The sequence below is a fragment of the Streptomyces niveiscabiei genome (assembly GCF_033794345.1).
In the GTDB taxonomy this organism is placed as follows: domain Bacteria; phylum Actinomycetota; class Actinomycetes; order Streptomycetales; family Streptomycetaceae; genus Streptomyces; species Streptomyces niveiscabiei.
This window is the reverse complement of sequence record NZ_JARAYJ010000032.1, coordinates 1-57671: the sequence shown is the minus strand read 5'-3', so window position 1 is coordinate 57671 and position 57671 is coordinate 1. Positions and strand designations below refer to the sequence as shown.

Below are 57671 nucleotides of genomic sequence, written 5' to 3'. Positions count from 1 at the left end.
GGGGGCGCTCACCCAGACCGCCGAGGAGTTCCACCGCTCCCTGGGCGAGGGCCGCCGGCAGGCCGCGCGGCGGCTGTTCCTGCGGCTCGTCGCGCTGGGCGAGGGCACCGAGGACACCAAGCGCCGGGTACCGCGTCGGGAACTCGACGGCGGTCCGGACACCGCGTTCGTCCTCGAACAGGCGACCAGGGCCCGGCTGCTGACCGCCGACGGCGACCATGTGGAGATCGCCCACGAGGCGCTGATCCGCTGCTGGCCCCGGCTCGGCGGCTGGCTGGAGGAGGACCGCGCCCAGGAGCGCCTGCACCGCGCGCTCACCGAGGCCACCACGCTCTGGGAGTCCCTGGACCACGACCCCGACACCCTGTACCGCGGGGTACGCCTCGCCGCCGCGAAGGACCTCCCGCCCGAGGTGCTGACCGCTCGGGAACGCGCCTTCCTCGACGCCGGCGAGGCGGCGGCCCAGCGGGAGCACCGGCGGGACCGCCGCCGCCTGGGCCGGCTGCGCCTCCTGGTCGGGGCCCTGGCCGCGCTGCTCGTGTGTGCCGTGGCCGCCGCCGGTCTCGCCGTACGGGCCCAGGGCACCGTGACCCGGCAGCGCGACGAGGCGGTGGCTCTGCGGGCCGCCGACGAGTCCGTACGCCTCAGCCTGCGCGATCCGTCCCTGGCCGCCCAGCTCGCGCTGGCCGCCTACCGCCGCACCCCGCAGGACCGCACGCGGGACGCCCTGCTCACCACCCTGTCCGTCGCGTCACTCGGCACCGGACCGGCAGGCCACCACCTCGCCGGACGCGCACCGGCCGGTCCCCCACCTGCTCCGTCCACACCCGTCGGCCTCACACCGGCCGTGACCGCCGACGGCCGTACGCTGGCCATGGCCGACGGCCCGCGCCTCGTCCTGTGGGACATGCGGGACCCCCGCCACCCCCGCCGCCTCGGCACGGAAACCGGCGACGGCGTCGGCCTGAACGCGGTCGAGTTCACCCCGGACGGCACCACGCTGGTCGGCGCGGATGCCAACCGTATGCTCCGGCTGTGGGACGTGAGCGATCCGCGCCACCCCACGCTGCTGTCGAAGCGGCCCACGCGGCACACCGACTCGGTCTACTCCGTCGCGGTGAGCCCGGACGGCCGTACGGCCGCCACCAGCGGCTACGACGACACCGTCCGCCTCTGGGACCTCACCGACCCGGCACACCCCGGCGCGCTCGGCAGGCTCACCGGGCACCGGGGCAACGTCAAGCCCGTGGCCTTCAGCCCCGACGGCAGGACCCTGGCCTCGGGCTCGGACGACCGCACCGTCCGCGTCTGGGACGTGACCGACCCGCGACACGCCTCCCCCGTCGCCGTCCTCACGGGGCACCGGGACTTCGTGGACGCCCTCGCCTACAGCCCGGACGGCCGCACCCTGCTGAGCGGGAGCGACGACCACACGGCGAAGCTGTGGGACATCGGCGGGCTCCCCCGCCACCGTGAGCTGGGCGAACTGGCGGGCCACGCCGACATCGTCACCGGCGTGGCCTTCGCCTCCCACGGCCGCACGGCGGTGACCGTCGGCATCGACGGCGTGGTGAACGTCTGGGACGTGACCGACCGCGCGCGCCCCGCCCCTGTGGCCCACCTCACCAACCCTCGCGGGACGGTGAAGGAGGTGCGCCGGCTCGCGGCGGACGGCACGTTCCTCACCGTGACCGCCCACCGCAGCGTCCAGGTCTGGTACACCGACGTCGACCGGGTGCTCGCCCACGCCTGCGACCGGGTCCGCGGCACCATCAGCCGCGCCCAGTGGGCCCACCACTTCCCCCGCCTCGACTACGCCCCGCCCTGCCCGCGCCGAACGGCACTCGGTGTCGGCCAGCCCTCGTCGGGCCGTTCGAGGGAGACCGCGGGGAGCCTGCGGGCCAGCCGTGCGGGCAGCCACCAGGCGCGTTCGCCGAGCATCTGCATCACGGCGGGGACGATGAGGCAGCGGATGACCACGGCGTCCAGGAGGATCGCGACGGCGAGGCCGAGTCCGAACTGCTGGAGCATGCGTTCGGGGCTGAGGACGAAGGCGCCGAAGACGACCATCATGATGGCCGCGGCGGCGGTGATGACCTTGCCGGTGGAGGCGAGCCCTTCGCGTACGGACCGTGCGGGGTCCTTGGTACGGGTCCACTCCTCGTGGATACGGGAGACGAGGAAGACCTCGTAGTCCATGGACAGGCCGAAGACGATCGCGAAGATCAGCGCGGGGATGAAGGCCTCGACGGGGCCCGGCTGCACACCGAACCAGCCGTGCTGGAACACCAGGGTGATCACGCCGAGCGCGGCGGAGATCGACAGCAGGTTCAAGGCGGCGGCCTTGACGGGGATCCACACGGACCGGAAGACCAGCAGGAGCAGCAGCGAGGAGACCCCGACGACGACGGCCACGAACAGGGGCAGCCGGCCGGCGAGTGTCTCGGAGACGTCCTGGGAGGCGGCGGTGGCGCCGCCGACCAGCACCTCGGCGCCGGTGGCGTGTTCGAGGGGCGGGGCGACGTCGTCGCGCAGCCGGTGGACGAGGTCCACGGTCCCCTCGCTCTGCGGCGAGGTCGTCGGGTAGACGAAGACGGTGGACAGGGCGCCGTCCCCGGACGGCAGCGCGGGGCTGGCGGCGGCGACGCCGTCGGTGGCGGCGAGCCGGGCGCGGACGGTCCGGCCGGCGTCCCGGTCCCCCTTCACCAGGACGATGAGCGGACCGTTGAAGCCGGGCCCGAAGCCTTCGGCGAGGAGGTCGTAGGCGTGCCGGGACGTGGTCTCGGCGGGGTCGTTGCCGGAGTCGGCGAACCCCAGGCGCATCCCCAGCGCGGGCGCGGACAGGGCGAGGAGCGCGAGGACGCCGACGAGGAGGGTCGGCACCGGACGGCGCTGTACGGCGCGGGCCATGGCGCGCCAGCGGTTGCCCTCGGTCCTGCCCTTGCCGGTGTTCCTGTCCCGCTGCTTGAGGACGTGGCGCTGGATGCGCCCGCCGCACAGGGAGAGGAGGGCGGGGAGCAGGACGAGGGAGGCGGCCAGGGTGATCAGGACGGTGATGGCCACCGCGAGGGCGATGCCCTGGAGGGAGCCGAGGCCGAGGGCGACCAGGCCCAGCAGCGCGACGATGACCGTGCAGCCGGCGAAGAAGACCGTGCGTCCCGCGGAGTCGAGGGCTTTGCGGCCGGCCTCGGCGGGCGGGGCTCCGGCGAGGAGTTCGTGGCGGTAGCGGTAGAAGATCAGCAGGGCGTAGTCGACGCCGACCCCGAGGCCGACGAGCATCAGGATCGGCGGAGTGAAGTCGGCGACGGTGAACAGGTGGGAGGCCAGCGCGGTCAGGCCGATGGCGCCGCCGACCGCGAACAGGGCGGTGACCAGCGGCAGCGACGCCGCGAGCAGGGAGCCGAACAGCAGCACGAGGATGACCAGGGCGGCGACGATCCCGGCGAGTTCGGCGGTCGGTGCCGCCTTGTCCTCGGCGTTGCGGGCGGCCTCGCCGCCCACCTCGACCTGGAGGTGCGCGGTGGCGATGCTCTGTGCGACGTCGATGATCCGGGCGACGTCCGCCTTGGGGACGTCCTCCGTCTTGCCGTCCAGCGTGACGGTCGCGTAGGCGATCGTGCCGTCCTCGGAGACGGCCGAGGCGTCGGTGAAGGGGCTGCGTACGTCGGCGACGCCCGGCAACCGCTCCACCTCGGCCAGCATGGGGGCGACGCTCCGCTCCGCCTTCTCGATGCCGGCGGTGTCCTTGAGGACGATGTCGACGCTGTCGCCGGCCTGGTCGCTGCCGTGTTTCTTCAACAGGTCGGTGGCCGCCTGGGAGTCGGTGCCCGGCAGCGTGAAGTCGTTGCGGTACGCGGAGCCGGCCGCGGTGGAGCCCAGCGTGATGGCGGCCACGACGGCCACCCAGAGCAGGAGGGCGGTCCAGCGATGGCGCTGCGCCCAGCCGGCCAGCGCGCCGAACCGTCCGTCGGGCGGGGACGTGCGGTCCTGCGGCAGTGGGGTGGTGCGGGGCGGAGAGGACACGATGCCTACCTCGAATTCGACCGGTGACGACGGGACGCCTCGATCCTGGGCGAGCGCCCGGGACCCGGTCGTCGGCCCACGGCAGACAGCCGGCCTGCTCCGGTGGCGGGGGGTGAACTCCCCGCCGTACACCCGTGGTTGTACGTCCAGGCCGCCGCGTACCTCTCCGGGAGGCACTCTCGGAACCGATCCGGGCAACCCTGCGGGGTCCGCTCGTGGCGCGGGCAGAATGAGGCCATGCCGTCTCTCGATGCGACCCGTGTCCGCCTGCCGTCAGGTCCGCGTGCCGACGTGGCGCTCGCCGGGGTCGTCCTGGTGCTGGCGGGGGTGGCCGAGGGGCAGCGGCTGGGGCCTGACTGGTCCGCGACGCCCTCCGTGCTCGTCTCCTGGCTGCTGGCGGCGGCGGTGTGCGCGGCGCTGCCGCTGCGTCGGCGTCGTCCGGTGGCGGTGGGGTGGTTCACGGTGGCCGGCACCGGCGTCTACCACGCGACGAGCACGGTCGACGGCCCGCTCGTCGTGGTCCCGGTCGCCGCGTTGTACGCGCTGGCGGCCGGGGGGCGGATCAGGGAGCCGGTCGCCATGGCGGCGGTGATGGTCCTCGGGGTGGGGGCGGGGGCCCTGGCCGGCACGGGCGACCTGACCGGTACGGCGGCGTTCATGCTGGCGGGCTGGCTGGTGGCGGTGGTGGCGCTGGGCGCGATGCGGCACGGCCGGGTCGCCTACGCGGAGGAGGAGGCCAGGCTGCGGGCCACGCGGGAGCGGCTGCGCATCGCGCGGGAGGTGCACGACGTGATCGGCCACACCATGTCGATGATCCACGTCCAGGCGTCGTCCGCCCTGCACCGGCTGCCCAAGGACCCCGGCCTCGCCGAGGAGGCGCTGGCGGCGATCAAGCAGGGCAGCAAGGAGGGGCTGCGGGAACTGCGGGCCACCCTCGGAGTGCTTCGCCAGGTCGACGAGGAGGCGCCGACCGCTCCCGCGCCGGGGCTGGCCCGGATCGGCGACCTGGTCGCTTCGGCCTCCCGCGCGGGGATGGACGTACGCGTCGAGCGCACCGGCTCCGTCGCCGCCCTGCCGGCGGCGGTGGATCTCGCCGCCTACCGGATCGTGCAGGAGTCGCTGACCAACGCGGTCCGGCACAGCGGTGCGCGGCACGTCGTCGTCCGGCTCGATCGCGGGGAGCGGGAGCTGACGGTCGGTGTCCGGGACGACGGGAAGGGCGCGGTCGGGCACACGGCGGGCAGCGGGACAGCGGGCATGACGGACCGCGCGCGGGCGCTGGGTGGCACGCTGGACGCCGGGCCCGGCGAGGAGGGCGGATTCACCGTCGTGGCCCGGCTGCCGTTCGGCGGCCGGCGGAGCAGCCGATGATCAGGATCGTGCTGGCGGACGACCAGCGTCTCGTGCGGGCGGGCATCCGCGGCATCCTCGACGACGAGGACGACTTCCAGGTGGTCGCCGAGGCCGCCGACGGGCACGCCGCGCTCTCCGCCTGCCGCGAACTGCGCCCCGACGTCGTGCTGATGGACATCCGCATGCCCGGCATGGACGGCCTGGAGGCCGCCCGCCGCATCGCCGCCGACGAGCGGCTGACGTCGGTGAAGGTGGTCATGCTGACGACGTTCGACCTCGACGAGTACGTGTACGGCGCGCTGCGCGCGGGCGCCGCGGGGTTCCTCGTCAAGGACACCGAGCCGGCGGAGCTCCTGCACGCGGTGCGGGTCGCGACGCGCGGCGACGCGCTGATCAGCCCCTCCGTGACCCGGCGCCTCATCGCCGAGTTCGCCGGCCGCCCCGACCCCGCCCGCCGCCCCGACCCGCGCCTGGACATCCTGACCGGCCGTGAGCGCGAGGTCATGGCACTGATCGCCGCCGGCCGCACCAACGCCGAGATCGCCGCCCGCCTCGTGGTCTCCCCACTGACCGCCAAGACCCATGTCAGCCGCATCATGGCCAAACTCGGCGCCCGGGACCGGTCGCAGGTCGTGGTGATGGCCTACGAGTACGGCATGGTCACCCCCGGCCACCTCACGGACTGACCCCCGGTCACGTACGCCACAGCAGCCAGGTGTCGCCGTCGCAGTCTTCCTGGAGCGCCTGTTCCCCGTCGCCGCTGCCGGCGGGCAGGGCGACGCATTTACCGCTGTTGCGGCTGACCAGTTTCCATCCGTGCCGGGCGGTGTCGTAGCGGAAGCTCCAGAACTGGTCGGGGCGCCCGTCGCAGTCGCTCTGGATGAGACCCGCGGCGGCGATGGGGTTCCCCGGGGGCGGAGACAGGCACATGCGGCTGTCGACGTTGGTCAGGCGGAACAGCCCGGCAGGCAGCGGGGGCGGTGACGCCGGGGGCGTCGCGCTGCCCGGTGCCGGAGCCGACGACGACGGTGTCCCGCTCGGCGGTGGGGCGGCGGAGGGCGGTGACGGCACGGTGAGGACGGTGACCAGGATGCCGACCAGCGGAATCACGATGCCGACCAGCCACCAGGCCCACCTGGGTGGCTGCTGGGGCGGACGCGCGGTCGGCGCGCCCCCTGTACCCCCTTCCCTGCGACGTCTGCGGCACCCGTTGCTCCCCCCGCGAGCGTGTCCCCTGTGCACGAGCCGATACCACTGTCGCGCACTATGCAGCACACCCACGGAACGGGACCAGCCGGATCCCGGCCGCTGTGCAGCTCACCGGCGGGCCGGCTCCGCGTGGCCGCGGTCGCCGTCAGAGGGTCGAGCGCAGGTGGCTGACGGTGACGAAGTGGTAGCCGCGGGCCGTGAGGGTGCGCAGGATGTCGGGGATCGCGGCGACCGAGGTGGGGTGGATGTCGTGCATGAGGACGACCTTGTTGCGCCCGGCCTTGTCGATGACGGTCCGGGCGACCTTGGTGGCGTCGCGGTACTTCCAGTCCTCGGTGTCGATGTCCCACAGGACGGGCGAGAGCGTGGTCGCGGACTTGACCCTGCTGTTGACGGCGCCGTAGGGCGGGCGGAAGAGGGTGGGCTCCTTGCCGGTGGCGGCCTTGATCGCGGCGTTGGTGCGGCCCAGCTGGGAGGCGACTTGCTGCTCGGTGAGCCGGGTGAGGTCGGGGTGGTTCCAGGAGTGGTTGCCGACCTCGTGGCCGGCGCGGGCCTCGGCGTGGACCAGGTCGGGGTGGGCGGCGACGTTCTGGCCGACGACGAAGAAGGTGGCGCGTGCCTTGTAGTGCGCGAGGTAGGTGAGCAGGGTCCCGGTCTCCGGCACGGCGGGCCCGTCGTCGAAGGTCAGCGCGAGGCACTTCACCTTCGCGCAGTCGGTGTCGTCGTCGCCGGACGCGGTGTGGGTGGGCACCGGCGGCTCGGGCGTGTGTGTGGCGCCCAGGTCGAGCGGGCCGCTGGGCGTGACGGTCTGCCGCTGGGCGCGCGCGCCGAACGCGGACAGCCAGGGCGTGACCGTCTCCTTGGGGAGCACCACCACGTAGCTTCCGGCGGCCGGGGCGCCCACGTCGCCGCGGTCGAAGCCGATCCGCAGCGCACCGGCCGCGGTGAACTCCATGTCGTCCAGGACCGCTTCGAGGGAGGCCGGGTCGGTGAGCGCGGTCTCGTCGACGCCTTCGCGCCCCGTGAGCCGCTTCCTCACCTCGGTCAGGAAGGCGCCCCGTGAGCCGTCCGCGACGAGCCCGAGGGCCGTCCGGTGGGCGCGGGCCTCGCCGTCGTACCAGTACGTCGTGCTCGACAGCCCGGACCCGGCGGCCCCGGTGTCGTGGGTGGTGAGCCGGACGCCGAGGACGTCGCCCGAGGCGGCCAGGAAGTGGTGGCTGATGTTGAACTCGGGGGTTTCCCGGCCGGCCGTGCAGCCGGTGGAGCGGAACGTGGCGAGGCGCTGCTCGACGTACTTCTTCATCGCGGCCGTCATCGCCTCGGCGCCCGGTACCGCCGGGTAGCTCGTCGCGAAGGCGCAGGAGAGCTGCTCGCTGCTGTCGCCGACGATCTTCAGCCCTTCGATCGCCGACGGATCGACGCCGCGGGCGGGAGCGGCCGGGGAGGTGGATGCCTCCGTGGGCAGCGCCGAGTCCCGGGCACCGGAGGGATCGGACGAGCAGGCCGCCGTGAGGCCGAGAGCGCCCGCCAGCAGGAGCGACGGGAGGACGGAGTGAGTGCGCATGGGCACGACTGTGCAGGTCACAGCCATTTTTCAGCGACCCTCACCGCCCCTGTGAAAAAATATTCCGCTACGGGCGGGGGCACAGTTCGCGGTAGGGCGCGTCGGGTACGTACGTCCGCCACCGCGCCGCGCTCAGCCCGCCGCCCGTGCGCTCGCAGACGGTGCGCACGGCCTGTCGCGGGTCGAGGGTCAGATGCCACAGCGGGACGTGGGGGCCCGCGGCGTGGAGGGTGGCGCTGTCCGGGGTGAAGGCGAGGGAGCGGATCTCGTCGCCGGGTGAGGGCAGGCCGGTGCCGAGGGGCTGTCCTCCCCCGGTGTCCCACAGCCGCAGGGTTCCGTCGGCGCCGCCGACGGCGAGTGTGCGGCCGTCGGCGGAGAAGGCGAGTGCCTCGACCGCTTCCGGTTCGCCCTGGGTGACGGTGTCCGCGGTCCCGGTCAGCGCGCCCGTGCGGTCGCGCAGGCGGCCGTCCCAGAAGGTGACGTGGCCGGTCTTGTCGCCGACGGCCAGCCGGGTGCCGTCCGGGCTGAACGCGAGGGCGGTCACCTCGCGGCCGTCGGCGAGCGCGCGCCCGGTGACCTTCCCGGTGCGCGGGTCGGCGTACCGGTCGTCGGAGCCGACGGCCAGGTCTCCGTCCGGCCGCACGGCCAGCGTCCGGCCGGTGAGGCCGCGCAGGGTGCCCGTCCGCCGACGGGTTCGGGTGTCCCACGTCTCCGTCGTGCCGTCGGCGCGGGCGACGAGCAGGGTACGGCCGCCGGGGCCCGGGGCGAGCGCGGTCGGGGTGCGGTCGGCGGCGCCGGAGGTGTCCAGGACCGTACGGGGCTTGCGGGCGCGGACGTCCCACACGGTGAGGCGCAGGCGCAGGGTGCCGTGCGCGGAGAACGTGTCGGCGACGGCCAGGGCCGTGCCGTCCGGGCTGAAGGCCAGGAGCGGAACCTCGCCGGCCAGGGTGCCGAGGCGGGTGCTGGCGAGGGTCGCGCGGGTGCGTGTCGAGAGCAGGTCGAAGCGGTAGCCGCCGCCGGAGCGGGTGAGGGTGGCCAGCGTGGCGCCGTCGGGGCCGAGCACTCCGGCGTCGGTGGCGGTGCTGTGCCAGGGCTCGCTGAGGAAGTCGGCCAGGTCGAGGGTGTGGACGGTGGCGCCGTCCAGGTAGCGCAGCATATGCCGTCGGCCCGGGTCCCAGGTCAGCCCGTCCGTGCCGGCGCCGGACAGGGGCTGGCGGAACACCTGGGTGCCGCCGGTGGCCAGGCGCCACACGGCCAGCGCCTGCCCGTCGGACGTGACGAGGAACTCCCCGTCCGGGGAGAGCGCGGCCTCGGTGAAGCCGGCGTCGCCGGCGCTCGCGAACTCGTCGAGCGTGCGTCCGGTGCGCACGTCCCAGACCCGGGCCGTCGTGCCGGAGACGGCGGCCAGCCGGGTGCCGTCCGCGCTGAAGCGGAGCAGGCGGGTGCCGCCGTCCGCTCCCGAGCCGGTGCCGCACAGGGTGCTGTCCGCTTTCTCCCACTCGCCCGGCAGGCGCTTGGCGTGGGCGGTGTCCCACAGCTGGAGGGGGCCGTCGGCGGGGCACAGGGCGAGCAGCCGGCCGCCGGGGCCGACGGCCGCCGTGGAGAGGGCGCGGGTGAGGCCGGTGGCGAAGAGGGTCCTGCCGTCGGCGGTGCGGTGCAGCCGGACCGTGCCCGGCGCGTCCACCGGCCCGGTGAGGTAGGCGCTCCCGTCGGACGCCCTGGCCCGGAGGGACACGCCGTCCAGGTCACCGGCCGTGTTCCGGGACGGGTTCCACAGCTTCTCGGCGCCGTCCGGCCCGGTGACGTCGAGGTACGGCGAGCCGGGGCCCGCGTCGGCCACCTCGGTGCCGGCCGGCAGGCGGTAGGTGGCGGTGGCCCGGTGACCGGCCACGTCCCACAGGGTCACCGCGGTGCCGTCGACGCTGATCAGGGTCCGGCCGCCGTCGGTGAGGAAACGCCGTACGTCGTCGCTGGAGCGCGGGTCGGTGAAGGCGTCGCGCTGCGGCTGGGCCAGCGCGCCGAGCAGCGCCGAACGGGACTCGGTGAGCGGGGCGATCCGCCAGGCCGCGACCCCGAGGAGGGCGGCGGTCCGGGGGTCGGTGGACCGCAGCCCGTCGGACACGGCGGCCACCCGGCGGGCGGCGGCCTTCGCGGCCTCCTGCCTGCTGACGCGGTCGCGCTCCCAGGCGACCAGGGCGGCGATCAGCGCCAGCACGAGGACGGCGGACAGGCCGACGACCAGGGAACGCGTACGGCGGGCTGCCCGGGCCTCGGCCCGGCGCTCGGTCTCCCGGGCGGCCAGGGAGGCGGTGAGGAAGGCACGCTCGGGGGCGGTGAGGTCGTCGTCGGGGGCGGGGGGTGTGAGGGACGGGCTGGGCAACGCCGGCTCGGGAGCCGCGAGTGAGGCGGTGGGGGACGCGGGTTCAGCGTCGGTGAGGTCGCCGTCCTGCGCCCCGGTCGTGAGGGACGCGCCGCAGCCTTCGTCCGGCTCCCGCCCGAAGAGTTCCTCGGCCCGGGTCAGCCGCTCGCCCCGGTACAGCGCGCCGGGGTCGTGGTCCAGTTCCGTCCAGCCGCGTGCCGCCTCCGCCAGGCTCCGCTGCGCGCGCATCCGGTCCCGGTTCTCCTCGATCCAGCCGGAGAGCCGGGGCCAGCCGGTGATCAGCGCCTCGTGCGCGAGTTCGACCGTGTCGCCGTCCAGGGTGATCAGCCGGGCGTCGGCGAGGTGCTCGAGTACCTCGCTGTCGCCGAGTTCGGCGCGGGAGGCCGGGCGGCGGGTGTCGGCGGTTCCTCCCCCGGGCTCCCGGCTCCGGTCGGGCAGGGGGGACGCCCATCCGGGGGCGATCAGCCGCAGCAGGACGCGCCGTGCGCTGCGGGCCCGGTCCGGGGGCAGTTCGCCGTACACCCGCTCGGCGGTGGCCGCGATCGCGCCCCGTACGCCGCCCGTCTCCTCGTAGGCGGCCAGGGTCAGCAGGCGGGCGCGGCGGCGGCGCCAGGTCTCCAGGAGGGCGTGGGAGAGCATGGGCAGGGCGCCCGGCTGGTCGACGACCTCGTCGATCACGCGTGCGGTGAGGGCGCGTTCCACGTTCAGGCCGGCCGCGGCGGCCGGTCCGGTGATCGCCTCGCGCAGTTCGTCCCGGGTCATGGGGCCGACGAGCAGGCCGGAGCGGGCGACGGCGTCGGCGAGGTCGCGGTGGGCGGCGCAGTGGCCGTAGAAGTCGCCCCGGACGGCGATCACGACCCGCAGGCGGCTGTCCGGGCGGCGGGCGGCGAGGAGCAGGTCGAGGAACCGGTCGCGTTCCGCGCGGTCCGGGCAGAGGGTGAACACCTCCTCGAACTGGTCGACGATCACCCAGGTGTCCAGGTCGCCGTCGCGCGGGACGAGCGCCTCGGCGTGGGCGGAGGCGGGCCGCTCGCCCGGGGTGAGGACGCGGATCACGGCGGGCCGCCGCTCGCCGGCCTCCTGCCGCAGCCGGGGGATCAGCCCGGCCCGCAGCAGTGACGACTTGCCGCTGCCGGACGGTCCGAACACCGCCGCGAACCGCTGCCCGCGCGCCAGCTCGGCCACCTCGGTGACGAGGGCGTCGCGGCCGAAGAACAGGTCGCTGTCGTCCGCCTCGAAGCGGGCCAGCCCCCGGTAGGGCGGGCGTTCGTCCGGCGCGGGCGCCCTGAGCAGCGCGTCCGTCTCCTTCCAGCGGCGTTCCCAGTCGTCCGGGTCGGCGTCCAGCGCCTCGGCGTACGCGCGCACCACGGCGAGGGACGGCAGCTGGTCTCCGGCGGCGGCCTGGGACATGGCGGTGATGGAGTACCCGGCCCGCGCGGCCATCTCCCGGTACGGCGGCTTGCCCGCCCTCGCGCGGAGTTCGCGCAGCTCGTGCGCGAACCGCTGCGCGGGTCCGGCACCGGGGTCGACCGGTTTCTCACGTCGTCCCACGGGTGCCTTTCCGATGTCCGAGGCCGGTCCTGAAGCGGCGGGGCAGGCGCCCAAGCTACGTTTCCGCCCGATCTCACCGCAATTCGCGGACCCTAGCCCGCGTGCTCGGCATGCCTGCTGATCAGCCCCTCGGCGGTGTTGTCGGCGGAGTCGATGCCGAGGATCTCGGCGCCGTCGAACGCGGCGGTCTCGGCGGCGCGGCGGAACATGGCCTCCTCGTACTCGGTGAGCGCGGTCTCCGGGTCGCCGGGGTGTGCGGCGAGGGATCGGGCGAGTTCGGCGCCGTCCAGCATGGCGAGGTTGGCGCCCTCGCCGTTCGGCGCGGCGAGGTGGGCGGCGTCGCCGAGCAGGGTCGCTCCGGGGACCCTGTCCCACCGGTGCCCGTCCGGCAGGGCGTGGTGGGGGCGCAGGACGGGCGGGGTGTCGGTGTCGGTGATCAGGGCGGTGAGTTCGGGTGCCCAGCCCGTGAACTCGGCCGCGATGCGGGCGGTTGCGGTGGCGGCGTCGGTGAAGTCGATGCCGGTGAACCAGTCCAGGGGCTTGGACAGGGCCACGTACATGTGGAGGGTGTCGCCGCTCTCGCGGTGGGCGAAGATCTCCCGGCCCGGTGAGGGCGCGATCATCATGCCGCCGCCGACGGTCTTCGCGGCGGCCGGGTGCCGGGTGTCGGCGTCGAACAGGTAGGTCTCGACGAAGGACGTGCCCGCGTAGGAGGGGACGGCGCCGGAGAGCAGCGGCCGGACCCTGGACCAGGCGCCGTCCGCGCCGACCAGGAGGTCTGTGACGGTGGTGGTGCCGTCGGCGAAGGTCACCTCGTGGCGGCCCTCGCCGAGGGCGCGGACGTCGGCGGCCCTGTGTCCCCAGCGGACGGTGCCGGGCGGGAGGGAGTCGATCAGCATCTGCCGCAGTTCGCCGCGCATCGCCTCCGGGCGCCCGCCGGTGCCGTCGTCCGCCTGCTCGAACCGGACGGTGCCGTCGGGGTCGAGGACGCGCATCGCCTCGCGTCCTTCGAGCACGATGGCGCGGAACTCGTCCGTCAATGCGGCTGCCTGGAGGGCGAGTTGCCCGTTGTCCTCGTGGATGTCGAGCATTCCGCCCTGCGTGCGCGCCGACGGGGAGGGCTCCGCCTCGAAGACGACGGCGGGGATGCCGTGGACGTGCAGGACGCGGGCCAGGGTGAGTCCGCCCAGTCCGGCGCCGATGATCGTGACGGGTGTGCGCATGGTGGCTCCTTCGGAAGCAGGGCCGCCCGGTGGGTCGCGGGCGGCCGTCTCCGCAACGGTGCCGACCCGGGCCGACAGATCACCGACAGCCCCGACAGGGCTCCGACATGACGCCGACACCGCGGGCCGGGCCGGTCGCTTCGACGCTTCGTGTGTTCCGGACGACTTCTTCATCGGTTCTTCATGAGGTGCCTCCTACGGTTCCGGGTGACAGCGGCCGACGGCGCGAAGGGGCGAGCGGAGCTATGCGGGGACACTGCGGACGGACCGGCCGGTTACGGCTCGTGGGGGCGGCGTCGGGGCTCGTCCTGGCGCTCGCCGCCTGCGGTGGCGGGAGCGGGGACGAGGCCGAGGTCCCGTCGGTGCGGGGGTCGTCCCCGTCCGCGGCGCGGAGCGGCGGCGCGGCGGGCGGGGACGATGTCGCCGAGTACGTGCGCGGGCAGCGGGCCTGGGTGGCGTGCCTGCGTACGGAAGGCGTCGACGTACCGGACCCGGACGCGCAGGGCCAGGTCGACCTGGGGGACGCGGCGGCGCGCAAGGCCGACAGCACGTTCCGGGCGGCGTCGGAGAAGTGCGCGGACGTCAAACCGCCGGTCCCGGAGAGCGTGCTGGAGAAGCTGCGCCCGGAACTGTCCGACCAGCAGAAGGAGACCCAGCGCCGCTACGCCGCCTGTATGCAGACCAAGGGCGCCCCGGACTTCCCCGACCCGGGCCCCGACGGCTACCCCCCGGAGGACGCCCGGTGGAACCAGACGTCGGCCGGCGCCAAGCGGGCGATCCGCGCCTGCGCGCCGGTCATCGGGGACCCGGCCGCCCAGCCGACGACCAAGGGATGAGCGTGGAGCCGGCAGCCGAGCCCGGCTCGGACGTCACGGACGCAACGGCGCCGAGACCCCGTCGCCGTACCGTCCTGGCCGTCGGGGCGGTGGCGGCCGTGACGGCGGCGACCGCCCTGAGCGCGCTGGCACTCGGCGAGACACGGGACGTGCCCGCCCCGGCCGCCTCCGCGTCGCGCGCGGGCGGAACCGTGAGCGTGCTCCGGGAGACGCTGGTCGACCGGAGCACCGTCGACGGGGAACTCGGGTACGGCGCCGAGAGCCCGGTGCTGATCAGGGCGACGGGCACGGTGACCTGGCTGCCGAAGCCGGGGACGACGGTGAAGCGCGGCTCGCAGCTGCTGCGGGTCGACGACCGCCCGGTCGTGCTCCTCTACGGCGACCTGCCGATGTACCGCGAGCTCGGCCCTCCGGCACCGCCACCACCACCGGCCGCGTCCTCCCCCGCACCGGACAGGTCCCCGGCCCCCTCCCCCTCCCCCAGCGCCGCGCCGGCCCCCGTCCACGGCAGGGACATACGCCAGTTGCAGACGAACCTGCGGGCCCTGGGCTACTCGGGCTTCACCGTGAACGGCGTCTACACCTCGGCCACCGCCCGGGCGGTCCGGCGCTGGCAGCGGGATCTCGGGATGGCGGCCACGGGGAAGGTCGGCCTCGGGGACGTCGTGTACGCGTCCGGGCCGGTGCGCGTCTCCGGCGCGAACGTCCGCCTCGGCGCCCCGGTGCAGCAGGAGGCGCTGCGCTCGACGGGGACGGTGCGCCGGGTGACGGTCTCCGTGCCCGTCGAGGAGGGTTCCTGGGCCGTCGAGGGCGCCCAGGTCACCGTGCGGTTGCCCGGCGGGCGCTCGGTGGCGGGCGCGGTGACCGGCGTGGGGCAGCCGACGGCCGGCTCCGAGGCGTCGGGCGGCGCGGAGACCGTGCCGGTGACGATCGGGGTCCGGGACCAGAAGGCGCTGGGCCAGGTGCGCCGGGCCCCGGTGACGGTGACGTACGTCCGCCGGCAGCGGAAGGACGTCCTCGCGGTGCCGGTCGCCGCGCTGGTGGCCCTGGCGGAGGGCGGGTACGGGCTGGAGACCTCGTCCGGCGCGTACGTCCCGGCGCGGACCGGGATGTTCGCGGACGGCAAGGTCGAGGTGAGCGGCCCGCAGATCCGTGCGGGCATGAAGGTGAGGGTGCCGCAGTGACACGGGTCGTGGTGGAGTTCCGGGCCGTCTCCAAGGTGTACCCCGGCGGGGTGACGGCGGTCCGGGAGGTGGATCTCGTGGTGCGTGCCGGTGAGATGGCCGCCGTCGTCGGCCCTTCGGGGTCGGGGAAGTCGAGCCTGCTGCACCTGATGGGCAGCCTGGACCGGCCGTCGGCGGGTCGGGTCCTGGTGGACGGCCACGACATCGCCGCCCTGTCGGACCGGGAGCTGTCCGCGCTGCGGGCCCGGCGTATCGGGTTCGTGTTCCAGCAGTTCCATCTGCCGCTCGGCGTGCCGGTGCTGGACGCGGTGGCCGACGGGCTGCTGTACGCGGGTGTCCCGCTGCGCAGGCGTCGGCGGGCGGCGGCGGAGACGCTGGACAGGGTGGGGCTCGGGCACCGGACCGGGCATCTGCCGCACCAGTTGTCCGGCGGTGAGCGCCAGCGGGTGGCCGTCGCGCGGGCCGTGGTCGGCGAGCCCGCGCTGCTGCTCGCGGACGAGCCCACCGGCAATCTGGACTCGGCGAGCGGCGCGGCCGTCCTGGAGCTGCTGCGGGAGCTGAACGCGGGGGGCACAACCGTCGTCGTCATCACGCACGACCAGAAGATCGCCGCCGCGCTGCCGCGGTGCGTCGAGATGCTGGACGGCCGGGTCGTCGCCGATCGCGCGCCGGGCCGCGCCGGTTCGCGCGAGCGGAGCCCGGCGTGAGCGGGGAGCGGCTGCGGGCGGCCCGGCTGCGGCCGTCGGACCTGCTGCGGCTGGGCGGGACGGGGCTGCGTACCAGGCCGCTGCGGGTCGTCCTGTCCGCGCTGGGGATCGCCATCGGCATCGCGGCGATGATCTCGGTCGTGGGGATCTCCTCGTCCGGGCGGGCGGAGGTGGACCGCAGGCTGGACCGGCTCGGCACCAACCTGCTGCGGGTCGCTCCGGGTCAGGCCCTGGACGGCGGGCAGGCCCGGCTGCCGGCCGAGGCTGTGGCGATGATCCGCAGGATTCCGCCGGTACGGCAGGTGGCCGCGACGGGCGCGGTCGACTCGGCCCACGTGTACCGCACCGACCATGTGCCGGTCGGCCGTACGGGCAGCATCGCGGTCCTGGCCGCCCAGCCCGAACTGCCGCGGGCCGTGGGCGCCCGGGTGGGCACGGGGGTGTGGCTGAACGCCGCGACGCAGCGCTACCCCGGGGTGGTGCTGGGCGCGCAGGCGGCGCGCACGCTGGACGTACGGGTCCCGGGCACCCGGCTGTGGCTGGGGGGTACGTGGTTCTCGCTGGTGGGCGTGCTGGACCCGGTGCCGCTCGCGCCGGAACTGGACGCGGCGGCCCTGGTCGGCTGGCAGGCGGCGGTGACCTACCTCGGCTTCGGCGGCACCCCGTCCACGGTCTACGTCCGGACGCTGGACAGCCGGGTCGCGGACGTACGGCAGGTGCTGGCGGCGACGGCGAACCCGCCGGCGCCGGGCGAGGTGCGGATCTCGCGGCCCTCCGACGCGCTCGCGGCCCGGGAGGCCACCGACGAGGCGCTGTCGGGGCTGCTGCTGGGGCTGGGCGGGATCGCCCTGCTGGTCGGCGGGCTCGGGGTCGGCAACACGATGGTGATCGCGGTGCTGGAGCGGCGCACGGAGATCGGCCTGCGCCGGGCGCTGGGGGCGACCCGGGGGCAGATACGCGGGCAGTTCGTCACCGAGTCGCTCCTGCTGTCCGGGATCGGCGGGGCGGGCGGGGCCGCCCTGGGCGCCGCCGTCACCGGGGGGTACGCGCTGTGGCGCGACTGGCCGGTGCTGGTCCCCCTCTGGGCCACCGCCGCCGGGATCGGCGCGACCCTGGTCATCGGGGTGCTCGCCGGGCTGTACCCGGCGGTGCGGGCGAGCCGGATGGCTCCCACCGAGGCGCTGGCGACATAACCGGCCAGTTTTCCGTGAACACGCCATCCTTTACTGGAACTTGGCACTCCGGAAGCGGGAAACGGAAGCGACGGGGAGAACGGCCGTTCACGGAGGTTCGCACGCCGCACGCACGGCGAATATGAAACGGAATATGGAGCATATCATTCCCGGAGATCAATGAGCGGAACTGCCCGAAATCCTCCGTTGACGCACCGGAAGACATTGCGAATTATCTTCCCCAGATCCATTCGGATCGGTGTAGAACACAAGGAGGGGAAATGCGATTCACGAGGAAGGCGGCTGCGGTGGGGCTGGCCGCCGCCGCACTGCTGGGCGGCGCGAGCGTGCCGGCCGTCGCGGCGCCGGCGGCGTCCGGCGCGAGCGTCCTGGCGTGTCCGGACAACAGCTGGTACATCGCGGACGGCAGGACCGGCTCGACCACCACGAACGGCGTCAACATCCGCTCCGGTCCTTCCACCGGCTGCACGGCCCTGGGCCAGGCCCAGGCCAGCCACAACCTCAGGTACGACTGCTACAAGTACGACAGCGGCTACACCTGGACGCACGTGCTGGACCGCACCACGGGCATCTCTGGCTGGATCAGAGACGACCTGCTCACGGGCGGCGGCGCGTACTACCTGTGCTGATCCGTCTGTTCGCCGCCGGCTGACGGCGGCGCGGTTCCGTCCCCGGTCGAAGCGGCCGGGGACGGGCCCCTCCCGTCGAACGCGGGAAGATCCACCGTGAAAGTCGTCCCGACGCCGACCGTGCTCCGTACGGAGATATATCCATCGTGGTCCGTGACGATCTGCCGGGCGATGGAAAGGCCGAGTCCGCTGCCTCCCGTGTCCCGTCCCCGCGCCGCGTCCGCGCGCCAGAACCGGTCGAAGAGATACGGCAGCTGCTCGGCGGGAATTCCTTTTCCGGTGTCACCGACCCGGATTTCTACGCGCGCTCCTTTTCTGGCCGAATTCAGTGTCACCGTTCCCCCGGACGCGGTGGCCCGCACCGCGTTGGTGATCAGGTTCCCCACGACCTGCCGCAGCCGGCCCGGGTCCGCGAGCACCACGGTCGGCCCCTCGCCCTCCCCGTGTTCCACGACGATCCTCGACGACGCGTTCTCGGCGAGCGCCCGGTGCGCCGCGCGGCAGGTCTCCAGGACGTCCCGGACGTCGACGGCGGCCCGGTGGTAGGTGAGCGTCCCCGCCTCGGCCAGCGCCAGGTCCTGGAGGTCGTCCACGATCCGCTGCTGGAGCAGCACCTCCTCGTGCAGGGAGTCGAGCAGCGCGGGTTCCGGTTCCACGACGCCGTCGCGCAGCGCCTCCAGGTAGCCGCGCAGGTTGGCGAGCGGGGTGCGCAGTTCGTGCGCGATGTCGCCGACGAGCCGGCGCTGCCGCTCCTCGCTGGACTGGAGGGAGTCGGCCATCCGGTTGAAGGACCGGCCGAGTTCGGCGATCTCGTCCCGGCCGCCGCCGACCGGGACCCGCCGGCCCAGGTCCCCGCCGCCGAGCCCCCGCGACGCCTCGGTGAGCGCGCGCACCGGGCGCAGCACGGCCCGGCTCAGCAGGAGCACCACCGCGACCGCCGCCGCCGCGACGCCGGCCGCGACGGCGGCCGTGGGGCCGACGGCGAGGCTTCTGACCGAGGTCTGCGCGCCGAGGCCGACGCGCAGTTGTCCCGGGGCGATGTCGGCGGTGCGCCGGCGGAAGACCTGTTCCAGGCAGGGGGCGAGTGCCGGGGCCGACCGTGCGCGGCAGCTCTCCGCCGCGTCCAGGTGCTGCTGGAACTCCGCACCGGAGCCGTGCTCGCGCTCGCAGGCTGTGGCCGGCTCGCCGGTGTGCACGGGGATGCCGTTGCGGTCCATGCGGTAGGTCACGTCCACCCCCGAGCGGGTGAGGCAGACGGCGTAGGCAGTGCCGGTGCGGTAGTCGTCGATGGCCGTCGCGGTGAACTTCACCAGGGACAGCGGCTGGGCGTCCGCCGCGAACCGCAGGGCGGGGCGGGGGTCGACGACCACCGCCGGGGCCGTCGAGGCCGGGCGGGAGGGCAGGCCCAGGAGCGTGTCGGAATCGGCCAGCAGGATGCCGGAGTCGTCGCTGACCAGGATCCGCTGGCCGGTGCGTTCGGCCAGGGAGCGGACCGTGGCGGCGACTCCGTCCCACGTGCCGTGGGCGAGGCCGTACGCACGCAGTCCTTCGGTGATCCGCAGGACGTCCTGCTGCCGGGCCTCCGCCGACTCCCGTACCTGTGTGGTGGCCTGGCGGAGGGTCAGCCAGGCGGTGGCGCCGGTCGCCGCGACGGTGACCAGCATGACCAGGACGAACACGCGTCTGCGGAAGCCGATCCGTAAGGGCGTTCTCACCGCTGGGGCTCGATCATCCGGTAGCCGCGCCCGTAGACGGTCTCCACGTAGCAGGGGCGTCCGGGGTCCTCCTCCAGTTTCCGCCGCAGGTTCACGACATGGGCGTCCACCGTGCGTTCCAGCACGTCGTGGTCGAAGCCGAAGGCCAGGTCGATGATCTGGGCCCGGGTGAACACCCGGCCCGGTTCGGCGGCGAGCACCCCGAGGATGGCGAACTCCTTCGCGGTCAGCGCCACCGGGCGGCCCGCGACCGCGACCTGGAAGCGGGCGCTGTCGATCTCCAGGTCGCCGACCCGCACGACGGCCGGCCCGTCCGCGCCCGCGCCCTTCTTGGCCCGCCGCAGCAGCGCCCTGACCCGCGCGGCCAGCTCCCGTGGGCTGTACGGCTTCGTCAGATAGTCGTCCGCGCCGAGGTCGAGGCCGAGGAGCTTGTCGTCCTCGGTGCTGCGGGCCGTCAGCATCAGGATGGGCACGTCCGACTCGGCCCGCAGGATGCGGCACACGTCCAGTCCGTCGACCACCGGCATCATCACGTCGAGCACCACCAGATCGGGCCGCAGCGCCCTGGCCCGCTCCAGCGCCGACCGCCCGTCCCCGACCACCTGGACCGCGTTGCCCTCCCGCTCCAGGTAGATCCGGATCAGCCGGGCCTGCATCGCATCGTCCTCGGCGACAAGAATTCGGGCGCTCAACGTGGCTCCTCAGCGGGACGGTTCGACGAGTCGGCGTACGGGTCCGCAGGCGGCTGGAACACCGTAGTACGCCCTCGCGCCCCTTGGCTTCCCCCTCTCGGCTTAATAGACTTACTCAAGTGTTGACCAACTCAATGACTTTCTCCATCGAATACCGGTCCGCAGCACGCTCCGCCGGACCTACCCCTGAGGAGGACACATGACCGCAGCCGAGACGGAAGGCCGGCTCTGGGACGAACAGGCCCTGCGCTGGGCGGAGTTGCAGGAAGGGCAGTTCCGGCCCGCGTTCGAGGAGGCCCTGGCGGACTGCGCGGCCGGGACGGGTACCCGGCTGCTGGACGTGGGCTGCGGATCAGGACTCCTGCTGCGGCTGGCCGCCGCACGCGGGGCGTCGGTCAGCGGCCTCGACGCATCCGCCGGCCTGCTGGAGATCGCCCGGCGCGCCCTGCCCGAGGACAGCGACCTGCGGGTCGGAGACCTCCAGCGGCTGCCGTACGCCCCCGGCGTGTTCGACGTCGTCACCTCGTTCAACGCCCTGCGCTACGCCCGCGACCCGGTCGCCGCCGTGGCGGGGTTCGCCCGGGTCGCGCGCCCCGGCGCACGCCTCGTGCTCGGCGGCTGGGGCGCGCCGGAGCGGTGCGAGACCACGGCGATGCTCTTCGGAGTGCTCGCCCTGCTCCCGGCGCCGCCGGCCGGTTCCGACGGCGCCAACACCCCGGCGGCCGTGCGGGAGGCCGTCACGCGCGCCGGGCTGCGCGTCGGCGCCGTACGGGAAGTTCCCTGCCCGTTCGTCTACCCGGACCTGGAGACGGCCTGGGAGGCCCTCGGCGCGACCGGTCTGCTGCGGCACGCGGCGGCCGTCGTCGGCGAGGAGCGGGTGCGCGACGTCTTCGACCGGCACATGCGGCCGTCCGTCCGTGCGGACGGGACGCTGCGCCAGGACAACGTGTGCGAGTACACCGTGGCCGGGACCGACGGCTGAGTCCGCCGGGCCGGACCACCCGCACAGCGCACCGAACCCGCCGGACACCCCGGCGGGACCGACCCTTCGCGGAGGCACCGATGCACACCACCCTCATCGTCGCCCGGCACGTCCCCGGCAGCGAGAAGGAGATCGCCCGCCTGTTCACCGAGTCCGACGGCACCGGCCTGCCGGAGGAGATCGGCGTGCACACCCGCAAGCTGTTCACCTTCCACGACATCTACATCCACCTCGTCGAGTCGCAGGCCCCGGTGGGGCGCGCCATCGACGCCGCGCACGCCAGCCCCCTGTTCCAGCAGATCAGCACGGCGCTGGACGCCTACATCCGCCCGTTCGAGGAACGCTGGGGCAACGCGGAGCGGGCCTCCGCCAAGCAGTTCTACGAATGGCGGCGAGGCGAGGGCGTCGTCCGCTCCGGGTACGGCGGGTGACCACCGCCCCGGCCAGGCGGGCACCCGGCGACGCGCGGGGCCGGCGGGGCCGGCTGCGGCTGCTGCTCGTCGTCCCCGTCTGCGTCGCGCCGCTCGTCCTCGCGGCGGTCCTGCTGGACGCCGGGTCGGCACTCCCCGACCGGCCGGGCACGGCCCCGGCCGCCGGGGCGGAGCACGCCGCCGCGCCCCTGGAGGTGTGGCGGCTGCTGCTCGCGCTGGCCGTCGTGGTCGCGGCGGCCCGGCTCGTGGGGAGCGCGTTCGCCGCGTGGCTGCGCCAGCCGAGGGTCGTCGGCGAGATGGTCTCCGGGATCCTGCTCGGCCCGTCGGTGCTCGGTCTGCTGGCCCCGGCCGGCTACCGGGCGCTGTTCCCGGCCGGGCTCCTCGGGTACGTCGACGCGCTCGCCCAGGTCGGCCTCGCGATGTTCATGTTCCTGGTCGGGGTCGAACTGGGTGCGGGACATCGCGGCGCACCCCGCGCGGCGGGCGCGCTGGTCGCGGTGTGCGGCATCACGCTGCCGTTCGGCCTCGGCGTCGCCCTCGCCCGGCTGATGTACGGCACGCTCGCGGGTCCCGGCGTCGGCTTCCTGCCGTTCGCGCTGTTCCTGGGGATCGTCATGAGCGTCACCGCGCTGCCGGTGCTGGCCCGCATCCTCATGGAGCGCGGCATGCTGCACAGCCGCGCCGGGCTGCTGTCCGTCCTGGGCGCCGCCTTCGCGGACCTGGTGTGCTGGCTGCTGCTGGCGTTCGTGGTGACCCTGCACCGGGGTACGTCACCGGCGGCGGTCCTGCGGTCGCTGGCGCTGACGGCCGTGTTCTTCGCCGGTCTGGTGCTCGTCGTACGGCCGCTGCTGCGCAAGGTGCTCGTACGGCAGGGGCGGCTGCTGCCGGAGGGGGCGCTGCTGTCGCTGGTGCTGGTCGGGGCGCTGCTGTCGGCGGTGGCCACGGACCGGATCGGGGTGCACCCGGTGTTCGGGGCGCTGCTGTTCGGCGCGGTGTGCCCGGCGGACGCGCCGGGTCTCGACACGGTCCGCGACCGGTTGCGGGACGTCACCACCGTCGTCCTGCTGCCGCCGTTCTTCGCGTCCGTGGGCCTGCGCACCGAACTCGGGCTGCTCGGCGGGGACCCCGCGCTCTGGCTGTGGACGGGGGCCGCGCTGGTCGTCGCGGTGGCCGGGAAGACCGTCGGCTGCGCGGTCGCGGCGAGCGCGGCGGACGTGCGCGGACGGGACGCGCTGCGGGTGGGGGTGCTGATGAACTGCCGGGGGCTGACCGAACTCGTCGTCCTCGGCATCGGGCTCGAACTCGGGCTGCTCACCACGCCGTTGTTCACGGTGCTGGTGCTGGTCACGCTGGCGGCGACCGCGATGACGACACCCCTGCTCGACCTCCTGGACCGGCGGCGCTGATCCGGCGCCGTTCCCCCGTGCGGTGGGCTCTGCCATGATGGAGGCAGATCGTTGGGTGAGTCCTCGATGGATCGGTTCGATGATGGACCCACTCATGGAACACGCACGCGGGCACGCCCACGGGGACGGGGCGTGCCAGGGCATCGGGCAGGGGTGAAGGACCAATGACCACGGTGGTGAAGGCCGACCGGGCGGACGGCGGGCTCCTCGGCAGTCTGCTGGACTTCGCGCAGACGCATCAGGACCGGCTGGCGAAGGAGGTGGCCGCGCTGCGCGTCACCGTGCCGCAGGCCAAGGTGCTGTATCACGTGGACGACGCGCCGACGGTCCGCAAACTGGCTGCCAAGCTGCGCTGCGACGCCTCCTACGTGACCGGCCTGGTGGACCGCCTGGAGGAGCAGAAGCTGCTCAGGCGCCAGGTCGACCCGGAGGACCGCCGGGTGAAGAAACTGACCCTCACCGCCGCCGGCCGCCGGCTGCGGACGAAGGTGGTCCGCGCGATGGACGACGCGCCGGGGCTCGCTCTGCTGTCGGCGGACGAGAAGCGGCAGTTGGAGGATCTGCTGCGCAAGGCGTCGGCGAACTGACTCCGCGCGGTCGCCGGCCGGGCACGGCCACGCCGGGGACCTCGCGGCCCGCGTTCACGACCGCGTCCTTTCCCCGGGCGCCGGCGCGAGCAGCGTGTCGACGAGCGACGTACGGTGCTGCGCGGCCCGGAAGCGGGGGTCGTCCAGGACCTGCGCCAGGAACGGCAGCGTCGTGCGCACGCCCGGCCCGCCGACGCGGAACTCGGCGAGGGCGCGGCGCATGCGGGCCAGGGCCCGGGGCCGGTCGGGGGCCCAGACGACGACCTTGGCGAGCAGCGGATCGTAGGCGGCGGGGACCCGGCAGCCGGTGAAGCCCTGGGTGTCGACGCGGGTGAAGGGGCCGCCGGGTGGTTCGAAGAGCGTGATCTCGCCGGGGGTCGGCGCGAAGTCCCGCCCCGGGTCCTCGGTGTTGACGCGGCACTCCAGGGCGACACCGCGGGCGCCGGCGCCGCCGGGTACGAGGCGCTCCCCCGCGGCGATCCGCAGCTGCTGTTCGACGAGGTCGACGCCGGTGATCATCTCGGTGACCGGGTGTTCCACCTGGATACGGCAGTTGACCTCGATGAAGAAGTACCGGTCCTGGTCGTCCACGACGAACTCGAAGGTCCCGGCGCCCTCGTAGCCGACAGCGAGCGCACCCCGTACGGCCGCCTCGCCCATCTCCCGGACCGTGCCGGCGGGCAGGGAGGCGGGCGGGGCCTCCTCGATCAGCTTCTGGCGCCGCCGCTGCACCGAGCAGTCCCGGGCGCCGAGGTGGACGGCGTTCCCGTGCCGGTCGGCGAGGATCTGCACCTCGATGTGGCGGGCGGGCTCCACGAACCGCTCGATGTACACCGTGTCGTCCCCGAAGAGGCGGCCGGCCTCGGCGCGGGTCTCGTGGAAGGCGGACGCGAGCGCGGCCGGTTCCCGTACCAGGCGGATACCCCGGCCGCCGCCGCCCGCAGCGGCCTTGACGACGAGCGGGAAGCCGGTCTCGCCGGCCACCTCCGCGGCCCGCGCCCGGTCGCCCACCGGGCCGCCGCTGCCGGGCGGCACCGGCAGGCCGGCGGCGGCCATCAGCTCCCGCGCGGCGGCCTTGTCCCCGAGCCTTTCCATGACGGGCGGGGGCGGGCCGATCAGGACCAGGCCGTTCTTGCGGCAGACCTCGGCGAAGTCGGGGTTCTCGGACAGGAACCCGTACCCGGGGTGCACGGCCTCGGCGCCGGTGCGCAGCGCGGCCTCCACCAGGGCGGGCATGTTCAGATAGCTGTGCCGGGCGGGAGCGGGGCCGACGCAGACCGCGTCGTCGGCGAACCGTACGACCGCCGAGTCCCGGTCGGGAACGGCGTACGCGGCCACGGACTCGACCCCGAGCTCCCGGCAGGTCCGGGCGACCCGCAGGGCGATCTCCCCCCGATTGGCGATCAGCACCCTGGAGAACACGACGCCCCCTCCCCCGGGCCGGCCGCCCCGGCTCCGGCGAGGGCGAGCCCCGGCACGGAGAGGCTGGCGAAGTCGAGCGCCGGGAGCCCCGCCCCGGTGCGCCGCTCCCCGGGCGCCGGTACGGCGCCGGGGCGCTCTTCGCCGTCGGGAGGTGTCCCGGCCGCGCCCGTCATCCCCCGGTACCGCTCCTGCCTCCGCGCCACCAGCTCCCCGGGGTCCAGCGGCAGCAGTTCCCCGAGCGCCTCGCGCACCGCCGTGCGCAGGCAGTCCGCCGCCCGGTCCCAGTCCGTGTGCGCTCCGCCCGGGGGTTCCGGTACGACCCCGTCGACCACGCCCAGCCGCAGCAGCTCGCGCGGTACGAGGCCGAGGGCCGCGGCGGCGCGGGGCGCGGACGCGGGGTCCTTCCACAGGATCGACGCGCAGCCCTCGGGGCTGATCACGGAGTAGGTGGCGTTCTCGCAGACGTACACCCGGTCCGCGACCGCCACGCCGAGCGCTCCGCCGCTGCCGCCCTCCCCGATGACCACGCAGACCACCGGGACCGGCAGGGTGCTCATCAGGCGCAGGTTCTCGGCGATCGCGACGGCCTGGCCCTGTTCCTCGGCGCTCACCCCGGGGTAGGCGCCGGGCGTGTCCACCAGGGTCACGACGGGGATGCCGAGTTTCGCGGCGAGCCGCATCAGCCGGGCCGCCGTGCGGTAGCCGGACGGCAGTGCCATGCCGTGGTTGCGGGCCGCGAGGGCGGCGGGGACGTGCGCCTTCTGGTGACCGATCAGCATCACCGTCGTCCCGTCGAACCGCCCGAGGCCGCCGACCAGCGCCGGGCAGCGCCCGCCCGCGCGGTCGCCGCGCAGCTCCTCGAAGCCCTCCAGGAGCCGGGCGGCGTGATCGAGCAGGGTGGGCCGGTCCAGCCTGCGGGCGCTGCGCACGACGTCCCAGGGCTCACGCTCGGCGAGCAGACCGGGGTCACGGACGGGCGGCGGGCCGGGATCGCGGGCGGAGGCCGGGCCGGAATCGCGGACGAGGGCCGGGCCAGGGTTGCGGACGAGGGCCGGGCCAGGGTTGCGGACGAGGGCCGGGCCAGGGTTGTCGGGATGCGGGCCGAGGTCACGGGCGGACTGCGGGGCGGGGGCTGCGGGGCGCCCACCGGCACGGCGGCCGGGCGCGCCCGGAACGGCGGACCGTGCACCGGCCGGCGCGGCCGGTGTCCTCGCTTGCCGTCCCTCGTACGCCGCCAGCAGCCGCCCCAGCGCCGGGCGCAGTGCCCGCCGGTCGTACACGCCGTCCAGCAGGCCCCGCTCCAGCAGGAATCCGGCCGTCTGGAATCCTTCCGGCAGCCGCTCGCCGATGGTCTGTCCGATGACCCGGGGTCCGGCGAAGCCGAGGCGCGCGCCGGTCTCCGCGAGGACGACGTCCGCGAGGGTCGCGAAGGAGGCGGCGACCCCGCCGTACGTGGGGTCGGTGATCACCGAGAGGGTGACGACACCCGCCGCGTCCAGGCGGGCGAAGGCCCCGGCGAGGCGGGCCATCTGCATCAGGGCCACCGGCCCCTCCTGCATGCGCGCTCCGCCGGACGCGGTGACCACCAGCAGCGGGACGCGGTCCGCGCACGCCTCGTCGGCCGCCGCCGTGAGCAGGTCGCCCACCGCGCCCCCGAGGCTCCCGCCGAGGAAGCGGAAGTCCATCACGGCGGCCACCACCGGGCGCCCGGCGATCCGGCCGCGCACGCACAGCACCGCCTCGTCGAGGCCGGTGCGTGCACGCGCTTCGGCCACCTGGCGCGGATAGCCGGCGAAGCCGAGGGGGTCGCGGTCGGCGGCGGGGGTGTCCAGGGGCCGCGCCGAGCCCGGGTCCAGCAGAATCCCCAGCCGCTCGGGCGCCGTGAGCCGGTGGTGCGCACCGCAGTCGGGGCACACGCTCAGGGCGCGCAGGAACCGTTTGCGGTACGACACGCAGCCGCACCCCTGGCACACCACCCAGTCCGCGGCGGCGCTCCGTCCGGCAGTGGCTCCCCCGTCCATGACGTCTCCGTTCAGGGTGGGTCAAGTCGGCCAGGGGCGACGCTAGTGAGGCCGTAGGCGCAGCTCAACAGCGGCGTTCCAAGGACAGGCGGGCCCTGTCCGCACGGGGGACGGGGACCTGTCCGTCCGAGGGATGCGGGATGCCTCCTTCGACAGACACATGCTCCGGGCACGCGGGGGAATCCCGGAGGGAAAAACCCTGGCAGTGCCGTTCGTTGGCGTATTGCCACTCTTTGCTCCCGATGGGCCCGTGGATATCGTGACTCCGAGCCACAGGACAGGGGGATGGCCGTGCGCGAGGTCACTGTTGAGGCACTGCCCGCCGGACCCGAGCTGGCGACGATCCTGACGGAACGCTCCGAGGAACTCCTCGCCCGCTACGGGGAGCGCCTGGATCTGCTCGGCCTCGGTGGTGCCGACCCCCCGGTGCGGGAGTTCTGCGTGGCGCAGGCCAGGGCGGTGCTCGCGGACGTCCTGCTGGCCCTGCGCAGCGAGGGCAGCCTCCTCGGGGTGCGCGCGCAGGCGCCGCGCGAGGCGGCGGGGCCGTCCCCGCTGAGCTGGAACCCGTACGACGCGCAGCGCGCCGTGCTCACCCTCTTCGACGTGGTGATGACGACGATGGCCCGCTGTGTGGCCGCGCGCGGCGGGGACGTGCGGATGGTCGCCGACATCGCGATCTCGCTGCACCACAGCATCATGAGCCGCTTCGAGCAGGCGCTGGAGGCGAAGGTGCGGGCGCTGCTGCACGAGACGGCGGCGGTGTACGAGGAGGACCGGCGTGGGGTCTCCCGGGACCTGCACGACCGGGTGGGGTACGCGGTCACCGTCGCCAAGCAGAACCTGGAGCTGGCGGACCTGTACCGGGAGCGCGCGGACGGTCCGGGCGAGGAGAAGCTCCGGCTGGCGCACGAGGCGCTGCGCGAGGCGCTGGAGGAGGTGCGCGAACTCGCCTCCGGACTGCGCGCGTTCGGCTGTACGGACGGTCTGGAGACGGCGTTGCGCCGCTGTGCGGAGAGCCTTCGGCCGGCGGGTGCGCGGGTGGAGATCCAGGTGACGGGGCACGAGGGGTGGGTGCCGCCGGACGCGCTCGACGATCTGTTCCTGGCGCTGCGGGAGGCGCTGCGCAACTGCTTCGCGCACGCCGCGGCGCGGACGGTGGCGGTGCGGGTGGACATCGCGCCCCGGCAGGTGCGGGCGTTCGTGGAGGACGACGGGGTGGGGTTTTCCGCGGGTCGCGCGCCCGACGGGGTGGGGCTGGTCTGTATGCGGGAGCGCATCGCGCGGCACGGCGGGGAGGTGACCGTCACCGGGTTCCCGGGGCACGGGGTGACGGTCGAGTTCCAGTTGCCCGTGAGCCGAAAGTGAGCGGCCCGGCAGCCCTGGTCCGTATCGTCCTGGTCGACGACCACACCCTCTTCCGGGACGGTCTGCGCGAGATCCTGGAGGCGGAGGAGGGGTTCTCCGTCGTAGGTGAGGCGGCCACGCACGGGCAGGCGGTGCGGGTGGCGGCGCAGACCCAGCCGGACATCACGCTGCTGGACGTGGGAGTGCCCGGCAGCGGTGCCGTACGGACCGTGCGCCAGCTCCTGCGGATCGCTCCCGGCACGCGTGTGATCATGGTGAGCATGTACGACGAGCCCCACACGGTGCAGGAGTTGCTGGCGACCGGTGTGCGCGGCTATCTGCTGAAGTCGGCCAGCCGTCAGGAGCTGGTGACGGCGGTGCGCTCGGTGCTCTTCGACGACAAGCGGATCGTGCTGTCGGTGTCGCGTGCCAGCCTCACGCAGGTGCACACGGTCGCCGCGCTGCCGGAGCTGCTGTCGACGCGGGAGCGGGAGGTGATGTCGCTGGTCGCGCAGGGCATGACCAACAGTCAGGCCGCCCGCCAGCTGCGCATCTCCGAAGGCACGGTCAAGCACCATCTGCGCAACATCTTCGGCAAGCTGGGGGCGACCTCGCGGCTGGACGCGGTGAACAAGGCGATCTCGGCGTCACTCATCGAGCCCCGGGAGGGGCTGCTGTGACGGATCGTCGGGTTCCACCGCGAGCACCGGCTGGTCGTACTCGACCGGTTCGCCGTCCGCGACGAGCAGGCCCACGACACGGCCTGCCACGTCGGACTCGACGGGGAGCATGAGCTTCATCGCCTCGACGATCCCGATCTGGTCGCCCGGGGCGACCGGGTCGCCGGGGGCGACGAAGGGCGGGGCGCCGGGGGCCGGGGCGTGGTGGAAGGTGCCCACGGTGGGGGCGCGGACCGTGTGCGGCGGGGGTGGTGCGTCGGGGCCTACGCCCTCGGGGTCGGCCGGGGCCGCGGTCGCCGCGGCTGCCGGGGGTGCCGGGTGCGCCCACTCCACCACCACTTCCGTGCCCCGCGAGCTGACGTGGATACGGCTCGGGCGCTGTCCGGCGAGGCGGGAGAGGCGCTCGGCGCTGCGGCACAGGTCGGCCAGGACGAGGGCGGGATCAGCGGCGGCCTCGGGAACCGCCGGCTCGTGGACGGCCGTCATGACGTGCCGGTCGTGCGGTCCGCCGCCTCGGCCTGGACGCGGTCGCGGATCAGCGCGAGCTGGGCCAGGGAGTTGCGGTTGATGCGCTCGGCCATGGCGGCGTCGTCGAGCGGTGCCCCGGGTTTCATCTCGAAGTCCTGCGTCCAGCGCATCCGCACGCCGCCGGGGACCTCGTCGTAGGTCCACCGGATGCGCATGTACCGGAAGGGCCCGGTCTCGACGCGGTGCGCGACGACGGTGCGGGCGGCCCGGTCGAGGCGGCGTTCGGAGACCCAGCTCCACTGCTTCCCGTTGTCGTCGGGGTGCAGGGTGAGCCGGAACAGGACGCGGTCCGGCTCCTGTTCGAGGATCTCGGCGGCGCTGTACTCGTCGAAGAGGCCGGTCCACCCGGCGACGTCGTTGGTGCGGTCCCAGACGAGGTCGAAGGGGGCGTCGATGACGATGTGGTTCTCGGTGTGCGCGGCCATCTCTCAGGCGCCTTCCGTGAGTTCACTGTTCACGAGGTCGATGAGGGTGTGCGGGGAGGGCGCCTGTTCGGCCTCGGTGCCGAGCGGCACCGCGAGCCGGCGCTCCAGTTCGGCGACGACGCCGAGCAGTCCGAGGGAGTCGACGCCGAGGTCCGCGAAGAGGACGCCGGGCGTGCGCAGCTGCTCCTCGTCGAGGCTCACGCCGGTGCATTCGCGCACGACGGCGGCGAGTTCGACGGGGGACAGCCGCCGGGCGAGGGGTTCGGATGTCATGGTTCCTCCTGGCTGTCGGGGTCCGTGCGGCCGAGCACGAGCGCGGAGTTGCCGCCGGACAGGCCGCGGGCGAGCAGCAGCACCGTCCGGGGGTGCAGGGCGCGGGGGCGGCCGGTGACGAGGTCGATGCCGGGCAGCGGGTCGTGGGGGCAGGGGGTGGCCGGCAGCGTCCCGTGGTCGAGGCTGAGCGCGGCGAGGGCGACGTCGAGTGCGGCGGCTCCGGCGTAGGCGCGGCCGTACCCGGCCTTGGGCGCGGTGACCGGGACGGGGGTGTCGCCGAAGAGCAGGCGCAGCGCGGCGGCTTCGGCGCGGTCGGCGTCGGGGGTGCCGAGGGCGTCGGCGAAGACGGCGTCGACCTCGTGCACGGTGCGGCCGGCCGCGGCGAGGGCGGTGCGGGCGGCGACGGCGAGCCCTTCGGCGGAGCGTTCGAAGCGGCGTGCGCCGGTGAAGGTCTGGCCGTGGCCGAGGACGGCGGCCCGCGGGCGGGCGCCGCGTGCCAGCGCCTCGTCGTGGGCCTCCAGGACGACCATGGCACCGCCCTCGGCGGGCACGAATCCGCTCGCCGAGCCGGTCAGGGGCAGGTAGCCGCGGTCGGGGTCGGTGGCGCGGGTGAGGAGTCCGTGGCCGTACTGGCAGGCCATGGAGAACGGCGACAGGGGTGCCTCGGCGCCGCCCGCGAGCATCGCGTGGGCGCCGCGGCCGATCTCGCGGGCCGCGTGCGCGACGGCGTCCAGGCCGCCGGCCTCGTCGGTGACGAGGACGCCGCTGGGGCCCTTGAGGCCGTGCCGGATGGAGATCTGGCCGGTGCTGGCCGCGTAGAACCAGGCGATGGACTGGTAGGGGCCCACGTACGAGGGTCCCCGGCTCCACAGCCGCTGGATCTCGCGCTGGCCGAACTCGACGCCTCCGGCGCAGGCCGCGGTGACGACGCCGACGCCGTAGGGCGGCAGTGCGGCCGGGTCGAGCCGGGCGTCGTCCAGCGCCATCCGGGCGGCGGCGAGGGCGAGTTGGGTGAAGCGGTCGGTCTGGGCGACGAAGGCGCCGGGGAGGTGGTCGTGCGGCTCGAAGTCCTCGATCTGGCCGGCCAGGGCGAGGGGGGTGCCGCGCGGGTCGTAGCGGGTGAGGGGGGCGATGGCGCGCCGTCCCCGGCAGGCGGCCCGCCACAGGGCCGCGGCGCCGATGCCGGTGGGCGCGAGGGCGCCGATGCCGGTGATGACGGGCCTGCGTGTGGGTGTCCTCTCCCCCGTACCGCTGCTCATCGCCGTCGTAGCCCCCTCCGGTCGAGGACCACGGCCGTCTGGAAGCCGCCGAAGCCGCTGCCGACGGACAGGACGGTGTCGAGGCGGCGGGGCCGGGCGACGAGCGGGACGTAGTCGAGGTCGCACTCGGGGTCGGGGTGTTCGAGGTTGGCGGTGGGCGGGACGACTCCCTCGTCCATGGCGAGGACGCAGGCGGCGAGTTCGATGGCGCCGATGGCGCCCAGTGAGTGGCCGACCATCGACTTGATGGAGCTGACCGGGGTGCGGTGGGCGTGGTCGCCGAGGGCGCGTTTGAAGGCGGCCGTCTCGTGGCGGTCGTTCTGGCGGGTGCCCGAGCCGTGCGCGTTGACGTAGTCGACGTCGGTCGGATCGGTCCGGGCCTCGTCGAGGGCGTGGTGGATGGCCTCCGCCATCTCGGTGCCCTCCCGGGTGAGGCCGGTCATGTGGTAGGCGTTGCTGCGGGTGGCGAACCCGCCGACCAGGCAGTGCACGTCGGCGCCCCGCCGGCGGGCGTGCTCCAGCTCTTCGAGCATCAGGACGGCGGCTCCCTCGCCGAGGACGAAGCCGTCCCGTTCCCGGTCGAAGGGGCGGGAGGCGGCGTCGGGGCGGTCGTTGCGGGCGGAGGTGGCCCGGATCGCGTCGAAGCACGAGACGGTGATGGGGGAGATCGGGGAGTCGGCGGCGCCGGCGACCATGACGTCGGCGCGGTCCTCGTGGATGGCCGCGGCGGCGAGGCCGACGGCGTCGAGGCCCGAGGTGCAGCCGGTGGAGACGGTGTGCACGACGCCGCACGCGGGCAGGAGTTCGGCGATCTCCCCGGCGAGCGGGGCCGGGGAGAAGACGCGGTGCAGGAACGGGGAGCCGTAGGCGGGGTCGATGTTCCAGTCCCGGCCGCGTTCGGAGGCGACGACGTAGTCGGTCTCCAGCCGGGTGGTGCCGCCGACGGCGGTGCCCATGGAGACGCCGGTGCGCCAGGGGTCGCCGGCCTCGGGGTCGAGGCCGGAGGCGGTGAGCGCCTCGCGGAAGGCGGCGATCGCGAACTGGACGTAGCGGTCGCTGCGGGCGGTCTCCTGGGCGGTGAGGCCTTCGGCGAGGGGCTCGAAGTCGCATTCGGCGGCGATCCGGGAGCGGAAGCCGGCCGGGTCGAAGAGGGTGATGGGGCGGGTGGCGGTGGTCGCGGACGCCAGCAGTTTCCAGAACGCCTGGCGTCCGATGCCGCCGGGTGCGACGACCCCCACCCCGGTGACGGCGACGGCCCGGCTCACGTCCGCTCCCGCTGCTCGGTGTCGACGTGCCCGAGTTCGGGCCGGGGGGCGAGGGGGCCGAGGTGGAAGACGATCCGTACGTCCGTGTCGCCGGTGTTGCGGACCCGGTGGCGCACGCCGATGGGGATCAGGAGGGCCTGGTCGGGGCCCATGGAGTGGGCCGCGCCGTCCAGTTCGACGACGGCGGTGCCCTGGATCACGTAGAGGAACTCCTCGCTGTAGGGGTGGTAGTGCTCGGCGATCCAGTCGCCCGGGGGGATGACGGCGAGGCCGGTGAAGCCGGAGGTGGCGCCGACCGCGCCCGGGGTGAGGAGGGTGTGCAGGGCGCCGCCACGCCGGGTGTTGGGGGTGACGTCGTGCACGTCCACGACGCGGTGGGTGCGGGTGGTCATGGCAGCTCCCCTTCCCCGCACCGGGTGGTGCGGCTGCGGACGACGAACGGTTTGTGGACGCGTGCGCTGGTGGTGGCGACGACCGGTGCGGCCAGGTCGGCGTGGTCGGGCCGGCCGGCCCAGGCCCGGTAGTGCTCGGGGCTGCGCCACTCGCTGGTGATGAGCCACTCGCCGGGTTCGGTGGTGGACTGGCAGAGCTGGTCGACGACATGGCCGTCGGCGGCGGCGACGCTCCAGCGGATGGAGTCGTACGCCTTCACGAAGGCGTCCTCGGCGCCGTCCTCGACCCGGACCAGGAGCAGCACCCTGAGGTGTCCTTCGCCGCTCACGCCGCGCCGTCCGCGGGGACGGTGCCCTCGACGAGGTGGAGGCTGGTGCCGGGGACCGGCCTGACGCCGTCGAAGCGCAGCCCCGCCCCGGCGAAGAGCCCGGCGAGACCCGCGGCGGTGTGCTTCTTGCCGCCGACGTTGAGCAGCAGGAAGAGGTCCATGGTGGTGGTGACCTTGGCCTCGGAGCTGGCGTCGACGAGGTTCTGCACGAGGGTGACGCGCGAGCCGGGCCTGCCGTGCCGGGCGACGCCGCGCAGGGCGGCGAGCGAGCTGGTGTCGTCCCATTCCAGGACGTTCTTGAAGAGGTACAGGTCCTGTCCGTCCGGCAGGGTCTCGCGGCAGTCCCCGCCGAGCACCGTGCACCGCTCGGCGAGGGGTCCCTCGCGCAGGTCGGGGAGGGCGCCGGGGACGACGCCGGGGAGGTCGAACAGGGTGCCGCGCAGGGCGGGGTGGCGGTCGAGGAGGGTGTGCAGGAGGTGGCCCTGGCCGCCGCCGACGTCGGTGACGGTGGTGACGCCGCCGAGGTCGAGGGCGTCGGCGACGGGGGCGGAGGTGAGGCGGCTGGACTGGGTCATCGCGCGGTCGAAGGTCTCGGCGGCCTGCGGGGCGTCCTCGGCGAGGTAGCCGAAGAAGTCCTTGCCGTAGAGGTCGTCGAAGACCTTCTCGCCGGTGCGGACGGCGTCGGCGAGGCGCGGCCAGGCCCGCCAGGTCCAGGGTGCGGTGGCCCACAGGACGATGAAGCGCATCGAGCCGGGTTCGTCCTCGCGCAGCAGCCGGGACAGGTCGGTGTGCGCGAACAGGCCGGTGCCGCGCTCCTCGAAGACTCCGTGGCAGGTCAGGGCGCGCAGCAGGCGCTCCAGGGTGTCGGCGTCGGCGCCGAGCGGGCCGGCGAGTTCGGCGGCGGTGGCGGGGTGTTCGCCGAGTGCGTCCGCGAGGCGCAGTTCGCAGGCGGCGCGGACGGCGGCGGCGAAGCCGAGGCTCATGCCGAGTTCGCGCAGCCGGGTGGCGGTCTGCGGTCCGGGAGCGGTCACGGGGGCGTGTGCGGTCGAGGTCATGGGCGGATCCCCTTTCCACGGAGGCGAGTTCGCACCCCGTGATCCTCATTTGATTATCCAACACATCCATTGACTAACTCATTGATTGACTCTACATACTGGGGAGGACGACGCAAGAGGGAACGCCCCTACGAAAGGCGACGAGAGACGATGACGGACATCTCGGCCGGGCGCGGACTGGCCACGTTCATCAATGTGTTCCCGACGAAACCACGCGACCAGCACAAGGTCGTGGACCTGATCGTCAAGGCGCACGAGGAGTTCATCCGCCACCGGCCCGGCTACGTGTCGGGCAACGTGCACCGCAGCGTGGACGGCTACCAGGTCGTCGACTACACCCAGTGGCGCCGCCGCGAGGACTTCGAGGCCGTGGTCCGCGACCCGGCGGCGGCTCCCCACTTCGCCCCGATCGGCGAACTCTCCCAGGGCCGCCAGCTCGCCTATGACGTGGTCTACAGCCACACCGGCGACGGCCAGGAAGGCACCTCCCGTGACTGACGAGTCGTACGACGTCATCGTGGTCGGCGGCGGTCCCGCCGGCTCCGCCACCGCGGCTCTGCTCGCCAAGGAGGGCCGCAGCGTCCTCGTCCTGGAGCGGGAGAAGTTCCCCCGCTACCACATCGGCGAGTCCCTCATCCCCGGCGTGTGGCCGACCCTGGACCGCCTCGGGCTGCGCGAGAAGCTGGCCGGCCTCTCCTTCGTCCGCAAGTACGGCGGCAACCTCGTCTGGGGCCGCGACCTGCCGATGTGGAGCTTCTCGTTCGCGGACGGCGGCCCTTATCCCTACGCCTACCAGGTGCGCCGCGCCGACTTCGACGCGCTGCTGCTCGCCCACGCCCGCGAGCTGGGCGCGCGGGTGCTGGAGGAGGCGACGGTCAAGGAACCGCTGTTCGACGGCGACCGGATGGCCGGGGTGCGCTACCAGCTGCGCGGCGCCGACCCCGTCGAGGCCCGCGCCCGGTACGTGGTGGACGCCTCGGGGCAGCAGCGCTGGCTGGGCCGCCACTTCGACATGGTCCAGTGGCACGAGGACCTGCGCAACATCGCCGTATGGGCCTACTACCAGGGCTGCGGACGCTACGACGGCGAGCAGTCCGGCAACATCCTCATCGAGTACCGGCCCGGGGGCTGGCTGTGGTTCATCCCGCTCAGCGACGGCACGACCAGCATCGGCTACGTCACGCCGGTCGCCCTCCTCGGCGAGAGCAAGCTCGCCCCCGAGGCGCTGTTCGCGCAGCAGACCGAGGGCTCCCGCGAGGTGCGGCGGATGATGGAGGGCGCGCACCGGGTCAGCGGGTTCCGCACGATCCGCGACTGGTCGTACAACTGCGGGTCCTTCCAGGGGCCCGGCTGGCTCGCCGTCGGGGACGCGGCGGCCTTCGTCGACCCGCTGCTGTCGACCGGGGTCACCCTCGCGCTGCGCGGCGGTGCCACGGCCGCCACCGCGATCACCCGGATGCTGGACGACCCGGCGTCCGCCGAGGAGACCGGCCGCCGCTACGAGGAGAGCTACCGGCGCTTCCTGACCGGCATCCTCGACTTCGTCCGGGTCTTCTACGACCAGCGCAAGAGCCGCGCCGAGTACTACGACGACGCGCAGAAGATCCTGGACCGCGGCGGCGGCCTCCCCGCCAACGTGGACTTCGTGACCCTGGTGTCCGGGCTGTCCGACGGCGGCGACTTCTTCGAGACCCCGCCCGAGGACCAGTGGCGGCTGCTGGAGAAGCTGCGCGAGCGCGTCGGGGCGCCACCGGTGGTCGTGGAGCCGGGCTCGTGACGCCCGAGGAGGAAAAGGCCCTGGTGCTGCGCACCGGGGTGGGCACCTGGCTGCCGCACATGCTGTACGCCCTGATCGGGCTCGGCATCCCCGACCGGCTCACGGACGAGCCCCGGCCCGTCGCCGATGTGGCCGCCGACACCGGCACACTGCCCGATCCGCTGGCCCGCACCCTGCGCACCGCCGTGTCGCTGGGCTTCTTCACCGAAGGGCCACCGGAGCACTTCGCCCTCAACGACGCGGGACGGCTGCTGCGTTCGGACTCCCCCGGCACGCTGCGCGCCGGCCTGCACATCACGATCACCCGGCTGCTGCCGCTGTTCGCCGAGTTCGCCCACACCCTGCGCACCGGCGAGCCGGCCGCCGAGAAGCTGTACGGCATGCCGTACTACGAGCACCTGGCCGCCGACCCGGTCGCCGGGCAGGAGTTCGACCGGCATCTGGCGCGCACCACGCCGGTCGTGGCCGAGGCGCTCCTCGGCGGCGACACCCTCGACGGGGCCGGCACGCTCGTGGACGTCGGCGGCGGCAACGGCACCCTCCTCGAACTCCTCCTGCGCGCCCGCCCCAAGCTGCGCGGGGTGCTCCTGGACCGGCCGGACGTGGTCGCGGGAGCGGCCGGGCGGCTGCGCGACGCGGGCCTGGCGGACCGCTGCGAGCTGGCCGGCGGGGACTTCTTCGCGTCGGTGCCGGCCGGCGGCGACGTGTACGTCATCGCCCGCTGCCTGCACAACTGGGACGACGACCGGGCCACGCGCATCCTGCGGTCGGTGCGTGACGCGGCCGGCCCCGGGAGCCGGCTGCTGGTGGTCGAGGAGGTCGTCCCCGAGGAGACCGACCCCGCCGAGGTCGCCCACTCGGACGTCCTGATGCTGCTCCTGGGCGGCCGGGAGCGGACCGCCGGCGCGTACCGGCGGCTGCTGGCCGGTGCCGGCTTCGAGACCGGCGCGGTCCGTCCGGCCGGGCGGCTGCGCGTGTTCGAGGCGAGGCCCCGATGAGCGCCCTGCGGGTTCCCGTGCTGATCGTCGGCGGTGCGCTCGGCGGGCTGTCCAGCGCGCTGTTCCTGGCCGGGCACGGGGTGCCGGCGCTGCTGGTGGAGCGACACGGCTCGACGTCCGCGCACCCCCGGTTCCGGGGACCGACCGTGCGGTCCATGGAGGTGCTGCGCGGCGCCGGCCTGGAGGAGCGGATCCGCGCGGCCGGGTCCAGCGACACCGAGATCGGCGGCATCGCGTGGGTGTCGGGGAGCCTGGCCGACACCGACGTGCGCTGGAACGTCGAGCCGTGGGAGGAGGACCTCAGCGCGCTCACGCCGACCGTGGCGTGCGCCTGCGACCAGGACCGGTTCGAGCCGATCCTGCTGGACCGGGCCCGGGAACTGGGAGCCGACGTCCGCTTCGGCACCGAACTCACCGGGTTCGAGCAGGACGCCCGAGGGGTGACGGCGACGGTGCGGGAGCGAGGGTCGGGCAGGCGGACGACGGTCCGCGCGGACTATCTGATCGCCGCCGACGGCAGCCACTCGCCCGTCCGCGAGCGCCTCGGCATCCCCCGCCGGGGTCCCGGTCTCCTCGGCCACCGCATCAGCCTGTACTTCCGCACCGATCTGCGCCCCACCGTCGGCGGACGCCCCTTCTCCGCCTGCTTCCTGGAGGGCATGGGCGGCAGCCTGCTGCCCCGGGGCTCCGGCCTCTGGCAGCTCTCCGTCCCCTTCCACCCCGAACAGGGCGAGCGCCCCGAGGACTTCACCCCCGAGCGCTGCCGGACGCTGGTGGGTACGGCGCTGGGCGACCCCGGCGCCGTGGCCGAGCTGCGCGGCGTCTCCCCCTGGGACCTCGCGATCCTCGTCGCCGACCGCTTCCAGCAGGGCCGTGTCCTGCTGGTCGGCGACGCCGCCCACGTGATGCCCCCGACCGGCGGCTTCGGCGGCAACCTCGCCATCCAGGACGCGCACAACCTCGCCTGGAAACTGGCGGCGGTCCTGGCCGGGGGCGCGGGCCCGGGACTGCTCGCGACGTACGGTCCCGAGCGCCGGTCCGTGGCCCAGCTGACGATCGCGGCGACGGCCCGAAGACTGCCGGCGTCCTGGGTCGGCACGGGAGCCGGGCCGGGTGCCGGGACCGGCGCCGGGGGGCTGGTCGCCGGCGGGGCCGGGGCCGCGCCGGTGGCGGCCGGGGTGAGTCTGGCGGTGGGGTCCGGCGGGCTGAGCGACTCGACCGCCGACCACAACACCGTGTCCCTCGGATACCGGTACCACTCGGACGCCGTCCTCCCCGACCCCGGCGACGACGGCACGGAGCCCTTCGAGGACCCGCGCGAGCCGACCGGCCGGCCGGGGACGAGGGCACCGCACCTCGTCGTGGACGACGCGGGCACGCGCCGTTCCACGCTGGACCTGTGGGGCAGCGCGCCCGTCCTGCTCGTCGGGCCGGAGGGCACGCCCTGGTCCCGGGCCGCCGGTGAACTCGCGCTGGACGCCCACCGGCTGAGGGCGCCGGGCGCCGCGGGGCCGGGCCTCGTCGACGTGGACGGCCACTTCCTCCAGCGCTACGGCGTCGGCCCGGCCGGGGCGAGTCTCGTCCGGCCCGACGGCTTCGTGGCCTGGCGCTCCCCGCACGCCGGCGACGATCCGCGCGGCACGCTCACCCGGGTGCTCGCCGCCCTGCACGACCGGAGGCCGCTGTGACCACCCGTCTCGGGGTGCTGTTCCCCTCGTTCTACCCCGGTAGCGGCGAACCGCCCGACCCGGCACGGCTCACGGCGGCGGCCCGCGCGGCGGAACACGCCGGGTTCGACGGCTTCTGGGTACCGGAGCGGGTCACCGGCCTGCTCAGCGACCCGCTCATCGCCCTCGCCCACGTCGCCGCGGTGACCGGGCGCATCCGGCTCGGGACCGCCGTACTCACCCTGCCCGGCCGCCCTCCGGCCCTGCTGGCGAAGCAACTGGCCAGTCTGGACCGGCTCAGCGGCGGCCGGCTGGCCCCGGCGCTCGGCCTGGGCCGCGCCGACCCGGGCGAGCAGCAGGCGTTCGGGGTACGGCGATCCGAGCGCGCGGCCCTGTTCGACGAGGCGCTGCCGCTGATCCGGGCGGTCTGGGCGCGGGAGCCGGTGACACACCGGGGCCCCTCCTGGGCGTACGAGGGGCTGGCCGTGCAGCCGAAGCCCGGGGGCGAGGGGCCGCCGTTGTGGGTCGGCGGGGCGGCGGACAGCGAACTGCGGCGGGCCGGCCGGCTCGGCGACGGCTGGCTCGGCTCGTCCACGACGACGCCCCGTGCGGCGGAACACGCCCGCCGCACGGTCGAGTCGGCGGCGCGCGCGGCGGGCCGTACGGTCGCTGACGACGCGTACGGCTGCGTCGTCCCGTACCGCGGGCGGCCCGGCCCGCTCACTCCCGTGCAGCTCGCCGTCCTGGAGCGGATGCGGGCCGCGGGTCTCGTGCACGACGTGGACGGCTTCGCCCCGCTCGTCGAGGCGCTGCCCGCCCGGCTGCGCCGGCTGTCCGACGCGGGTCTGACCCTGTTCGTCCTGGTCCCGCTCTCGGAGCCGGCGGACTGGGAGGCGGAGGTGGGCATGCTGACGGAGGTGGTGGGTGTACGGGTGTGAGGGGGTGGCCGGCGTGCGGGCCGGTCACCCCCTCACGCCCCCGGCGTCTCCAGCGCCTCCGCCACCACCCGCATGCTCCGCACGAAGGCCGCGCGATCCTGCGGGGCCAGCCGGTCCAGCGCGCGGCGCAGGGGCGCGAGGCGCAGGCGGGCGCTGTGCTCGATCAGGGAGCGGTGGGGCTCCCCCACACTGACGATGGTGCGGCGGCGGTCGTGGTCGTCCTCGATACGCAGGACCAGCCCGCCCCGGTGCAGTTCGTTGACGAGCTGGCTGGTGGTGTTGGGGCTCAGCGCGAGCCGCTGGGCCAGTTCGCCGACCGAGGCGGGGCCGTCCACGGAGAGGGAGATGAGCGGGGCGAGGTGGCGGTTGGCCAGTCCGGCGTCGCCGAGCAGGGTGCGCAGCGGTGCGGGCGCGTCCTGCGCGGGGTCGCGCACCTGCTTCATGACACGGGCGAACAGCCGTACGAGCGCCTTGAGGTCCTCGTCCACGGCGTCCCCCGCCTCCGGGTGTTCGGGGTGCGAGGTGCGGGCCATGGCTTGAAGTTCATCACGCTCCGATGGTGTACTGCAAGATATGTCGAAGTTCGATGTTATCGAGCTTCGACATATTCACTGGCAGCCACACATCCAGGGAGGCTCCGTGCGGAGCAATTCCTCGTCCGAACCGCTCGGCCGGGACATCTGGGTCGTCGCGATGGTCGTCGTCCTGGGCGCGGTCATGGCCGTCCTGGACACGACGATCGTCAATGTCGCCCTGCACACCCTCAGCGACGACCTCGACACCGGCCTGTCCACCGTCCAGTGGACGGTGACCGGCTACTTCCTCGCGATGGGTCTGGTCATCCCGTTCGCGGGCTGGGGCTCGGAGCACTTCGGCGTCAAACCCCTGTGGCTGCTGTCGCTGGGCCTGTTCATCGCCGGTTCCGTGCTGTCCGGCGCGGCCTGGTCGATCGGCAGCCTGATCGCCTTCCGGGTGGTACAGGGCCTGGGTGGCGGGATGATCATGCCACTGGCCCAGACGATCCTGGCGACGGCGGCGGGGCCGGCCCGGATGGGCCGGGTGATGAGCGTCATCGGCGTCCCGATGCTGCTGGGTCCGGTCCTCGGCCCGGTCCTGGGCGGCTGGCTGGTCGACTACGACTGGCGGTGGATCTTCTACGTCAACGCCCCGGTCGGCGTCGCCGCGTTCACCGTGGCGCTACGGCTGCTGCCGGACACCCGCCCGGTGCCGGGAGCCGCCGGGAAGCTGGACACCCGCGGCTTCGCCCTGCTGGCGGGCGCGCTGGTGCTCGCGCTGTACGGGCTGTCGCGGGCCGGCACGGACGGCTTCGACGACCCGGCCGCGATCGCCTGCCTCGGCGCGGCCGTCGTCCTGGGCGTCCTGTTCAGCGTGAGCGCGCTGCGGCTCGGCGGGCGGGCCCTGATCGACCTCCGGCTCTTCGCGGACCGGACGTTCTCGGCTGCGGCCGTGACGACGTTCCTGTTCAGCGTCGGCCTGTTCGGCTCGATGCTGCTGCTGCCGCTCTTCTACCAGACCGCGAAGGGCGAGAGCGCCCTGACCGCCGGGCTGCTGCTCGCCCCGCAGGGGTTCGGCGCGGCGCTGGCGATGCCGGTCGCGGGCATCCTGACCGATCGGATCGGCGCGGGCCGGGTGGTGCCGGTCGGGGTGACCCTGGCACTGCTCGGCACGGTCGTCTACACGCAGGTCACGCCCGACACCTCGTACGGACTGCTCGCGGCGGCCCTGGTGCTGCGTGGGTTCGGGCTCGGCGCGGTGATGACGCCGGCGCTGTCCTCGGCGTACGCGACGCTGTCCAAGGAGGCGGTGCCCAGGGCCAGTTCGACCGTGACGATCCTTCAGCAGGTGGGCGGTTCGTTCGGCAGCGCGGTCATCGCCGTCGTGCTGAGCGGCCGGATCTCCGCCGAGCTGCCCGGGGGCCGACCCGCCGAGGGGCCGCTCGTCACCGCTTTCGCGCAGACCTTCTGGGTGGCGTTCGGCCTGGCCGCCCTCATCTACCTTCCCGCGCTCCTGCTGCCGAGGCACGGCACCGACCGCGCCGCACCGGCCGAGGAGGAGTCCACGCACTCACCCTGAGGAGTCCCACCATGTCCCTGCCCAGCTTCCCCATGGACCGCGCGACGGACCGCCCGCTCGATCCGCCGCCCGCCTATGCGGAGCTGCGTGAGTCCGCGCCGCTGACACGCGCCCGGCTGTGGAACGGCGACACGCCCTGGCTGGTCTTCCGCCTCGCCGACCAGCAGGCGATCCTCACCGACCGCCGCTTCAGCGCCGACGCGACCCGCCCCGGCTTCCCCCAGCAGAGCGCGGCGACGGCGGTGATGTCCCGGCAGATGAAGGACAACCGGCCGTTCGCCATCATGGACGGCGCCGAGCACGAACACCACCGGCGCATGCTGGTGCGGGAGTTCACCCACCGCCGGATGCAGCGGATGCGTCCGCGCGTCGAGCAGATCACCACGTCGCTGCTCGACGGCATCGCGAGGACCGGCCCGCCGGTCGACCTGGTGCGGGCGTACGCGCTGGCGCTGCCGTCGCTGACCATCTGCGAACTGCTCGGGGTGCCCTACCGCGACCACGCCTTCTTCCAGGAGCAGACGACGCTGCTGGCCACCGGGGACACCGACCGGGAGCGGGCGTTCGCCGCCAACCGCGAACTGGCGCGCTACATGGGCGAGCTGGTCGCGGAGAAGGAGCGCTCCCCCGGTGACGACATCGTCAGCCGGCTGATCTCCGGCCAGCTGCACCCCGGGCACCTCGGGCGCGAACGGCTCGTGTCCACCTGCCTGTTGCTGCTGAACGCGGGCTACGAGACGACCGCGAACATGCTCTCCCTGGGCACCCTCGCCCTGCTCCAGCACCCCGCCCAGGCCCGGGAGCTGCGGGACGCGGACTCCCCGGAACTGGTGGAGAACGCCGTGGAGGAGCTGCTGCGCTACCTGAGCATCACGCACCTGGGCCGCCGCCGGGTCGCCCTGGAGCCGGTGGAGATCGCGGGCGTCACCATCGCCGCGGGTGAGGGGGTGATCCTCATGCCGGACGCCGCCAACCGCGACGCCTCCGCCTTCCCCGACCCCGACCGCCTCGACGTCCACCGCACCGAGGCCCGCCGCCACATCGCGTTCGGCCACGGCGCACACCAGTGCCTGGGCCAGCCCCTGGCCCGCCTCGAACTCCAGGTCGGCTACCGCACCCTCCTCCGCCGCCTGCCGACCCTGCGCCTCGCCGCCCCCGAGTCCCGCCCGGCATTCCGCCCCGACAAACTGATCTACGGCCTCGAAGAACTCGAAGTGACCTGGTGACGAGGGGTCACCCCGTACGCCGGGACGACGGGATCCACAGAGTCGCCTCGATGCCGTAGCCGTCGGCGACGTTGTCGAAGGCGATGAGCGCGTCGCTGGGGTCGGTGCTCCCGTCGCTGTCGAAGTACAGGTTGACTCCGCCGTACGGAGAGCGGAACGCGGTGATCGCCACGGCGGCGGTCCCCGGGGTGGCGGGCTGCGTGCCCAGAACGAAGCCCAGGGCCGCGAGATCAGCGAGATCCGGACGCCGATCCGTCCGCAATCCGGCCCACGGGCCCTTACACGGCCGCCGTCTCCCGTTCCGCGGCGAGCGACGCGTCCGGACGCGTGTCGTCCAGGTGCCAGTGCAGATCCCGCACACCCGGCTCCAGCGCCAGCCGCGCGACGAGCAGCTCCAGGGTGCGGGCGGGGTCGCCGGTGACGAGGGCCGTGGCCCGGACGACGGTCGCGTCGTCGCCGTCGCGGCGCACTCTCAGCCCCGTGGGGGCGAGGCCGTCGCCGGTCAGGGCCTGGGAGAGGAGGGCGCGCAGATGTGTCTCGTCGGCGCGGTCGCAGACCAGGTGGACGGTGGCGCGCACCTCCTCCCCGTCGGGGTCGCGCTGCGGGACGCGGTCGATGAGCCGGCCCGCCGGGCGCAGCAGCAGGTGGACGGCGAGGACGGCGGCCGTGCCGATGAGGCACAGGTCGAGCCGGCCGGACGCGGCGAGCACCCCTACGGCGGCCGAACACCACAGTGTGGCGGCGGTGTTGAGGCCGCGCACGCCACCGCCCTCGCGGAGGATGACGCCGCCGCCGAGGAAGCCGATGCCGGAGACGACGTACGAGGCGACCCGGGTGGGGCTGCCGGTGTCGCCGACGGCCTCGCTGTAGAGGACGAACAGGGTGGCGCCGGCGGCGACGAGGGCGTTGGTGCGCAGCCCGGCCATGCGGGCGCGCCACTGGCGTTCGACGCCGATCAGCGCGCCGCAGCCGACGCCCGCGGCGAGCCGCAGGACGAAGTCGAGGGTGGTCAGGTTCGCCATGGGAACCTCCCGGACGGAACGAGGGCGCGGCGGGCGCCCTGCGGGAGGGGGCCGCTACCGGATGCCCGAAGGACAGCGGGACGCGGGGACGCGGGGCCGGTGACGGCCCGTCCTACTCCGGCTGAGATCCATGCCGTCCACCTCCTTCTCCCTCCGGGTTGCCGCCCACCATACTTGCATATCGACGCAACAAGAAAGTACCCGGGGTCCGGCCCGACGACGGCACCGCCGCGTCAGCCGAAGACCCGGCGCTGGATCTCGCGCCGGTAGTCCTCAAGGGTGTTGTCGAGGTGGACGGCGGCGGCCCCGGCCGCCTCCTCGGGCCTGCCGTCGCGGATCGCCCGGTAGATCGCGGCGTGTTCCTCGACCGCTTCGGGCGCGTGCCCGCCGACCGTGCCGTGCAGGCCGATCGTGCTGGACTGGCGTTGCAGGCGCCGGGATTCACGGACCGAGGCGACGAGGAACTGGTTGTGCGAGGCGATGGCGACGGCGAGGTGGAAGTCGTCGTCGCCGCGGTCGAAGAGTGCGGCCTGTCCGGTGAGATGGCCCTGCCGGCAGGTCTCGACGGCGGCCTCGATCGCGCGCAGTTCGGCCGGGGTCGCGTGGGTCGCCGCGAGCCGGCTCGCGGCGGTCTCCTGGATGCGGCGGAACTCGAACAGCATGTAGACGTGGTCGAGGTCGGTGGGCAGGAAGAACCCGCCCCAGCGGGACGAGCCGAGCATCCCGTCGTCGTCGGCGACGTACAGGCCCCGGCCCTTGTGCGCCCGGACCCGTCCGATCGCGGAGAGGATCTTGACCGCTTCGCGGACCACGCTGCGGCTGGCGTCGAGCCGCGCGGCCAGTTCCTTCTCGGTCGGCATCCGGTCGCCGGGCCGCAGCCCGGACTCGGCGATGAGCTGGAGGATCCGCTCGGCGGCCACCTCGTACCCCGGCCGGTACGAGCCCGCAGGCTCGGCGGCGCCGCCCACTGTCGCTTCCACCATGTCGAAAAATCCTACAACACTGGCTGAGATCCACAGATGAGTCGCATACATCAGGCCGTCCCCACCCTTGACTGGCCTCGGTCAAATCAGGCTACTATCGGGATTTGGCGCATCTTGGCGCACGTATGAGTCGCATACATGACGACGCTTCACCTGGCCGCGGTGGCGTCGGCAGACATTCACAGATCACACCGCGCGGCGCCCGACTGATCGTCCGGTCCTGCCACGGCGGCGCGAACCAGCGCCGGACCGTCCCTGCCCCCTGCCCTCCCGCCGGAGCCGATGTCGTGAAGAGACTGATCGCAAGACGTCTGATCGCGGTGGCCGCGCTGATCGCGGCGACCGTCGTCGTGCCGGCGTTCGCCGCCCCCGTGCCCGCGGCGGCGCACGCGGTGAACCCCGCCGACTTCCAGCAGGTCGAACTGGCCCGGGGCGTCGCCGAGGTCGGCGAACCCATGTCCCTGGCCGTGCTGCCGGACCGCTCGGTGCTGCACACGGCGCGCGGCGGCGTCCTGCGCCGCACCACCGCCGACGGCGTCACCAGCGTGATCGGCACCCTGCCGGTGTACACGCACGACGAGGAGGGCCTCCAGGGCATCGGGGTGGACCCGGGGTTCGCCGGCAACCGGTTCATCTACCTGTACTACGCGCCCCCGCTGTCCACGCCGGGCGGCGACGCACCGGACAACGGCACGGACTTCTCCGTGTGGAACGGCGTCAACCGGCTCTCCCGGTTCACCCTGAACGCCGACTTCACGCTCAACATGGCCAGCCAGGTGACCGTGCTGGAGGTCGCGACCAGCCGGGGCATGTGCTGCCACGTCGGCGGCGACATCGACTTCGACGCGGCCGGCAACCTCTACCTCTCCACGGGCGACGACTCGAACCCGTTCGCCTCGGACGGGTACACCCCCATCGACGAGCGCACGGGCCGCAACCCCGCCTACGACGCGCAGCGCAGCGCCGCCAACACCAACGACCTGCGCGGCAAGGTGCTGCGGATCAAGGTGAACGCGAACGGGACGTACTCGATCCCGGCGGGCAACCTGTTCGCGCCGGGCACCTCGGGCACCCGGCCGGAGATCTACGCGATGGGTTTCCGCAACCCGTTCCGCTTCGGTGTGGACAAGGCCACCGGCGTGCTCTACCTCGGCGACTACGGCCCCGACGCGGGCACGGCCAGCAACAGCCGCGGGCCCGCCGGGCAGGTCGAGTTCGACCGGATCGCCTCGGCCGGGAACTACGGCTGGCCCTACTGCATGGGCAAGAACACCGCCGCTGAGACCTATGTCGACTACACGTTCCCGTCGGGGCCGTCCGGGAACCGGTTCAACTGCGCCGCGCCGGTCAACAACTCGCCCCGCAACACAGGGCTGACCGCCCTGCCCGCCGCCCGTCCGGCGTGGCTGAACTACGACAACTGCTCGCTCGCGGCGTTCGGCTGCGGCTCCGAGTCGCCGATGGGCGGTGTGGTGTACCGCTACGACGCCTCCAACCCGTCGACGGTCAAGTTCCCCGCCGCGCTGGACGGGCACGTGTTCCTCGCCGAGTTCGGCAGGCGCTGGCTGAAGACGGTCGACGTCGAGGCCGACGGGTCGGCCGGGCAGATCAGCGACTTCCCGTGGCGCGGCACCCAGATCATGGACACCGCGTTCGGCCCGGACGGCGCCCTGTACGTGCTGGACTACGGAACGGGCTGGGGCAGCGGCAACGCGGAGTCCGCCCTCTACCGCATCGAGTACAACCCGGCCGGCAACCAGGCGCCGACCGCGCGGGCCGCCGCGGACCGGACGTCGGGGCTCGCGCCGCTGACGGTCGCCTTCTCCTCGGCGGGCTCCTCAGACCCGGAGGGCGGCGCGCTCTCCTACCGCTGGGACTTCGGCGACGGCACCACGTCCTCCTCGCCCTCCCCGAGCCACACCTACCCGGACAACGGCCGGCGCACCGTCACCCTCACGGTGACCGACCCGACCGGGCGCACCGCCACCGCCGGCGTGACGATCACGGTCGGCAACACCGCGCCCACGGTCACGCTGAACCCGCCGGCCGACGGCACCCTGTTCTCCTTCGGCGACACCGTGCCGTACACGATCACCGTGACGGACCCGGAGGACGGCACGGTCGACTGCTCCCGGGTGAAGCTGACGTATCTCCTGGGCCACGACGACCACGGCCACCAGATCACCTCGCGCACCGGGTGCTCGGGCACCCTGACGATCCCCGTGGACGGCGAGCACGACACGGCGGCGAACCTGTTCGCGGTGTTCGACGCCGAGTACACCGATCTCGGCGGGGGCGGCCAGCCGGCGCTGACCACGCACACGCAGCACACCCTGCAACTGCGCCACCGCCAGGCCGAGCACCGCACCGCCCAGTCGGGCACGGGGCTGTACGACAAGGCGGGCGCCGAGGGCGGCAGGACCGTCGGTGACATCCACAACGGCGACTGGATCGCGTTCGGGCCCTACGCGCTCGGCGGGGAGACCCGGTTCAGCGCACGGGTGTCGTCCGGCGGCGCGGGCGGCACGCTGTCCGTGCGGACGGGGTCGCCGACCGGGCCCGTGCTCGGCTCGGTCGCGGTGCCGGTGACCGGCGGGTGGGACACCTTCAGGGAGGTCTCCACCACGCTGACGGGCGTCCCGGCCGGGACCGTGACGGTGTATCTGACGTTCTCCGGCGGCAGCGGCTTCCTCTTCGACGTGGACGCGTTCACGTTCGGCACACCGCCGGGCGGCACCGGGCGGCAGATCACCGGTATCGGCGGCAAGTGCGTCGACGCCGGCGACGGCACGCGCCTCCAGCTGTGGACCTGCGACGGCGGCGCCGACCAGAAGTGGACGGTCGGCGGGAGCACCCTGCGGGCCCTGGACAAGTGCATGGCGACCGTAGGCGGCGCCACCGCCGACGGCACCGCGGTCCAGCTCGCGGTCTGCGACGGCTCCGCCGCGCAGAACTGGTCCGTGCAGGGCGACGGCACGATCCGCACCGGCGGCAAGTGCCTGGACGCCGAGGGCGCCGGTTCCGCCGACGGCACCCGGCTGATCATCTGGACCTGCAACGGGGGCCCCAACCAGAAGTGGACGTCGTCCTAGGAGGGCGAAGACATGAAACGCTCGTTCACCCGGCGCGCGCTCGGCACGTCAGCCGCCGCGCTCGCCGTCCTCGCGTTCGGCGCCGCCCCGCCGGCCGGCGCCGCCGACGCGCCGTACGACGTCCTCGTGTTCTCCAAGACCGCCGGGTTCCGGCACGACTCCATCGCCGCCGGGATCCGGACGATCCGGGAACTGGGCGCGGCGAACAGCTTCACGGTGACCGCGACCGAGGACGCGGCGCAGTTCACCGCCGCGAACCTGGCCCGGTACGAGACGGTGGTGTTCCTCAACACCACCGGGGACGTCCTGAACGGCACCCAGCAGAGCGCGTTCGAGTCCTACATCCGGGGCGGTGGCGGGTACGTCGGCGTCCACGCGGCTGCCGACACCGAGTACGACTGGCCGTTCTACGGCGAGCTGGTCGGGGCGTACTTCGCCTCGCACCCGGCCGTCCAGCAGGCCACCGTCCGGGTCGAGAACCGGGCGCACCCGGCCACCCAGCACCTCGGACCGTCGTGGGTGCGCACGGACGAGTGGTACGACTTCCGCAGCAACGTGCGGGCCGGCGCGCGGGTGCTGGCGACGCTGGACGAGTCGACGTACTCCGGTGGCGCGATGGGGGCCGACCATCCGCACACCTGGTGCAAGCAGGTCCAGGGCGGGCGTTCCTTCTACACGGGCAACGGCCACACCCAGGCGAGCTACAGCGAGCCGGGCGTCCGGGCGCTGCTGCTGGGCGGCATCCGGTACACGGCGGGCCGGGCCCGGGCGGACTGCCGGCCGGAGAACGGGTACACGCCCCTCTACAACGGGGCCACCACCGGCTGGTCGCAGGCCGGTCCGGGCGGCTTCGCCGACAGTGACGCCACGCTGACGTCGTCCGGCGGGCTCGGCATGCTCTGGTACAGCGCCAAGGAGTTCCGCTCCTACTCGCTGAAGCTGGACTGGCGGATGGCCGGCGACGACAACTCCGGGGTCGTCATCGGCTTCCCGCCCGGCTCCGACCCGAACACGGCGCTCGCCCAGGGCCACGAGATCCAGATCGACGCCACGGACACGCCGGACCGCACCACCGGCGCGGTCTACGGCTTCCGGGCGCCGGACATCGCCGCCCGCGACGCGGCGCTGAATCCGCCGGGCGAGTGGAACACCTTCGAGGCGCTGGTGGAGGGCGAGCGCGTCCAGGTGTTCCTGAACGGCACCAAGGTCAACGACTTCACCAACACCGACCCGGCGCGTTCCCTGGTCTCCGGGCACATCGGCATCCAGAACCACGGCGACGGCGACGAGGTGTCCTTCCGCAACATCCGGATCCGGGAACTGGGCGGCACCGCCCCCACCCCGGGCCCTCTCGTGGGCACCGGCGGCAAGTGCGCCGACACGGGCGGGAGCGGCGCGAGGCTCCAGCTGTGGACCTGTAACGGCGCCGCCGCCCAGCAGTGGACCCGGGACGGCGACACCTGGCGCAACCAGGGCAGGTGCATGACCGTCACCGGCACCGCCGACGGCTCCCCCGTCCAGCTGTCGCCCTGCGACGGCGGCCCGGGTCAGACCTGGACCACCGGCACAGGCGGCGCGCTCGTGAACCCGAAGTCGGCCAAGTGCCTGGACGCGAGCGGAGCCTCCAGCGCCGACGGCACCCCGCTCATCGTCTGGACCTGCCACGGCGGCGCCAACCAGCGCTGGACCCTGCCCTGACCGTGCGCCGTCACCCCCGCCGCAGCTGGAACCTCTGCTGGGCGGCAGCGGCGGGGGTCGCCTGGGAGATGCGGGCGCCGTCCGCGGTCGACGCGTTCCACACGTCCAGGGCGAGCCCGCTCTGCCGGTTGACCAGGCCGATCACGCCGCCGCCCTGGTCGACCACCCGCCACTGCTGGCTCGCCGCCCCGGTGTCGGGCTGCTGGGTGATCTCGGCGCCGCCGCTCGGGCTCATGGCCTGGATCACCATGCCGCTGTGCCGGGCCCGGACGCGGTGGTAGCCGTCGCCGGAGTCGAGGAAGTCGAACCGCTGGTTCGGCCCCGAGGTGGCCGGCCACTGGATCAGGAGGGCGCCCGCGGCGGTGGACGCGCCGCTGATGTCGGCGGGTTTTCCGCTGTGCTGGGCGACCAGCTGGTAGTACACGCCGGGTTCCACGACCGGGCCGGGGCCCTGGGCGGTCGCGCGGTAGGTGTGTCCGGCCTGGCCGGTGAACTCGATCAGGTCGGTCTCGGGCTTCGTGGGCCGTACCGGGTCGCCGCTGGTCGTGTCGAGCAGGTCGTGGGCGCCGGTGAACATGCGGCTGCGGATCCGGAGGGTGCCGGTGCGGTCGGGGGTGACGGTCAGTTCGGTGGGCCGGCCGCCCTGCCACACGGCGCCGACGGTGTGGCCGCCGCGCCCGCGCAGTCCGGCGACGCTCCCCGCCGGCCAGGCGGGCGGCAGTGCGGGCAGGACGTGGAGTTCGCCGTTGTGGCTGTGCAGCAGCATCTCCGCGACACCCGAGGTGGCGCCGAAGTTGCCGTCGATCTGGAAGGGCGGGTGCAGGTCGAACATGTTGGGCGCGAGCCGGTCCGTGGTCACGAGGTCGCGCAGGAGTTTGTGGGCCCGCGCGCCGTCCTCCATGCGCGCCCAGTAGTTGATCTTCCAGGCGAGCGACCAGCCGGTTCCGGCGTCGCCGCGCAGTTCCAGGGTGCGGCGGGCGGCCTCGAACAGCTGGGGTGTCCCGCGCCGGGTGATCTCGTTGCCGGGGTGCAGCCCGTACAGGTGGGAGATGTGCCGGTGACTGCGCTCGGTCTCCACCCAGTCGTGCAGCCACTCCTGGATGTTGCCGCGTGAGCCGATCTTCATCGGGGCCAGCCGTTGCCGGGCCGAGCGGACCTGGTCGCGGAAGGCGGCGTCGGTCCCGAGGACCTCGCTGGCGGACGCGCATCCGTCGAACAGGGAGCGCAGGATCTGCATGTCCATCGTCGGGCCGGCGCACACGCTGACGTCCGGATGGTGGGTCAGTTCCGGCGAGTTCGACGGGTTGGTGACCAGGTGGCCCAGGGTGGGGTGGGGCACCAGGGTGTCGAGGAAGAACTGGGCCGCGCCCTTCAGCGCCGGATAGCCGCGCCGCAGGAACTCGACGTCGCCGGTGAAGCGGTAGTGGTCCCAGATCAGGGAGGCCAGCCAGGCGCCGCCGGTCTGCCACATGCCCCACACGGCGCCGTCGACGACCGAGGTGCCCCGCCACGCGTCGGTGTTGTGGTGCGTGACCCAGCCCCGGGCGCCGTACTGCGCCTGCGCGGTGCGGGCGCCGGTGGCCGTGAGGTCGTCGACCATCGCGAACAGGGGCGTGAGGCACTCGGCGAGGTTGGTCGTGTCGGCGGGCCAGTAGTTCATCGGCAGGTTCGCGTTGATCGTGTACTTCGAGTCCCAGGACGGGTTCAGCTGGTCGTTCCAGATGCCCTGGAGGTTCGCCGGCTGGGTGCCGGGCCGCGACGACGAGATCAGCAGGTAGCGGCCGTACTGGAAGAGCAGCGCGGAGAACTGCGGGTCGTCGGCCGCGTTGTGCCGGGCGATGCGGACGTCCGTCGGCTGGTCGGCCGCCGGGGTACGGCCGACGTCGATGCGGACGCGGCCGAACAGCGCCTGGTAGTCGGCGACATGGCGGGCGAGGAGGGTGTCGTACGGGACGGCCTGGGCGGCGTTCAGGTGGGTCCGGGCGATGCCCTGGTAGTCGCCGCTGACGGTGCGGTAGTCGACGTAGCTGGTGCCGATGGAGAGCAGAAGCGTCACGCTGTTCGCGCCCGTGACCCGCAGGGTGCCGCCGGAACTGGTGACGGTTCCGCCCTGGGCGACCGCTCTGGCCAGGGCGAGGAAGCGGACCGTGCCCGCGATGCCGCGCATGTCGCCGGAGACTCCGTCGAGGGCGATCGTCGTGCCGTCGGGGCTGGAGACCGAGGTGCGCTGCGGGCTGGTGAAGGCGGCCGTGAAGGTGACCGAGCCGGGTGTCTGGGCGGTCAGCCGCATGACGATCACCTGGTCCGGCGCGCTGGCGAACACCTCGCGCCGGTATCGCACGTTGTTCGCGGTGTAGGTGGCGACGGTCGTGGCGGTGGTGAGGTCGAGCCAGCGCTCGTACCCGGAGACCGTGCCGCCGCCCGGGAGGGTGATGCGGAGGTCGCCGACGGGCTGGTAGGCGAGCTGGGCCGCAGGGTTGCCGAGCATGGTCTGGTTGATCAGGTCCTGCGCCTGCGCCCACTGGTCGGCGAAGACCATCTGCCGGATGCGGCCGAGGGCGGCGGCGCCGCGCGGGTTGTCGTAATTGTGGGGGCCGCCGGCCCACAGCGTGTCCTCGTTGAGCTGGAGGCGTTCCGTGTCGGTGTTGCCGAACACCATCGCGCCGAGGCGGCCGTTGCCGACCGGCAGCGCGCGCAGCCACTCCGTGCCGGCCGCCTTGTCGTACCAGAGCGCGAGGTCGCCGGCCGCTCGGACCTCGGGCGGCGCGGTCGCGTCGGCGCGGGCGGTCGCCGTCCAGCCGGTGCGGCCGAGCACGGCACCGGCCACGCCCAGTCTCATCGCCTGCCGTCGTGTCGGATCGGGCATCTGGCTCCCACCTTCCTGTGGCGTACGCGGAGTTGCGCCGGCGCGGCTGCGCAGCCGCGCCGGCGTGCCGTGGTCGCGGTGACCGGGCGGTCAGTCGCGCTGGAGGCGGAACCGCTGGTGGGCGGCGCCGTTCGCGGCCTGCTGGGAGACACGGGCGCCGTCGGCGGTGGAGCCTCCCGGTACGTCCATGGCGAGGCCGCTCTGCCGGTTGACCAGGCTGAGCGTGCCGTCGCCCTGGTCGACGACGCGCCACTGCTGGCCGGCGGCGTTGGTGTCGGGCTGCTGGGTGATGCCCGCGCCGGCGGCCGGGCCCGCGGTCTGGAGGACCAGGGTGCTGTGCCGGGCCCGGATGCGGTAGTAGCCGTCGCCGGAGGGGACGAAGTCGAACCGCTGGTTGAGCCCGCCGTTCACGGACCACTGGATCAGTGCCGCGCCGGCCGCGGTGGACGCGCCCTCGATGTCGGCCGCCTTGCCGCTGTGGACGGCCGCCAGCCGGTAGGCGACCCCGGGTTCCGGGACCGTCGGCGCGGGCGGCTCGGAGCCGAACCGGGTGAAGAAGCGCCACAGTTCCGCCTTGACCCAGCTCCTGGCGCCGCTCTCGCAGCCGGCGCACCCGTCCACGGGGCCCTGCTGGTGGCCGCCGTCGAACGCGGCCCAGACGACCGGGTGGTCGGCCTGGCAGCCGGCGTAGGCGGTGATCGTGTGGGTGAGGCTGCCGCGTGCGGGTTCGGGCGGGTTCTGCGGGGTGCAGCCGTTGTTGCGGACGAACCGGTCCCGCAGCGCGCGGCCGTTCTGGATGCTGTCGGAGATGCCGTGGATGCCCAGGTAGCCGACGGGTCCGGTGCCGCCGGCGCATCCGCTGATCGGGCCGGGGGCGGCGATGGCGGCGACCGCGCGGAAGGCGGCCGGGCGGGCGCAGGCGAGGGCGTAGCTCATGGCGCCGCCGTAGCTGAAGCCCACGGAGTACACCTGTGCGGTGTCGACGCACAGGCCCTGGCCGATGACCCTGAGCATGTCGTCGGTGAAGGTCACGTCCTCGCCGCCGGTGTTGGCCCAGCCGTTGCCGATGCCCTGGGGCGCGACGAAGACCGTGCTGTTGTTCGCCTGGGAGAGCATGCCGTAGTAGGCCCACGCGTATCCGTCGCTTCCGCCGGAGGCGACGTCGTTCGCGGTGCCGCCCCACCAGTGGAAGCCGAACGCGAGGCGGTAGGGGCGGTTGTTGTCGTAGGTGTCGGGGAGTTTGAGGATGAAGCTGCGGCTCTTGCCGTTGCTCTGGATGGTGTGGGTACCGCTGGTCAGCTTCGGGGCGGTGCCGCACCCGGGGCTCGCGGCGGACGTCCGCGGCGGGGGAGCCGCCGTGGCGCCGTGCGCGGCGCCGCCCGCGGCGACGACCAGAAGCGCCGCGGCCACGGCGGACCGGAATAAGGATCTGTATCTCGTCATCACGCCACTCCACTACGTTGTGGGGGGTTCGCCGTACACAGGGGCTACGCGTGAAGTTCGAATGAGTCCGACTCATGTATGTCGACCGGATGCTCAAACGTCCCCCATGGAAGCGGTCCGCCCCACTGTCGTCAAGGGATCGCACGGATGAGTCGCATCCATCCATTGCATGTACATGATTCATATGGTGCACTGAGGTCTGCCTAGGCAGGGGCGTTCGCCGGATCCATCCCACGTAAAGGAGATCCCGTGTTCGCATCCTGGTCCCTGGCGGTGCGGGCCTTCGTGGCCGCCGCGGCGACGACCGCCGCGCTGGCCGCGACCGCCCCTGCCCCCGCCGCCGCCTCCGAGGCCACGACCACCCTGTACGCCGCCCCGTCCGGCACCGGCACCGCGTGTTCGCTCCCCGAGCCCTGCTCGCTGCCCGCCGCGCAGGCAGCGGTGCGCTCGCTCAGCCAAGGGATGTCGGACGACATCGTCGTCGAGCTGGCCGACGGGGTGTACCGGTTGTCCGCGCCCCTGCGGATGACGGCGGCGGACTCCGGCACCAACGGCCACCGGGTCGTGTGGCGGGCCGCCCCCTCCGCGCGCCCCGTGCTCAGCGGCGCCCGCGCGGTCACCGGCTGGTCGGTCGCCGACGCCGGGAAGAACATCTGGCGCGCGGACGTCGCCGCCGGGACCGACACCCGGCAGCTGTACGTCGACGGCGCCGTCGCCACCCGCGCGCGGACGCAGGTGAACCGGTCCTCGTTCACCTTCACCAGCACGGGCATGACCTTCTCCGACCCCGCCCTGGGCTACCTCAACAACCTGGCGGGCCAGAACCGGGTCGAGGTGGAGAGCGTCAACTCCTTCACCGACCGCTACTCGCCCGTGCAGAGCATCCGCGGGAACGTCGTCACGATGCGTCAGCCCGCCTGGAACAACAACACCTTCGGCTACGACACGCTCACCGCCCCGCACCGGGCCGGTCCGTTCTATCTGGCCAACGCGTACGAATTCCTCGACTCCCCCGGCGAGTGGTACGTCGACCCGGGCACCGGCTCGCTGTACTACATCCCGCTGGCCGGGCAGAACATGAGCACCGCCCGCGTGGAACTGCCGGTGCTCCAGTCGCTGCTGAACGTCGGCGGCACCTACGACGCGCCCGCCCACGACATCACGTTCAGCGGGATCACGTTCACCGGCACGAGCTGGCTCGGCCCCAGCGGCGACCAGGGGTACGCGGACCAGCAGACCGGCGCCTACCTCGCGGGCGACTGGAACTGGCCCGCCGACCGGCTGACGTCCTGCCAGAACGGCTGCCGGCAGTTCGAGGCGGCCCGGCCGCACTGGAGCCAGATGCCGGCCGCCGTGCAGGTGTCCGCCGCGCGCGGCATCACCTTCGGCGACAGCGCGTTCGTCAACCTGGGGCAGACCGCCATCGGCATCGGCAACGACGCGAACGCCCACGCCAGCGGGGTCGGCCTGGGCGCGAGCGACATCACGGTCACCCGCTCCGAGATCGCCCGCGGCTCGGCGGGCGGCATCGTCGTCGGCGGGGTCCGCGCCGACGCACACCACCCCGGCGACCAGCGGATGACCAACCGGAACATCACCGTCAGCGACAACCGCATCCACGACCTCGGCCTGGAGTACCGGGGCAACGTGTCGGTCCTGACCACCTACGTCACGACCACGAACGTGACCCACAACGAGGTCTACAACATGCCCTACTCCGGCATGTCGATCGGCTACGGCTGGGGCAGCAACGACGCGGGCGGCAGCGACCACTACGCGGGCCGCGGCCTGTACGACTACCAGCCCCGGTACACGACCCCGACCACCGCGTCCGGCAACCGGCTCACCGGCAACCACATCCACGACGTCATGCAGCAGATGAACGACGGCGGCTGCATCTACACCCTGGGCTGGAACCCGAACGCCGAGATCAGCGCCAACCACTGCCAGCGCACCAAGGGCTACTTCGGCCTCTACTTCGACGAGGGCTCCCGCTACTACACCGCCACCCGCAACGTCTTCGACGCCACCGGCACCTGGGCCACCGCCAACTACTGGGGCGGGGAGAACATGGGCAACTGGACGGTCACCGACAACTGGTCGACCAACGGCAGCACCAACATCACCAACGGCGACCGCGGCAACGTCGTCCGCGGCAACACCACGGTCACGGGCGGGAACTGGCCGTCCGGCGCCCAGGCCGTGATCGCCGACGCCGGACCGCGCGGCGGCGGCGACCCGCAGACCGGCGCGATCGTGGGCGCCCAGTCGGGCCGCTGCGTCGGCTTCGGCGCCGCGACCCCGGCGGGCGGAGATCAGGCGCAGCTCCGGGACTGCACCGGCGGCGCGAACCAGCGCTGGACCCACACCCCGGGCGGGCAACTCGCCCTGGCCGGCGGCACGTGCCTGGATGCCTCCGGGCAGGGGACCGCCAACGGCACCAAGGCGATCGTCTGGGACTGCCACGGCGGCACCAACCAGCAGTGGAACGTCAACGCCGACGGCACGATCACCGGCGTGCAGTCCGGGCTGTGCCTGGACGCGAGCGGCAGCGGGACCGCGAACGGCACCCTGATCCACCTGTGGGCGTGCCACGGCGGAGCCAACCAGAAGTGGAGCCTGCGATGAGACGCCGCGCACCGTGGGCGGCCGTCCTCCTGCTCACCGCTGCCCTGGCCGGCTGCGGCAGCGCCTCGGGGTCGAAGCCGTCGTCCGGCGGCTCCACGGACCAACTGGTCGTCTGGGACTGGAAGTCGGGGGACGACGCCGCTGCCGCCTACCTCGCCAAGGCCAAGGCCGACTTCGCGAAGAAGCACCCCGGCGTCACCGTCGAGTTCGTGGCCCAGCCCTTCGACCAGTACTACACGCTGCTCGGCACGGCCATCCAGGCGGGCAAGGGCCCGGACGTCATGCTGTTCAACGGCGGCGGCCAGATCCGTGACCGGACGGACGCACTCGTCCCGCTGGACCCCTACCTCGCCGGGGACCGGGACCGCCTAGTGAGCTGGGACGCGTTCAGCGAGGACGGCAGGACCTACGCCGCACCGGTCACCTTGCAGGGGCACCCGATCTACTACAGCAAGAAGCTGTACGAGCGGGCGGGCCTCGACCCCCCCCCCCCCCCCCCGACCCGGGGCCCCCCCCCCCCCCCCAGGGCCCCCCAAACGGAGATGGCCCCGCGCGCGGGGGGCGCGGGCGGCCACAACGAG

At 73.8% G+C, this 57671-nt stretch carries 47 protein-coding genes and 1 pseudogene (1 of these 48 running past the window's edge); 25 read left to right on the top strand and 23 right to left on the bottom strand.

Annotated features, from left to right (window positions below; translation table 11 throughout):
* Positions 1-1573, top strand: a pseudogene (locus tag PV682_RS33160) (nSTAND1 domain-containing NTPase); its annotated part reaches 1136 nt to the left of the window's first position; the annotation flags it as partial.
* A 239-nt stretch (positions 1574-1812) separates the two neighbouring features.
* On the opposite strand, the gene PV682_RS33155 reads toward PV682_RS33160, so the two are convergent.
* On the bottom strand, positions 1813-3951 hold the full coding sequence (locus PV682_RS33155) for an MMPL family transporter (RefSeq protein ID WP_319735518.1): 2139 nt from the start codon (positions 3949-3951) through the stop codon (positions 1813-1815).
* Between the two features lie 309 nt (positions 3952-4260).
* Here PV682_RS33155 and PV682_RS33150 point away from each other — a divergent pair, with 309 nt between their 5' ends.
* Together PV682_RS33150 and PV682_RS33145 are read left to right on the top strand one after the other, a co-directional pair.
* Positions 4261-5394 carry a sensor histidine kinase gene (locus tag PV682_RS33150; RefSeq protein ID WP_319735470.1) on the top strand — a complete coding sequence of 378 codons (1134 nt, stop codon included), beginning with the start codon at positions 4261-4263 and terminating at the stop codon, positions 5392-5394.
* A complete protein-coding gene (locus PV682_RS33145; protein WP_319735469.1) occupies positions 5391-6062 on the top strand; it encodes a response regulator transcription factor in 672 nt (223 codons plus the stop codon). The genes PV682_RS33150 and PV682_RS33145 overlap by 4 nt, the downstream gene beginning before the upstream one ends.
* A 7-nt stretch (positions 6063-6069) precedes the next feature.
* On the opposite strand, the gene PV682_RS33140 is transcribed toward PV682_RS33145, so the two are convergent.
* The 4 genes from PV682_RS33140 to PV682_RS33125 all read right to left on the bottom strand — a co-directional run bounded on the left by PV682_RS33140 (position 6070) and on the right by PV682_RS33125 (position 13303).
* Positions 6070-6486, bottom strand: a complete 417-nt coding sequence (locus PV682_RS33140) for an RICIN domain-containing protein (protein WP_319735468.1) — start codon at positions 6484-6486, stop codon at positions 6070-6072.
* A gap of 244 nt (positions 6487-6730) precedes the next feature.
* Entirely contained in the window at positions 6731-8149 is a 1419-nt protein-coding gene (locus PV682_RS33135) for a polysaccharide deacetylase family protein (protein ID WP_319735467.1), read from the bottom strand.
* Positions 8150-8216: 67 nt separating this feature from the next.
* Complete coding sequence (locus tag PV682_RS33130; protein ID WP_319735466.1) at positions 8217-12080, bottom strand: nSTAND1 domain-containing NTPase; 3864 nt, start codon at positions 12078-12080, stop codon at positions 8217-8219.
* Positions 12081-12172: 92 nt separating this feature from the next.
* On the bottom strand, positions 12173-13303 hold the full coding sequence (locus PV682_RS33125) for an FAD-dependent oxidoreductase (RefSeq protein WP_319735465.1): 1131 nt from the start codon (positions 13301-13303) through the stop codon (positions 12173-12175).
* A 245-nt stretch (positions 13304-13548) separates the two neighbouring features.
* Between PV682_RS33125 and PV682_RS33120 the strand changes: the two genes are divergently transcribed.
* The 5 genes from PV682_RS33120 (at position 13549) to PV682_RS33100 (ending at position 17852) form a co-directional block, all read left to right on the top strand.
* Positions 13549-14139, top strand: coding sequence for a hypothetical protein (locus PV682_RS33120; protein WP_319735464.1), 591 nt, complete (start codon positions 13549-13551; stop codon positions 14137-14139).
* The gene (locus tag PV682_RS33115; protein WP_319735463.1) at positions 14136-15323 is read left to right on the top strand and encodes a peptidoglycan-binding domain-containing protein; all 1188 of its coding nucleotides are present in this window, start codon (positions 14136-14138) and stop codon (positions 15321-15323) included. Before PV682_RS33120 ends, PV682_RS33115 begins: the two co-directional genes overlap by 4 nt.
* The gene (locus PV682_RS33110) at positions 15320-16030 is read left to right on the top strand and encodes an ABC transporter ATP-binding protein (protein ID WP_319735462.1); all 711 of its coding nucleotides are present in this window, start codon (positions 15320-15322) and stop codon (positions 16028-16030) included. Before PV682_RS33115 ends, PV682_RS33110 begins: the two co-directional genes overlap by 4 nt.
* Entirely contained in the window at positions 16027-17223 is a 1197-nt protein-coding gene (locus PV682_RS33105) for an ABC transporter permease (protein WP_319735461.1), read from the top strand. Before PV682_RS33110 ends, PV682_RS33105 begins: the two co-directional genes overlap by 4 nt.
* 260 nt (positions 17224-17483) lie before the next feature.
* On the top strand, positions 17484-17852 hold the full coding sequence (locus tag PV682_RS33100; protein ID WP_319735460.1) for an SH3 domain-containing protein: 369 nt from the start codon (positions 17484-17486) through the stop codon (positions 17850-17852).
* Here the strand turns inward: PV682_RS33100 and PV682_RS33095 are convergent.
* Positions 17840-19567 carry a sensor histidine kinase gene (locus tag PV682_RS33095; protein WP_319735459.1) on the bottom strand — a complete coding sequence of 576 codons (1728 nt, stop codon included), beginning with the start codon at positions 19565-19567 and terminating at the stop codon, positions 17840-17842. The two genes, PV682_RS33100 and PV682_RS33095, sit on opposite strands and share 13 nt — an antisense overlap.
* Positions 19564-20259, bottom strand: coding sequence for a response regulator transcription factor (locus PV682_RS33090; RefSeq protein ID WP_319735458.1), 696 nt, complete (start codon positions 20257-20259; stop codon positions 19564-19566). Before PV682_RS33090 ends, PV682_RS33095 begins: the two co-directional genes overlap by 4 nt.
* Positions 20260-20458: 199 nt before the next feature.
* Here PV682_RS33090 and PV682_RS33085 point away from each other — a divergent pair, with 199 nt between their 5' ends.
* The 4 genes from PV682_RS33085 (at position 20459) to PV682_RS33070 (ending at position 23665) form a co-directional block, all read left to right on the top strand.
* Entirely contained in the window at positions 20459-21241 is a 783-nt protein-coding gene (locus PV682_RS33085) for a class I SAM-dependent methyltransferase (protein ID WP_319735457.1), read from the top strand.
* Positions 21242-21321: 80 nt separating this feature from the next.
* The gene (locus PV682_RS33080; protein WP_319735456.1) at positions 21322-21672 is read left to right on the top strand and encodes a TcmI family type II polyketide cyclase; all 351 of its coding nucleotides are present in this window, start codon (positions 21322-21324) and stop codon (positions 21670-21672) included.
* On the top strand, positions 21669-23078 hold the full coding sequence (locus PV682_RS33075) for a cation:proton antiporter domain-containing protein (protein WP_319735455.1): 1410 nt from the start codon (positions 21669-21671) through the stop codon (positions 23076-23078). The genes PV682_RS33080 and PV682_RS33075 overlap by 4 nt, the downstream gene beginning before the upstream one ends.
* 164 nt (positions 23079-23242) lie before the next feature.
* The gene (locus PV682_RS33070; protein ID WP_319735454.1) at positions 23243-23665 is read left to right on the top strand and encodes a MarR family winged helix-turn-helix transcriptional regulator; all 423 of its coding nucleotides are present in this window, start codon (positions 23243-23245) and stop codon (positions 23663-23665) included.
* Between the two features lie 54 nt (positions 23666-23719).
* Here PV682_RS33070 and PV682_RS33065 read toward each other — a convergent pair whose 3' ends face one another.
* Both PV682_RS33065 and PV682_RS33060 read right to left on the bottom strand, forming a co-directional pair.
* Positions 23720-25087 carry an acetyl-CoA carboxylase biotin carboxylase subunit gene (locus PV682_RS33065; protein WP_319735453.1) on the bottom strand — a complete coding sequence of 456 codons (1368 nt, stop codon included), beginning with the start codon at positions 25085-25087 and terminating at the stop codon, positions 23720-23722.
* Complete coding sequence (locus tag PV682_RS33060; RefSeq protein WP_319735452.1) at positions 25069-27108, bottom strand: carboxyl transferase domain-containing protein; 2040 nt, start codon at positions 27106-27108, stop codon at positions 25069-25071. Before PV682_RS33060 ends, PV682_RS33065 begins: the two co-directional genes overlap by 19 nt.
* 285 nt (positions 27109-27393) lie before the next feature.
* On the opposite strand from PV682_RS33060, the gene PV682_RS33055 reads away from it, so the two are divergent.
* Positions 27394-28473, top strand: coding sequence for a sensor histidine kinase (locus tag PV682_RS33055; RefSeq protein WP_319735451.1), 1080 nt, complete (start codon positions 27394-27396; stop codon positions 28471-28473).
* Positions 28470-29132 (top strand): response regulator transcription factor, encoded by a 663-nt coding sequence (locus PV682_RS33050; protein WP_319735450.1) that lies wholly within the window; start codon positions 28470-28472, stop codon positions 29130-29132. The genes PV682_RS33055 and PV682_RS33050 overlap by 4 nt, the downstream gene beginning before the upstream one ends.
* Here the strand turns inward: PV682_RS33050 and PV682_RS33045 are convergent.
* Genes PV682_RS33045 through PV682_RS33010 form a run of 8 tightly spaced genes read right to left on the bottom strand, consistent with a single transcriptional unit; the run spans position 29100 to position 34658 of the window.
* Positions 29100-29618, bottom strand: coding sequence for an acetyl-CoA carboxylase biotin carboxyl carrier protein (locus PV682_RS33045; RefSeq protein ID WP_319735448.1), 519 nt, complete (start codon positions 29616-29618; stop codon positions 29100-29102). The genes PV682_RS33050 and PV682_RS33045 overlap by 33 nt on opposite strands.
* Positions 29615-30085, bottom strand: coding sequence for an SRPBCC family protein (locus tag PV682_RS33040; RefSeq protein ID WP_319735447.1), 471 nt, complete (start codon positions 30083-30085; stop codon positions 29615-29617). Before PV682_RS33040 ends, PV682_RS33045 begins: the two co-directional genes overlap by 4 nt.
* Before the next feature lie 3 nt (positions 30086-30088).
* Positions 30089-30358 (bottom strand): acyl carrier protein, encoded by a 270-nt coding sequence (locus PV682_RS33035; protein ID WP_319735446.1) that lies wholly within the window; start codon positions 30356-30358, stop codon positions 30089-30091.
* Positions 30355-31617, bottom strand: a complete 1263-nt coding sequence (locus PV682_RS33030) for a beta-ketoacyl synthase N-terminal-like domain-containing protein (RefSeq protein ID WP_319735445.1) — start codon at positions 31615-31617, stop codon at positions 30355-30357. The genes PV682_RS33035 and PV682_RS33030 overlap by 4 nt, the downstream gene beginning before the upstream one ends.
* On the bottom strand, positions 31614-32882 hold the full coding sequence (locus tag PV682_RS33025) for a beta-ketoacyl-[acyl-carrier-protein] synthase family protein (protein ID WP_319735444.1): 1269 nt from the start codon (positions 32880-32882) through the stop codon (positions 31614-31616). The genes PV682_RS33030 and PV682_RS33025 overlap by 4 nt, the downstream gene beginning before the upstream one ends.
* A complete protein-coding gene (locus PV682_RS33020) occupies positions 32879-33274 on the bottom strand; it encodes a cupin domain-containing protein (RefSeq protein WP_319735443.1) in 396 nt (131 codons plus the stop codon). Before PV682_RS33020 ends, PV682_RS33025 begins: the two co-directional genes overlap by 4 nt.
* A complete protein-coding gene (locus PV682_RS33015; protein ID WP_319735442.1) occupies positions 33271-33603 on the bottom strand; it encodes an antibiotic biosynthesis monooxygenase family protein in 333 nt (110 codons plus the stop codon). The genes PV682_RS33020 and PV682_RS33015 overlap by 4 nt, the downstream gene beginning before the upstream one ends.
* Positions 33600-34658: a methyltransferase gene (locus tag PV682_RS33010; protein WP_319735440.1), complete on the bottom strand. Its 1059-nt coding sequence runs from the start codon at positions 34656-34658 to the stop codon at positions 33600-33602. Before PV682_RS33010 ends, PV682_RS33015 begins: the two co-directional genes overlap by 4 nt.
* A 150-nt stretch (positions 34659-34808) precedes the next feature.
* On the opposite strand from PV682_RS33010, the gene PV682_RS33005 reads away from it, so the two are divergent.
* From PV682_RS33005 to PV682_RS32985, 5 genes are read left to right on the top strand one after another with little or no spacing between them, the layout of a single operon-like run.
* Positions 34809-35156, top strand: a complete 348-nt coding sequence (locus PV682_RS33005; RefSeq protein ID WP_319735439.1) for an antibiotic biosynthesis monooxygenase family protein — start codon at positions 34809-34811, stop codon at positions 35154-35156.
* Positions 35149-36435 carry an NAD(P)/FAD-dependent oxidoreductase gene (locus tag PV682_RS33000; RefSeq protein ID WP_319735438.1) on the top strand — a complete coding sequence of 429 codons (1287 nt, stop codon included), beginning with the start codon at positions 35149-35151 and terminating at the stop codon, positions 36433-36435. The genes PV682_RS33005 and PV682_RS33000 overlap by 8 nt, the downstream gene beginning before the upstream one ends.
* Complete coding sequence (locus PV682_RS32995; protein WP_319735437.1) at positions 36432-37433, top strand: methyltransferase; 1002 nt, start codon at positions 36432-36434, stop codon at positions 37431-37433. Before PV682_RS33000 ends, PV682_RS32995 begins: the two co-directional genes overlap by 4 nt.
* Entirely contained in the window at positions 37430-39121 is a 1692-nt protein-coding gene (locus PV682_RS32990; RefSeq protein ID WP_319735435.1) for an FAD-dependent monooxygenase, read from the top strand. Before PV682_RS32995 ends, PV682_RS32990 begins: the two co-directional genes overlap by 4 nt.
* Positions 39118-40038 carry an LLM class flavin-dependent oxidoreductase gene (locus PV682_RS32985; RefSeq protein ID WP_319735434.1) on the top strand — a complete coding sequence of 307 codons (921 nt, stop codon included), beginning with the start codon at positions 39118-39120 and terminating at the stop codon, positions 40036-40038. Before PV682_RS32990 ends, PV682_RS32985 begins: the two co-directional genes overlap by 4 nt.
* 32 nt (positions 40039-40070) lie before the next feature.
* On the opposite strand, the gene PV682_RS32980 is transcribed toward PV682_RS32985, so the two are convergent.
* Complete coding sequence (locus tag PV682_RS32980; RefSeq protein WP_319735433.1) at positions 40071-40571, bottom strand: MarR family winged helix-turn-helix transcriptional regulator; 501 nt, start codon at positions 40569-40571, stop codon at positions 40071-40073.
* Positions 40572-40677: 106 nt separating this feature from the next.
* Between PV682_RS32980 and PV682_RS32975 the strand changes: the two genes are divergently transcribed.
* Positions 40678-42132 carry an MDR family MFS transporter gene (locus tag PV682_RS32975; protein WP_319735432.1) on the top strand — a complete coding sequence of 485 codons (1455 nt, stop codon included), beginning with the start codon at positions 40678-40680 and terminating at the stop codon, positions 42130-42132.
* 11 nt (positions 42133-42143) lie between these two features.
* Positions 42144-43358 (top strand): cytochrome P450, encoded by a 1215-nt coding sequence (locus tag PV682_RS32970; RefSeq protein WP_319735431.1) that lies wholly within the window; start codon positions 42144-42146, stop codon positions 43356-43358.
* 7 nt (positions 43359-43365) lie between these two features.
* On the opposite strand, the gene PV682_RS32965 is transcribed toward PV682_RS32970, so the two are convergent.
* From PV682_RS32965 to PV682_RS32955, 3 genes are all read right to left on the bottom strand, one after another.
* On the bottom strand, positions 43366-43530 hold the full coding sequence (locus tag PV682_RS32965; protein WP_319735430.1) for a hypothetical protein: 165 nt from the start codon (positions 43528-43530) through the stop codon (positions 43366-43368).
* 106 nt (positions 43531-43636) lie between these two features.
* On the bottom strand, positions 43637-44380 hold the full coding sequence (locus PV682_RS32960) for an MgtC/SapB family protein (protein ID WP_319735429.1): 744 nt from the start codon (positions 44378-44380) through the stop codon (positions 43637-43639).
* 233 nt (positions 44381-44613) lie between these two features.
* The gene (locus tag PV682_RS32955) at positions 44614-45363 is read right to left on the bottom strand and encodes a FadR/GntR family transcriptional regulator (protein WP_319735428.1); all 750 of its coding nucleotides are present in this window, start codon (positions 45361-45363) and stop codon (positions 44614-44616) included.
* A gap of 287 nt (positions 45364-45650) precedes the next feature.
* On the opposite strand from PV682_RS32955, the gene PV682_RS32950 reads away from it, so the two are divergent.
* Together PV682_RS32950 and PV682_RS32945 are read left to right on the top strand one after the other, a co-directional pair.
* Positions 45651-48455, top strand: coding sequence for a PQQ-dependent sugar dehydrogenase (locus PV682_RS32950; protein WP_319735427.1), 2805 nt, complete (start codon positions 45651-45653; stop codon positions 48453-48455).
* A gap of 12 nt (positions 48456-48467) precedes the next feature.
* Positions 48468-50153, top strand: coding sequence for a ThuA domain-containing protein (locus PV682_RS32945; RefSeq protein WP_319735426.1), 1686 nt, complete (start codon positions 48468-48470; stop codon positions 50151-50153).
* Positions 50154-50163: 10 nt separating this feature from the next.
* Here PV682_RS32945 and PV682_RS32940 read toward each other — a convergent pair whose 3' ends face one another.
* A complete protein-coding gene (locus PV682_RS32940) occupies positions 50164-53019 on the bottom strand; it encodes a glycosyl hydrolase family 95 catalytic domain-containing protein (protein ID WP_319735425.1) in 2856 nt (951 codons plus the stop codon).
* A 90-nt stretch (positions 53020-53109) separates the two neighbouring features.
* Complete coding sequence (locus PV682_RS32935; RefSeq protein WP_319735424.1) at positions 53110-54429, bottom strand: RICIN domain-containing protein; 1320 nt, start codon at positions 54427-54429, stop codon at positions 53110-53112.
* Positions 54430-54711: 282 nt separating this feature from the next.
* Here PV682_RS32935 and PV682_RS32930 point away from each other — a divergent pair, with 282 nt between their 5' ends.
* Positions 54712-57090: an RICIN domain-containing protein gene (locus tag PV682_RS32930; RefSeq protein ID WP_407705779.1), complete on the top strand. Its 2379-nt coding sequence runs from the start codon at positions 54712-54714 to the stop codon at positions 57088-57090.
* A partial coding sequence (locus PV682_RS32925) for an ABC transporter substrate-binding protein (protein ID WP_319735423.1) occupies positions 57087-57671 on the top strand: 585 nt, incomplete at its 3' end. The genes PV682_RS32930 and PV682_RS32925, both read left to right, overlap by 4 nt.

Coding starts and splice junctions, on each gene's coding strand:
- PV682_RS32990 (WP_319735435.1), top strand. CDS start 37,430: ATGAGCGCCCTGCGGGTTCCCGTGCTGATCGTCGGCGGTGCGCTCGGC.
- PV682_RS33060 (WP_319735452.1), bottom strand. CDS start 27,108: ATGGACGGGGGAGCCACTGCCGGACGGAGCGCCGCCGCGGACTGGGTG.
- PV682_RS32980 (WP_319735433.1), bottom strand. CDS start 40,571: ATGGCCCGCACCTCGCACCCCGAACACCCGGAGGCGGGGGACGCCGTG.
- PV682_RS33085 (WP_319735457.1), top strand. CDS start 20,459: ATGACCGCAGCCGAGACGGAAGGCCGGCTCTGGGACGAACAGGCCCTG.
- PV682_RS33100 (WP_319735460.1), top strand. CDS start 17,484: ATGCGATTCACGAGGAAGGCGGCTGCGGTGGGGCTGGCCGCCGCCGCA.
- PV682_RS32945 (WP_319735426.1), top strand. CDS start 48,468: ATGAAACGCTCGTTCACCCGGCGCGCGCTCGGCACGTCAGCCGCCGCG.
- PV682_RS33070 (WP_319735454.1), top strand. CDS start 23,243: ATGACCACGGTGGTGAAGGCCGACCGGGCGGACGGCGGGCTCCTCGGC.
- PV682_RS33010 (WP_319735440.1), bottom strand. CDS start 34,658: ATGACCTCGACCGCACACGCCCCCGTGACCGCTCCCGGACCGCAGACC.
- PV682_RS33120 (WP_319735464.1), top strand. CDS start 13,549: ATGCGGGGACACTGCGGACGGACCGGCCGGTTACGGCTCGTGGGGGCG.
- PV682_RS33135 (WP_319735467.1), bottom strand. CDS start 8,149: ATGCGCACTCACTCCGTCCTCCCGTCGCTCCTGCTGGCGGGCGCTCTC.
- PV682_RS32955 (WP_319735428.1), bottom strand. CDS start 45,363: ATGGTGGAAGCGACAGTGGGCGGCGCCGCCGAGCCTGCGGGCTCGTAC.
- PV682_RS33115 (WP_319735463.1), top strand. CDS start 14,136: ATGAGCGTGGAGCCGGCAGCCGAGCCCGGCTCGGACGTCACGGACGCA.
- PV682_RS33030 (WP_319735445.1), bottom strand. CDS start 31,617: ATGAGCAGCGGTACGGGGGAGAGGACACCCACACGCAGGCCCGTCATC.
- PV682_RS33045 (WP_319735448.1), bottom strand. CDS start 29,618: ATGACGGCCGTCCACGAGCCGGCGGTTCCCGAGGCCGCCGCTGATCCC.
- PV682_RS33150 (WP_319735470.1), top strand. CDS start 4,261: ATGCCGTCTCTCGATGCGACCCGTGTCCGCCTGCCGTCAGGTCCGCGT.
- PV682_RS33005 (WP_319735439.1), top strand. CDS start 34,809: ATGACGGACATCTCGGCCGGGCGCGGACTGGCCACGTTCATCAATGTG.
- PV682_RS33040 (WP_319735447.1), bottom strand. CDS start 30,085: ATGGCCGCGCACACCGAGAACCACATCGTCATCGACGCCCCCTTCGAC.
- PV682_RS32940 (WP_319735425.1), bottom strand. CDS start 53,019: ATGCCCGATCCGACACGACGGCAGGCGATGAGACTGGGCGTGGCCGGT.
- PV682_RS33020 (WP_319735443.1), bottom strand. CDS start 33,274: ATGACCACCCGCACCCACCGCGTCGTGGACGTGCACGACGTCACCCCC.
- PV682_RS33080 (WP_319735456.1), top strand. CDS start 21,322: ATGCACACCACCCTCATCGTCGCCCGGCACGTCCCCGGCAGCGAGAAG.
- PV682_RS33145 (WP_319735469.1), top strand. CDS start 5,391: ATGATCAGGATCGTGCTGGCGGACGACCAGCGTCTCGTGCGGGCGGGC.
- PV682_RS33055 (WP_319735451.1), top strand. CDS start 27,394: ATGGCCGTGCGCGAGGTCACTGTTGAGGCACTGCCCGCCGGACCCGAG.
- PV682_RS33125 (WP_319735465.1), bottom strand. CDS start 13,303: ATGCGCACACCCGTCACGATCATCGGCGCCGGACTGGGCGGACTCACC.
- PV682_RS33035 (WP_319735446.1), bottom strand. CDS start 30,358: ATGACATCCGAACCCCTCGCCCGGCGGCTGTCCCCCGTCGAACTCGCC.
- PV682_RS32970 (WP_319735431.1), top strand. CDS start 42,144: ATGTCCCTGCCCAGCTTCCCCATGGACCGCGCGACGGACCGCCCGCTC.
- PV682_RS32960 (WP_319735429.1), bottom strand. CDS start 44,380: ATGGCGAACCTGACCACCCTCGACTTCGTCCTGCGGCTCGCCGCGGGC.